At 73.4% G+C, this 57,671-nt stretch carries 48 protein-coding genes, 3 pseudogenes and 1 CRISPR repeat array (1 of these 52 running past the window's edge); of the genes and pseudogenes, 29 read left to right on the top strand and 22 right to left on the bottom strand.

Features of this window, described 5'->3' with window-relative positions:
• The 7 genes and pseudogenes from NX801_RS15690 to NX801_RS15660 form a co-directional block, all read left to right on the top strand.
• A pseudogene (locus NX801_RS15690) lies at positions 1-44 on the top strand (helix-turn-helix transcriptional regulator); its annotated part reaches 190 nt to the left of the window's first position; the annotation flags it as partial.
• A gap of 369 nt (positions 45-413) precedes the next feature.
• Positions 414-980 (top strand): hypothetical protein, encoded by a 567-nt coding sequence (locus NX801_RS15685; RefSeq protein ID WP_258788339.1) that lies wholly within the window; start codon positions 414-416, stop codon positions 978-980.
• A gap of 299 nt (positions 981-1,279) precedes the next feature.
• Complete coding sequence (locus NX801_RS15680; protein WP_258788338.1) at positions 1,280-2,776, top strand: aldehyde dehydrogenase family protein; 1,497 nt, start codon at positions 1,280-1,282, stop codon at positions 2,774-2,776.
• Positions 2,777-2,917: 141 nt separating this feature from the next.
• The gene (locus tag NX801_RS15675; RefSeq protein WP_258788337.1) at positions 2,918-4,546 is read left to right on the top strand and encodes a GMC family oxidoreductase; all 1,629 of its coding nucleotides are present in this window, start codon (positions 2,918-2,920) and stop codon (positions 4,544-4,546) included.
• Between the two features lie 512 nt (positions 4,547-5,058).
• A complete protein-coding gene (locus NX801_RS15670; protein ID WP_258788465.1) occupies positions 5,059-6,078 on the top strand; it encodes a quaternary amine ABC transporter ATP-binding protein in 1,020 nt (339 codons plus the stop codon).
• Positions 6,079-6,125: 47 nt separating this feature from the next.
• Entirely contained in the window at positions 6,126-8,006 is a 1,881-nt protein-coding gene (locus NX801_RS15665) for an ABC transporter permease subunit (protein WP_428986160.1), read from the top strand.
• A 1-nt stretch (position 8,007) separates the two neighbouring features.
• Positions 8,008-8,988: an ABC transporter substrate-binding protein gene (locus tag NX801_RS15660; protein WP_428986153.1), complete on the top strand. Its 981-nt coding sequence runs from the start codon at positions 8,008-8,010 to the stop codon at positions 8,986-8,988.
• Between the two features lie 116 nt (positions 8,989-9,104).
• On the opposite strand, the gene NX801_RS15655 is transcribed toward NX801_RS15660, so the two are convergent.
• From NX801_RS15655 to NX801_RS15645, 3 genes are all read right to left on the bottom strand, one after another.
• Complete coding sequence (locus NX801_RS15655; RefSeq protein WP_309505846.1) at positions 9,105-9,398, bottom strand: DUF397 domain-containing protein; 294 nt, start codon at positions 9,396-9,398, stop codon at positions 9,105-9,107.
• Positions 9,399-9,412: 14 nt separating this feature from the next.
• On the bottom strand, positions 9,413-9,673 hold the full coding sequence (locus NX801_RS15650) for a hypothetical protein (protein ID WP_258788335.1): 261 nt from the start codon (positions 9,671-9,673) through the stop codon (positions 9,413-9,415).
• A 456-nt stretch (positions 9,674-10,129) separates the two neighbouring features.
• Entirely contained in the window at positions 10,130-10,477 is a 348-nt protein-coding gene (locus NX801_RS15645) for a hypothetical protein (protein ID WP_258788333.1), read from the bottom strand.
• Positions 10,478-10,535: 58 nt separating this feature from the next.
• On the opposite strand from NX801_RS15645, the gene NX801_RS15640 reads away from it, so the two are divergent.
• The 3 genes from NX801_RS15640 to NX801_RS30765 are packed head-to-tail and all read left to right on the top strand — an operon-like array spanning position 10,536 to position 12,353.
• Positions 10,536-10,994, top strand: a complete 459-nt coding sequence (locus NX801_RS15640) for a hypothetical protein (RefSeq protein WP_258788332.1) — start codon at positions 10,536-10,538, stop codon at positions 10,992-10,994.
• 26 nt (positions 10,995-11,020) lie between these two features.
• A complete protein-coding gene (locus tag NX801_RS30770) occupies positions 11,021-11,608 on the top strand; it encodes a hypothetical protein (RefSeq protein ID WP_309505845.1) in 588 nt (195 codons plus the stop codon).
• A complete protein-coding gene (locus NX801_RS30765) occupies positions 11,598-12,353 on the top strand; it encodes a hypothetical protein (protein ID WP_309505844.1) in 756 nt (251 codons plus the stop codon). Before NX801_RS30770 ends, NX801_RS30765 begins: the two co-directional genes overlap by 11 nt.
• A 210-nt stretch (positions 12,354-12,563) precedes the next feature.
• Positions 12,564-13,385: a CRISPR direct-repeat array (repeat unit 28 nt; unit sequence GGAACACCCCCGCTGGCGCGGGGCCGAC).
• 228 nt (positions 13,386-13,613) lie between these two features.
• On the opposite strand, the gene NX801_RS15630 is transcribed toward NX801_RS30765, so the two are convergent.
• Together NX801_RS15630 and NX801_RS15625 are read right to left on the bottom strand one after the other, a co-directional pair.
• Positions 13,614-14,378: an isocitrate lyase/PEP mutase family protein gene (locus tag NX801_RS15630; protein ID WP_258788331.1), complete on the bottom strand. Its 765-nt coding sequence runs from the start codon at positions 14,376-14,378 to the stop codon at positions 13,614-13,616.
• Complete coding sequence (locus tag NX801_RS15625) at positions 14,375-14,881, bottom strand: carboxymuconolactone decarboxylase family protein (RefSeq protein WP_258788462.1); 507 nt, start codon at positions 14,879-14,881, stop codon at positions 14,375-14,377. Before NX801_RS15625 ends, NX801_RS15630 begins: the two co-directional genes overlap by 4 nt.
• 125 nt (positions 14,882-15,006) lie before the next feature.
• Here NX801_RS15625 and pdxR point away from each other — a divergent pair, with 125 nt between their 5' ends.
• From pdxR to NX801_RS15610, 3 genes are all read left to right on the top strand, one after another.
• The gene (pdxR, locus tag NX801_RS15620) at positions 15,007-16,458 is read left to right on the top strand and encodes a MocR-like pyridoxine biosynthesis transcription factor PdxR (protein ID WP_258788330.1); all 1,452 of its coding nucleotides are present in this window, start codon (positions 15,007-15,009) and stop codon (positions 16,456-16,458) included.
• Positions 16,459-16,679: 221 nt separating this feature from the next.
• Positions 16,680-16,961: a hypothetical protein gene (locus NX801_RS15615; protein ID WP_258788329.1), complete on the top strand. Its 282-nt coding sequence runs from the start codon at positions 16,680-16,682 to the stop codon at positions 16,959-16,961.
• Between the two features lie 27 nt (positions 16,962-16,988).
• A complete protein-coding gene (locus NX801_RS15610) occupies positions 16,989-18,170 on the top strand; it encodes a glutathionylspermidine synthase family protein (RefSeq protein ID WP_258788328.1) in 1,182 nt (393 codons plus the stop codon).
• 255 nt (positions 18,171-18,425) lie between these two features.
• Here NX801_RS15610 and rocD read toward each other — a convergent pair whose 3' ends face one another.
• Positions 18,426-19,637, bottom strand: coding sequence for an ornithine--oxo-acid transaminase (gene rocD, locus NX801_RS15605; RefSeq protein WP_258788461.1), 1,212 nt, complete (start codon positions 19,635-19,637; stop codon positions 18,426-18,428).
• An 897-nt stretch (positions 19,638-20,534) separates the two neighbouring features.
• Between rocD and trpS the strand changes: the two genes are divergently transcribed.
• Both trpS and NX801_RS15595 read left to right on the top strand, forming a co-directional pair.
• On the top strand, positions 20,535-21,548 hold the full coding sequence (gene trpS, locus NX801_RS15600; protein ID WP_258788327.1) for a tryptophan--tRNA ligase: 1,014 nt from the start codon (positions 20,535-20,537) through the stop codon (positions 21,546-21,548).
• A 204-nt stretch (positions 21,549-21,752) separates the two neighbouring features.
• Positions 21,753-22,346, top strand: coding sequence for a 2'-5' RNA ligase family protein (locus tag NX801_RS15595; protein WP_258788326.1), 594 nt, complete (start codon positions 21,753-21,755; stop codon positions 22,344-22,346).
• Between the two features lie 109 nt (positions 22,347-22,455).
• Here NX801_RS15595 and dprE2 read toward each other — a convergent pair whose 3' ends face one another.
• Positions 22,456-23,211: a decaprenylphospho-beta-D-erythro-pentofuranosid-2-ulose 2-reductase gene (gene dprE2 / locus NX801_RS15590; RefSeq protein WP_258788325.1), complete on the bottom strand. Its 756-nt coding sequence runs from the start codon at positions 23,209-23,211 to the stop codon at positions 22,456-22,458.
• 190 nt (positions 23,212-23,401) lie between these two features.
• Positions 23,402-25,021: a decaprenylphosphoryl-beta-D-ribose oxidase gene (gene dprE1, locus NX801_RS15585; protein WP_258788323.1), complete on the bottom strand. Its 1,620-nt coding sequence runs from the start codon at positions 25,019-25,021 to the stop codon at positions 23,402-23,404.
• Positions 25,022-25,175: 154 nt separating this feature from the next.
• Here dprE1 and NX801_RS31010 point away from each other — a divergent pair, with 154 nt between their 5' ends.
• The 4 genes from NX801_RS31010 to NX801_RS15565 all read left to right on the top strand — a co-directional run bounded on the left by NX801_RS31010 (position 25,176) and on the right by NX801_RS15565 (position 28,780).
• Entirely contained in the window at positions 25,176-26,168 is a 993-nt protein-coding gene (locus NX801_RS31010; protein ID WP_428986152.1) for a phosphatase PAP2 family protein, read from the top strand.
• Positions 26,165-27,106: a decaprenyl-phosphate phosphoribosyltransferase gene (locus NX801_RS15575; protein WP_258788322.1), complete on the top strand. Its 942-nt coding sequence runs from the start codon at positions 26,165-26,167 to the stop codon at positions 27,104-27,106. Before NX801_RS31010 ends, NX801_RS15575 begins: the two co-directional genes overlap by 4 nt.
• 107 nt (positions 27,107-27,213) lie before the next feature.
• On the top strand, positions 27,214-27,777 hold the full coding sequence (locus NX801_RS15570) for a GtrA family protein (RefSeq protein ID WP_428986159.1): 564 nt from the start codon (positions 27,214-27,216) through the stop codon (positions 27,775-27,777).
• Between the two features lie 10 nt (positions 27,778-27,787).
• Positions 27,788-28,780, top strand: a complete 993-nt coding sequence (locus NX801_RS15565; protein ID WP_258788320.1) for a YihY/virulence factor BrkB family protein — start codon at positions 27,788-27,790, stop codon at positions 28,778-28,780.
• 78 nt (positions 28,781-28,858) lie between these two features.
• Here the strand turns inward: NX801_RS15565 and NX801_RS15560 are convergent, their stop codons facing one another.
• The gene (locus NX801_RS15560) at positions 28,859-30,124 is read right to left on the bottom strand and encodes a D-alanyl-D-alanine carboxypeptidase family protein (RefSeq protein WP_258788319.1); all 1,266 of its coding nucleotides are present in this window, start codon (positions 30,122-30,124) and stop codon (positions 28,859-28,861) included.
• Positions 30,125-30,209: 85 nt separating this feature from the next.
• Here NX801_RS15560 and NX801_RS15555 point away from each other — a divergent pair, with 85 nt between their 5' ends.
• From NX801_RS15555 to NX801_RS15540, 4 genes are all read left to right on the top strand, one after another.
• Positions 30,210-30,461: an SCO4848 family membrane protein gene (locus NX801_RS15555; protein ID WP_258788318.1), complete on the top strand. Its 252-nt coding sequence runs from the start codon at positions 30,210-30,212 to the stop codon at positions 30,459-30,461.
• Between the two features lie 139 nt (positions 30,462-30,600).
• A complete protein-coding gene (locus NX801_RS15550; RefSeq protein WP_258788459.1) occupies positions 30,601-32,100 on the top strand; it encodes a metallophosphoesterase in 1,500 nt (499 codons plus the stop codon).
• A 263-nt stretch (positions 32,101-32,363) separates the two neighbouring features.
• On the top strand, positions 32,364-34,580 hold the full coding sequence (locus NX801_RS15545; RefSeq protein WP_258788317.1) for an MMPL family transporter: 2,217 nt from the start codon (positions 32,364-32,366) through the stop codon (positions 34,578-34,580).
• A gap of 84 nt (positions 34,581-34,664) precedes the next feature.
• Positions 34,665-35,273 carry a hypothetical protein gene (locus NX801_RS15540; protein WP_258788315.1) on the top strand — a complete coding sequence of 203 codons (609 nt, stop codon included), beginning with the start codon at positions 34,665-34,667 and terminating at the stop codon, positions 35,271-35,273.
• A 73-nt stretch (positions 35,274-35,346) separates the two neighbouring features.
• Here the strand turns inward: NX801_RS15540 and NX801_RS15535 are convergent, their stop codons facing one another.
• From NX801_RS15535 to NX801_RS31005, 3 genes and pseudogenes are all read right to left on the bottom strand, one after another.
• A complete protein-coding gene (locus NX801_RS15535) occupies positions 35,347-36,804 on the bottom strand; it encodes a flavin-containing monooxygenase (RefSeq protein WP_258788313.1) in 1,458 nt (485 codons plus the stop codon).
• 134 nt (positions 36,805-36,938) lie between these two features.
• A complete protein-coding gene (locus NX801_RS15530; protein WP_258788311.1) occupies positions 36,939-37,925 on the bottom strand; it encodes an SDR family oxidoreductase in 987 nt (328 codons plus the stop codon).
• Between the two features lie 104 nt (positions 37,926-38,029).
• Positions 38,030-38,104 (bottom strand): annotated as a pseudogene (locus NX801_RS31005) (SDR family oxidoreductase); the annotation flags it as partial.
• Positions 38,105-38,438: 334 nt separating this feature from the next.
• Between NX801_RS31005 and NX801_RS15525 the strand changes: the two are divergent.
• Positions 38,439-45,971, top strand: a complete 7,533-nt coding sequence (locus NX801_RS15525) for a type I polyketide synthase (RefSeq protein WP_258788310.1) — start codon at positions 38,439-38,441, stop codon at positions 45,969-45,971.
• 85 nt (positions 45,972-46,056) lie between these two features.
• Here the strand turns inward: NX801_RS15525 and NX801_RS15520 are convergent, their stop codons facing one another.
• The 7 genes and pseudogenes from NX801_RS15520 to NX801_RS15490 form a co-directional block, all read right to left on the bottom strand.
• On the bottom strand, positions 46,057-47,580 hold the full coding sequence (locus tag NX801_RS15520; protein WP_258788309.1) for a glycosyltransferase family 39 protein: 1,524 nt from the start codon (positions 47,578-47,580) through the stop codon (positions 46,057-46,059).
• Between the two features lie 258 nt (positions 47,581-47,838).
• Positions 47,839-48,717: an NAD(P)H-binding protein gene (locus NX801_RS15515; RefSeq protein ID WP_258788308.1), complete on the bottom strand. Its 879-nt coding sequence runs from the start codon at positions 48,715-48,717 to the stop codon at positions 47,839-47,841.
• Positions 48,718-48,930: 213 nt separating this feature from the next.
• A pseudogene (locus NX801_RS15510) lies at positions 48,931-49,196 on the bottom strand (helix-turn-helix domain-containing protein); the annotation flags it as partial.
• A gap of 167 nt (positions 49,197-49,363) precedes the next feature.
• Complete coding sequence (locus NX801_RS15505) at positions 49,364-49,870, bottom strand: hypothetical protein (protein WP_258788307.1); 507 nt, start codon at positions 49,868-49,870, stop codon at positions 49,364-49,366.
• Positions 49,858-50,499 (bottom strand): hypothetical protein, encoded by a 642-nt coding sequence (locus NX801_RS15500; RefSeq protein ID WP_258788306.1) that lies wholly within the window; start codon positions 50,497-50,499, stop codon positions 49,858-49,860. The genes NX801_RS15505 and NX801_RS15500 overlap by 13 nt, the downstream gene beginning before the upstream one ends.
• Positions 50,500-51,162: 663 nt before the next feature.
• The gene (locus tag NX801_RS15495) at positions 51,163-51,378 is read right to left on the bottom strand and encodes a DUF397 domain-containing protein (protein WP_258788305.1); all 216 of its coding nucleotides are present in this window, start codon (positions 51,376-51,378) and stop codon (positions 51,163-51,165) included.
• Entirely contained in the window at positions 51,375-52,196 is an 822-nt protein-coding gene (locus tag NX801_RS15490; RefSeq protein ID WP_258788304.1) for a helix-turn-helix domain-containing protein, read from the bottom strand. Before NX801_RS15490 ends, NX801_RS15495 begins: the two co-directional genes overlap by 4 nt.
• Before the next feature lie 120 nt (positions 52,197-52,316).
• Here NX801_RS15490 and NX801_RS15485 point away from each other — a divergent pair, with 120 nt between their 5' ends.
• Genes NX801_RS15485 through NX801_RS15465 form a run of 5 tightly spaced genes read left to right on the top strand, consistent with a single transcriptional unit; the run spans position 52,317 to position 54,912 of the window.
• Positions 52,317-52,838 carry an ATP-binding protein gene (locus NX801_RS15485; protein ID WP_258788303.1) on the top strand — a complete coding sequence of 174 codons (522 nt, stop codon included), beginning with the start codon at positions 52,317-52,319 and terminating at the stop codon, positions 52,836-52,838.
• A gap of 41 nt (positions 52,839-52,879) precedes the next feature.
• A complete protein-coding gene (locus NX801_RS15480) occupies positions 52,880-53,167 on the top strand; it encodes a hypothetical protein (protein ID WP_258788302.1) in 288 nt (95 codons plus the stop codon).
• A gap of 25 nt (positions 53,168-53,192) precedes the next feature.
• A complete protein-coding gene (locus NX801_RS15475) occupies positions 53,193-53,606 on the top strand; it encodes a hypothetical protein (RefSeq protein WP_258788301.1) in 414 nt (137 codons plus the stop codon).
• A 2-nt stretch (positions 53,607-53,608) separates the two neighbouring features.
• Positions 53,609-53,731, top strand: a complete 123-nt coding sequence (locus NX801_RS15470; protein WP_258788300.1) for a hypothetical protein — start codon at positions 53,609-53,611, stop codon at positions 53,729-53,731.
• Between the two features lie 2 nt (positions 53,732-53,733).
• On the top strand, positions 53,734-54,912 hold the full coding sequence (locus NX801_RS15465; protein WP_258788299.1) for a methyltransferase domain-containing protein: 1,179 nt from the start codon (positions 53,734-53,736) through the stop codon (positions 54,910-54,912).
• 20 nt (positions 54,913-54,932) lie between these two features.
• On the opposite strand, the gene NX801_RS15460 is transcribed toward NX801_RS15465, so the two are convergent.
• The 3 genes from NX801_RS15460 to NX801_RS15450 form a co-directional block, all read right to left on the bottom strand.
• On the bottom strand, positions 54,933-55,652 hold the full coding sequence (locus tag NX801_RS15460; RefSeq protein WP_258788298.1) for a TetR/AcrR family transcriptional regulator: 720 nt from the start codon (positions 55,650-55,652) through the stop codon (positions 54,933-54,935).
• Between the two features lie 258 nt (positions 55,653-55,910).
• Positions 55,911-56,105 (bottom strand): ferredoxin, encoded by a 195-nt coding sequence (locus NX801_RS15455; RefSeq protein WP_258788458.1) that lies wholly within the window; start codon positions 56,103-56,105, stop codon positions 55,911-55,913.
• A gap of 62 nt (positions 56,106-56,167) precedes the next feature.
• On the bottom strand, positions 56,168-57,367 hold the full coding sequence (locus tag NX801_RS15450) for a cytochrome P450 (RefSeq protein WP_258788297.1): 1,200 nt from the start codon (positions 57,365-57,367) through the stop codon (positions 56,168-56,170).
• Between the last annotated feature and the right edge of the window lie 304 nt (positions 57,368-57,671).

Below are 57,671 nucleotides of genomic sequence, written 5' to 3'. Positions count from 1 at the left end.
TCTCGCTGGAGCCGTTCCCGCCGCTCACCGCCACGGTCTACGGCGCCGGACCGGCGGCCACGACCGGATCGGGGCCCTCGGCCGGGTTCGGGTCCATGACCGGGCCGGGGTCCACCACCGGGCCGGCGGCCGGCGCCGCCTCGTCCGGCGCCGGAGCCGTTCCGGCCGGCGAACCGGCCTGACCCGGGACCCGGCGGCCCCTGACCCGGCCCGGCGGCCCGAGGCCTGATCCGGCGGCCCCTGGCCTGACCCGGCTGCCTCCGGCTCGGGCCCGTACCCGGCCCGCCCGGGAACCGCGGGCCCGCACCGCCGCGCGACCGACCGACGCGCGGCCCCGCACCACCCCGCGACACCGCACCACCAGCGGCAGCACCGTGACACCGCACCACCGCACCACTTACGGGAGGGACCCCATGACCACCGACGCCACCGGCACCACCGGCGCGACCCGCTACGACCGGCGCATGTACGCGCTCATGAACCGCACCGAGGCGGTCTCCTGGTGGGCCACCGCCGGGCGCCGCCGGGCCTGGGTGGCGCTGCACATGGTGCTGACCGCCGCCCTGGTCCCGGCCTGGCTCGGCTCCGTCCACGGCGACTCGCTCCCGGCCGTCTGGGCCCTGCCGCTCCTGACGCTGCCCTGGTGCGTGGCGATGGGTGTGATCAACGGCTGCACCCGGGGCCTCTTCGAGCTGCGCGGCCGGATGCTGGACGAGCGCCAGCTCGCCGAGCGTGACCAGGTGCGGGCGGTCGCGCACCGGATCACCACCGCCCTGCTGCTCGCCGCCGCGACCGCCGCCGGGCTGCTCACCCGGCTCACGGACGTACGCCTCGACGGGCTGCTCTTCCCGGTGCTCTTCGCGGCGCTGATCGTGGTGTGGATGACCCCCCGCTGGACGGCCGCGCTCCGGGTCCGCGGCGACCTCCGCGACGAGGCCCGGGAGGACTTCCGCGACGACCTCCACGGCGCCTCGGAGTAGTCCGGCGTAGCCCGGCAGCGGCCCCCGTGGCGGCTCTCGCGGCCGCCCGCGCGGCGGCTTCCATGGACCGGTCGATGGGCCCGGCGACCGCGCCCGGCCTCCCGCCGATCGCGTGACGGCACCGTCGCCGGCTGCGAGGGCGTACCGTACCGCCGTCCTCCCGGACGTGAGCAAGCCCACTTTCAGGCGGAGTTCGCGCATGCTTTCCCGCCCTCGGGGCAGGCACCCCGGTCGCTGACCCGGGTCACCGGCCCGGTCGGCGCGAGACATCCCCGGGAAGACGGAAGGCGATACGCGACGTGTCGGAGCAACACACCATCCATGTGGGCGGAAGGTGGCGGGCCGCCGCCTCCGGAGCCACGCGGGACATCCTCGACCCCGCCGACGCCACGACCCTGGCGGTCGTCGCGGAGGGCGGCGCCGAGGACACCGACGCCGCGATCGCCGCCGCGCGTACCGCCTTCGACACCGGCGCCTGGCCCGGCACTCCGGTCGCGGAGCGCGCCGCGCTGCTGCGCCGGGTGGCGGACCTCCTCCAGCGCGACCGGGAGAAGCTCGGCCTGCTGGAGGCCCGGGACGCCGGAAAGACCGTCGAGGAGGGGCGCGTCGACATCGACTGCGTCACCGACGCCTTCCGCTACTTCGCGGACCTGGTCGTCGGTGAGGGGGCCGGCCGGGTGGTGGACGCCGGTTCGCCGGACATCCACAGCGTGGTCGTCCATGAGCCGGTCGGTGTCTGTGCCCTGATCACCCCCTGGAACTACCCCCTTCTCCAGGCGAGTTGGAAGATCGCTCCGGCGCTGGCGGCGGGCAACACCTTTGTCGTCAAGCCCAGCGAGATCACCCCGCTCACCACCATGGCGCTGATCGACCTGCTCACCGAGGCGGGGCTGCCGGCCGGAGTGGCCAACCTGGTGACCGGCCCCGGCGACCCGGTCGGCGCCCGGATGGCCGAACACCCCGATGTGGACCTGATCTCCTTCACCGGCGGCATCGTCAGCGGCACCAAGGTGATGCGCGCCGCCGCCGACACGGTGAAGAAGGTCGCCCTCGAACTGGGCGGCAAGAACCCCAATGTGGTCTTCGCGGACGCCTGCGCCACCGACGAGGGCTTCGACACCGCCGTCGACCAGGCTCTGAACGCCGCCTTCATCCACAGCGGCCAGGTCTGCTCGGCCGGTTCCCGGCTGATCGTGCAGGAGTCGGTCCGGGAGCGGTTCGTCACCGAACTCGCCCGCCGCGCCGAGAAGATCAGGATCGGCCGGGGCACCGAGAAGGGCGTCGAGTGCGGTCCGCTGGTCTCCGCCCAGCAGCTCGCCAGGACCGAGGAGTACGTGGCCTCCGCCCTCGCCGAGGGCGCCGTGCTGCGGGCCGGCGGCGAGCGGCCCACCGGGGCCGAGTACGGCGAGGGCTACTTCTACCGGCCGACCGTCCTGGACCGCTGCCACCGCCGGATGCGGGTCATCCGCGAGGAGGTCTTCGGACCGGTCCTCACCGTCGAGACCTTCCGCACCGAGGACGAGGCCGTCGCCCTCGCCAACGACACCGAGTACGGCCTCGCCGGCGGTGTCTGGACCTCCGACGCCGGACGCGCCCGCCGGGTCGCCGCCCGGCTGCGCCACGGCACCGTCTGGATCAACGACTTCCACCCCTACCTGCCGCAGGCGGAGTGGGGCGGCTTCGGCAAGAGCGGCATCGGCCGCGAGCTGGGCCCGGCCGGACTGGCCGAGTACCGCGAGACCAAGCACGTCTACCAGAACCTCGCCCCGCGCCCCGTGCGCTGGTTCGCGGGCTGAAGCGCCGAAGCGCCAGAACGCCGACGCGGCGAAGCGCTGAGGCGCGGCGCCCGGGGCGGGCCCCGGTCACACTCCGGGGCCTGCCCCGGGCGCCCGCCGCACCGAAGCGCTGAAAACCGGAAATCGGGACAGGAAAACAACATGAACACCGGCAACACCCCCACCCCCAACCCCGGCTCCACCACCGGGAACAGCTCCGAGCAGGAGCACGACTCCGCGTACGAGCACGAGCAGGACCCCGCTTACGAGCACGAGCACGAGTACGACTACGTCATCGTCGGCGGCGGCACCGCCGGGTCCGTGATCGCGCACCGCCTCAGCGCCGACCCGGGCACCACCGTCGCCGTCATCGAGGGCGGCCCCTCCGACGTGGACCGCCCGGATGTGCTCACCCTGCGCCGCTGGATGGGCCTGCTCGGCGGCGACTTGGACTACGACTACCCCACCACCGAGCAGCCGCGCGGCAATTCGCACATCCGCCACAGCCGCGCCCGGGTGCTCGGCGGCTGCTCCTCGCACAACACCCTGATCTCCTTCAAGCCGCTCCCCTCCGACTGGGACGAGTGGGAGGAGTCGGGTGCCACCGGCTGGAACGCGGCCGCCATGGACCCGTACTACGACCGGCTGCTCAACAACATCGTCTCGGTGGACGAGAAGGACCGGAACGCCATCGCCCGCGACTTCGTGGACGCGGCGCGGAAGGCGCTGGACGTCCCGCGCGTGGAGGGCTTCAACGCCCAGCCGTTCCACGAGGGCACCGGCTTCTTCGACCTCGCCTACCACCCGGAGAACAACAAGCGTTCCTCCGCCTCGGTGGCGTATCTCCACCCGGTCATGGACGAGCGGGCCAACCTGCGGATCTTCCTGGAGACCTGGGCGTACAAGCTGGAGCTGGACGGCGACCGGGCCCGCGGCGTCCACGTCCGCGACAAGGACGGCGCCGAGCGGCTGCTGACCGCCCGCCGCGAGGTGCTGGTCTGCGCGGGCGCGGTGGACACGCCCCGGCTGCTGATGCACTCCGGCATCGGGCCGCGCCAGGACCTGGAGGCGCTGGGCATCCCGGTCGTCCACGACCTGCCGGGTGTCGGTGAGAACCTGCTGGACCACCCGGAGTCGGTCATCGTCTGGGAGACCGAGGGGCCGCTGCCGGAGAACTCCGCGATGGACAGCGACGCCGGGCTCTTCGTGCGCCGCGACCCCGAGTCGCGCGGGCCGGATCTGATGTTCCACTTCTACCAGATCCCCTTCACCGACAACCCCGAGCGGCTGGGCTACCAGCGCCCCGAGCACGGCGTGTCGATGACCCCGAACATCCCCAAGCCGCGCAGCCGGGGCCGGCTCTACCTCACCTCGGCCGACCCCGAGGTGAAGCCCGCCCTGGACTTCCGCTACTTCACCGACGAGGACGACTACGACGGCCGCACCCTGGTCGACGGCATCCGGATCGCCCGTGAGGTCGCGAAGGCCGAGCCGCTGGCCAAGTGGCTGAAGCGCGAGGTCTGCCCGGGACCCGAGGTCACCGGCGACGAGGAACTGAGCGAGTACGCCCGCAAGGTCGCCCACACCGTCTACCACCCGGCCGGCACCTGCAAGATGGGCGCCCCCGACGACGACATGGCCGTCGTCACCCCTGAGTTGAAGATCCGAGGGCTGAAGGGGATCCGGATCGCGGATGCCTCGGTGTTCCCGACGATGCCCGCCGTCAACCCGATGATCGGAGTCCTCATGGTCGGAGAGAAGTGTGCCGAGCTGCTGGGAGGCGATGCGTGATGAGCAGCCCCAGTATCCCGGGCGTCCCCGGTACCGAGCGCGCGTCCCGTACCGCCGGGTCCGCCAACTCCCCGCAGGAGCCGGCTGCCAGAGCCTCGGCGCCGGCCCGGTCCCCCCGGAACCCGGCCCCCGCCCCCGTACCTGAGGCCACCCCCGCGACCGCCGCCACCGGTCCGGCCGCCCCCGCCACCGGCCCGGCCGCCCCCGCGACCGCCGACGCGCCCACCGACCGGACGACCGCCGACGCGACCGCCGTCGACCCGCCCGCCACCACCGGCACCGGCCCCACCGCCGCCGCGCCCGTCAACACGTCCGACGGCCGGACGCCCACCGGCGCGACCGTCGTCGACGCGCCCACCGACCAGGCGGCCGCCGACGCGACCCCCAACGCGTCCACCGGCCGGACGGCCACCGCTGCCACCGGCCCGGCTGTCACGGGCACCGACACGTCCTCCGGCCGCCCGGCCACCGACGACACCCCGGCGGCTCCCCCCGTCTTCGCCGTCCGCAACCTGTGGAAGGTCTTCGGCCCCAAGGCCGACCGGATACCCGGGGACGCGGAACTGACCGGGCTGCCCGCCGCCGAGCTGCGCGAGCGCACCGGCTGCACCGCCGCCGTCCGGGACGTCTCCTTCGACGTGCGCAAGGGCGAGGTCTTCGTCGTCATGGGCCTCTCCGGCTCCGGCAAGTCCACCCTGGTCCGCTGTCTCACCCGGCTCATCGAGCCCACCTCCGGCACCGTCGAGATCGACGGCGAGGACATCGTGACCATGGACCGCACCCGGCTGCGTGAACTCCGCCGCCACCGGGCCGCGATGGTCTTCCAGCACTTCGGCCTGCTCCCGCACCGCAGTGTGCTGGACAATGTCGCCTACGGCCTGGAGATCCAGGGCATGGGCCGTGCCGAACGCCGCGAGAAGGCCGCCGAGATGGTCGCCAAGGTCGGTCTCGGCGGGCTGGAGGAGCGCCGCCCCGGCCAGCTCTCCGGCGGCCAGCAGCAGCGCGTCGGCCTCGCTCGGGCACTCGCCGTGGACCCCGAAGTCCTGCTGTTCGACGAGCCGTTCAGCGCGCTCGACCCGCTGATCCGGCGGGACATGCAGGAGGAGGTCGTCCGGCTCCACCAGGAGGAGGGCCGCACGATGATCTTCATCACCCACGACCTCAACGAGGCGCTCCGGCTCGGCGACCGCATCGCGCTGATGCGCGACGGCCGGGTGGTGCAGCTCGGCACCCCCGAGGAGATCGTCGGCTCGCCCGCCGACGACTACGTACGGGACTTCGTCCGCGATGTGCCGCGCGAACAGGTGGTCACCGTGCGCTCGGCCATGCGCCCGCCGTGCGACGGCCCGGGCGAGGGCCCGGCCGTGGCGCCCGGCGCGACCGTCTCCGAGGCCATCGAGGCTGTCGCCCGCACCGGCGGGCAAGTGCGCGTGGTGGAGGGCGGCCGCTGCGTGGGCGTCGTCGACCAGCAGGACCTGCTGGCGGTGGTCGCCGGCCTCCCGGTGGCGCCGGGCGGAAAGGCGGCGGCGTGACAGCAGCCGTGACCGCACCCTCCTCCCTCCGCGACAGCGGCGCCCGGGTGTTCCGCAGAACCGTGCCGCTCACCCTCGGCGCCCTCGCCCTCCTCGCCGTCCTCGGCGCGCTCCTCATCGGCGGCGGCAGCTGGCCCGCCGCGCTCTCCGTCGACCTCTCCGAGCCGCTCTCCTCGGTGAGCGACTGGATCATCGACAACCGCGACAGCCACCCGCTGTTCCTCTACTTCTTCGGCCACATCAGCAACGCCGTCACCCTCTCCGTGCGCGGTGTCTATCTGCTGCTGCTCGCCGCCGGCTGGGCCGGGGTCACCGCCGCCGCCGGGCTGATCGCCTGGCGCGTCGCGGGAGTGCGCCTCGCCGTCACCGCCGCCGCCGCGTTCGCCGTCTGCGGGCTGCTCGGCATGTGGGTGCCGACCATGCAGACGCTCGCCCTGATGATCGTCGCGGTCGCCGCCTCCGTGCTGCTCGGCGCCCTGCTCGGGCTGGCCGCCGGCCTCTCCGACCGCACCTTCCGCGCGCTGCGCCCGGTGCTCGACACCATGCAGGTGCTGCCCGCCTTCGCCTACCTCCTCCCGGTGGTGCTGGTCTTCGGCATCGGGGTGCCCGCCGCCGTGCTGGCCACCGTCGTCTACGCCGCGCCCCCGATGGCCCGGCTCACCGCGCTCGGGCTGCGCGACGCCGACCCCGGCGTCCTGGAGGCGTCCGCCTCGCTCGGCGCGACCCGTCGCCAGCGCCTGCTGTCCGCCCGGGTGCCGCTGGCCCGCAAGGAACTGCTGCTCGGCGTCAACCAGTCGATCATGATGGCGCTCTCCATGGCCGTGATCGCCTCGGTGATCGGCGCGGGCGGCCTCGGTGACCGGGTCTACCAGGCGCTGGCCTCGGTCGACGTGGGCGCCGCGCTCGCCGCCGGCATCCCGATCGTGCTGCTGGCCGTCGTCTTCGACCGCACCGCCGCCGCGGCCGGCGACGACGACACCGGGCCCGTCGCGCTCCCGTCCCGGCTCGGCTGGGCCCTCGCCCTCGCCGGCACCCTGCTGGTCGCCGTGGCCGGCCGGCTGGCCGGGCGGCAGGAGTGGCCGCAGTCCTGGTACGTCGCCATCGCGGAGCCGGTCAACCGGGCCGTCGACTGGATGACCGCCCACCTCTACTCGGGCGTCCCGGTGATCGGCGGCACCGCCGACTGGGCGGCCGGCTTCACCGCCTGGGTGCTCGACCCGCTGCGCGACGGGCTCCAGGCACTGCCCTGGTGGGCGATGCTGCTGCTGGTCGGCGCGCTCGCCCTGCTGATCGGCACCTGGCGCACCGCGCTCACCGCCGTGCTCGCCATGGCCGCGATCGGTGTGCTGGGCGTCTGGAACGACTCGCTCGACACCCTCGCCCAGGTGCTGGCCGCCGTCGCCGTCACCCTGGTGCTCGGCTTCGCGGTGGCCGTCGCCGCCGCCCGCAGCGCCCGCGTGGAACGCGTGCTCCGGCCCGTACTCGACGTCTTCCAGACCATGCCGCAGTTCGTCTACCTGATCCCGGTGGTCGCGCTCTTCGGTGTGGGCCGCGCCCCGGCGGTGGCCGCCGCCGTGGTGTACGCGCTGCCCGCCGTCGTCCGTATCACCACCCAGGGCCTGCGCGGTGTCGACCCGGTCGCCATGGAGTCCGCCCGGTCGCTCGGCGCCACCGGCTGGCAGCAGCTCCGCCAGGTCCAATTGCCTCTCGCTCGGCCCGCGTTGCTGCTCGCCGTCAACCAGGGCGTGGTCCTGGTCCTCGCCGTCGTCATCATCGGCGGCCTGGTCGGCGGCGGTGCCCTCGGCTACCAGGTGGTCTTCGGCCTGGCCCAGGGCGACCTGGCCACCGGCCTCGTCGCGGGTGCCGCGATCGTCTGCCTGGGCCTGATGCTCGACCGGGTCACCCAGCCCGCCCGGAAGGAGGCCTGACATGCGTACGACCCTCCCGGCCCGTCGAGTCCGCAAGGCGGCCGTCGCCGTCCCCGCCGCCCTCGGCCTGCTGGCCCTCACCGGCTGCGGCGCCGCCGACATGACCAAGCAGGCGTCCCCGTACGCCGCCGCCCAGGGCACCCGGTCGGTCACCCTCTCCACCCAGTCCTGGGTCGGCGCCCAGGCCAATGTGGCCGTCGCCAAGTACCTGCTCGAACACGAGCTGGGCTATCGCGTCGACACCGTCCAGGTGGACGAGGTGCCCGCCTGGGACGCCCTCTCCCAGGGCCGGGTGGACGCCCTCCTGGAGGACTGGGGCCACCCGGAGCAGCAACAGCGGTACGTCGAGGACAAGAAGACCATCGTCTCCGGCGGCGGACTCGGGGTGACCGGCCACATCGGCTGGTTCGTCCCCACCTACTTCGCCAAGCAGCACCCGGACGTCACCGACTGGAAGAACCTCGACAAGTACGCCGCCCAGCTGCGCAGCGGCGAGTCCGGCGGCAAGGGCCAGCTCCTGGACGGCTCCCCGTCCTACGTCACCAACGACACGGCGCTGGTGAAGAACCTCAAGCTGGACTACAAGGTCGTCTTCGCGGGCTCCGAGGCGGCGCAGATCACCCAGATCAAGCAGTTCGCCAAGGAGAAGAAGCCCTTTCTCACCTACTGGTACTCACCCCAGTGGCTCTTCACCAAGGTCCCCATGACCGAGGTGAAACTGCCGCCCCACAAGGAGGGTTGCGACGCCGACCCCGACAAGGTCGCCTGCGCCTACCCGCACACCCCGCTGGAGAAGTTCCTCAACGCCGGCTTCGCCCGCAAGGGCGGCGACGCGGCGGCCTTCCTCAAGAAGTTCCGCTGGACCACCGAGCAGCAGAACGAGGTCGCCCTGATGATCGCCGACCAGAAACTCTCCCCGGACGAGGCCGCCGAGAAGTGGGTCAAGGCCAACAAGCCCACCTGGCAGTCCTGGCTCCCGTAGCCCGCCCGAGTGATACGGCACCCCCGAGGGGCACGGCATCCCGCCGTGCCCCTCCGCCGTCCTCCCGGGCACGCGTCTCGCGGTGCGCGGCCAGGAGGACGAGGCGTCCGGTGCTTTCAGCGTGCCGGACGCACCACCACCGCCTGCACCATGCCGCCACTGAGGAACGCGGCGAATGTCTCCGGCCCGAACGCGAGAGCCGGCCCCTGAGGTGCCTTGCTGTCGCGCAGCGCGTACCCGCCGCCGGGCAGAACGGCCACCTCGACGCAGTTGCCTTGGGCGCCGGAGTACGACGACTTCACCCAGGCCAACCTGGCGCCAGGCGCCTTACTGATCAATCGAGTTACGGCGTCCGGGACGAACCCTCGGGCCGCGCTGAAGCCGGCGCTTGCAGCGGAGACATAGGCCATGGCGAACCGCCGGCTCACGATTCCACCGGTCGTCCGTCGCTGTCCACGAGACCGCTGTAATCACCTGCGGCCAGACGCACGAACAACTCCTCGTCCGCCTGCCGCGCCTCAGCAGGCAGCGCCCAGCGGACCGCGACCCGTGTCAGATCCTCCAAAGCGGTCGCATTCATCTCCGCCTCGAACACCGGCCGCTCTTCGTCCGTCAAGGCTGCCTGGAGTTCCCCCAGCGTCGCCGGGAGCGTCACCCACTCACCGTCAATGACCGTACGCAACATCCCGCACCCTTCTCTCTCCGCCCGGACCCTGCCCGGGCCACTGGGGTCCGTGTCACATCCTTCTACCGTGCCCGCATCCCCGAACGCCGCAACCGGTACTCACTCAGCGGCCAAGAGCGCATTGCCGCTGAACCGCACCCCGAGTCGTGCCGCAGAACGTCTAGGTCCCCTCAAGCCTTTGACGAGTCGGGACCAGCCCAGGAACTCCAGCTGCCGCAGAGCTGGCTCCGGGGCGGAGCTCCCGCTGAAGCCGGGGCCGGACCACGACCCAGAAGCCGCCGGGCCGGAGCGACGGATCACTCCCGCCGGCGTGGGGTCGACTCAGCGGTAGCCGAGCACCACCGCTGGGGGATCCCAACCGGGCGCACCTCGGCGTCGTATCTCCTGCGGGCCTCGGCAGAGGCCGCCCTCTCCGACCGCACTCGGCCGAGAGTGCCGACCGCCTCGCGGACGCGGTTACGGGGTGCGGCACCGGGGGCAGGCGCACGGAGGAAATCCGCCCCTCGGCGGCCGACCGCGGTCCGGCTCGTAACCGAAGCGGGGCACCACCTCCTGCTGGTTGCCGTCGGCGTCGAACCGGTAGACCCTGAGCGTCATTGCCGCGTCCGTCTCCGCCAGCGGTGCGAGGCCGTACTGCCGGCGGCAGCGGGCGCAGGCGTAGAGACTCTTCCCGGGGCCGGTGCCCTGGTCGATGCTGCGGACGGCCAGTGCCGTGTCCGAGGAGTCCTGGTGCCAGTGACACCATCCGTACGGACTGGCGTCCAGGTCGTGCTGGAGTACCGAAGGGCGGGGGGTATCGTCCATGGCCCGACTGTGTCCCGGCGCGGTGGGCGCCGGGAATATGACGTCCTATGACACGGAGATGATCATGCACGCTGTGGCGATCACCGGCACCAGGACCGTCGACAACCTCACGGACTGCGGACCGACGTTCGCCACCTACCTCGGCCCCTTCGCCACCAGCACCAGTCACTTCTTCATCGGTGGGGCCCTCGGCATCGACACCCTGGCCCTGCTCTGGCTCGCTGACCACACAGCAGCCGCTCTCACCGTGGTCACCCCGGGCACCCTCGCTCAGCAGCCGGACGCCGCACGCGCTGCCGTCCACAGTGTCGGAACCCGTGCCGACCTCATCGAGCTCGGCGCCGGCGAGCTACGGGCACCCGCCTACCACGCGCGCAACCGGTACATGGTCGACCGGTCGCAGTTCACCATCGGGTTTCCCGCCATGGACACCGACCCCGAGTCCGGGTCCGGCACCTGGCAGACCCTCGGCTACGCCGCTCAGAAGGGGCAACCTCGGCTCATCGTCCCCATCTGAGCACCCGCCCGGGGCAGCATGGAGTGGTGACCGACAGAACGACCGGTGCCGCCCGGCTGAAGGCTCTGCGCAAGAGCAGGGGACTCTCCCTCGCTGAGACGGCCCGTGCGCTTCTCGCTGTCGCGGAACGCTCCGGGCGCACCCTTCTGCCGTCCGTGGCCGGGCTGCAGCGGTCCGTCGCCCGATGGGAGGCGCCCTCACCGGTCCGTCCGGATGAGCGGCACCAACTGCTCCTCGCCCATCTTTACGCCCGTACCCCTACGGGAGCGCTGAGCCTCGGCGCCGGGTCCGACTTCGCCGAGCTCCTCGACGCCCTGGCCAATCTGGGCGAGAGCGAGGACCAGCTGGCCCGGCTGCGCACGCTCGTGCTGCGCTCGGCCACGGAACGGGGAGGCGGGCTGCTGATGCTGCTCTCTCCGGCCGCGCAGGTCGGTATCGCCGCGGCCCTGGCTGATCCGCGCCGCCTCGACGCGGACGCGCTCCGCGCCCTGGAGACCCTTGTCGCGGACGTCAACGCGGCCATCGGATCCGTCCCGTTCGTCCGGCTCCAGCTCCTCTTGGCCCCGGGCTGTCGACGCCTGCCGTCAGCTGCTCACCGGCCCTGTGCCGGTTGAGCAACTGCCCGCGCTCCGGCAGACCGCCGTCGCCGCAGCCACTCTCGCGGGCCGGCTCGCCTTCGAGACCCGGGACGACGCGGCTTCCCGCGCGCTGTACGAGGAGGCGACCCGGGAGGCGGAACACCTGGCGCTGTGGAGGCGGGCCACGGTGCGCATGTCCCACGCGCTCGTCACCCTGTACTCGACCGCGGGCACTGGGAGCGCTCAGCGGTTGGTCGACGCCGCTGTCCGCGATGCCCAGCACGGAGGCAGCACTGCGATCCGCGCCCGGGCCCACGCTCTTGCAGCGGAGATCGCGGCCCGCGCCGGGCAGGAGCGGCAGTCACAGGATGCCCTCAGGCTGGCCTGGTACGACCTGGACCGCGTGGTGGACGGAGACCCGGCACCGACGAGCTTCTCGGCAGCGCATCTACGCGGCTTCGAAGGCGTCTGCGAGCTGTACGTCGGCAGCCCGAGTGTGGCGCACGACCGGTTCGCCAGGGCGGCGGGCGCCCTGAGCCGCCCCCGAGAGCAAGTCCAGCGTGCCATCGTGATGACGGATCAGGCTCTGGCCCGGGTGCGCATGGGCGAGCCAGAGGCAGCTGCCGATCTGCTGCACGAGTGCGTCGCTGCGGCGACGGGGACCGGGGGCCGGGTGGCGGTGATACGGCTCCGGCGTGCCCGACGGGACCTGCGGCCGTGGCGGCACGAGGCGTGGGCGGCGGAACTGGACGACCACCTGATGGATCACCTCGGCAACTGACCTCCGGGAATTCCACCGGCTCGCTCACTTGTCCTGATGAGCCTTCGGCCCGGTCCCGTCATCGACTCGCTTGGAGACACCTGCGCATGTTCTGAGCTCTCGCTACCAGGAACGAGAACCCCAACAGGCCTTGTCGACGCCAAGGATTGCCAGGAACACACCGCGTCACCCAAGTCGCCGGGCAGCGGCCCAGATCACCGGATCACCAGAGGAAAACCCCCGCCGGCGCAGGGCCGACAGTTCCTGATTGCGGGGGTCCTGCCCGGCCCGCGGAACACCCCCGCTGGCGCGGGGCCGACGAGGACGAGGCGCGGCAGATGGTGACCGCCGGGGGAACACCCCCGCTGGCGCGGGGCCGACCTCGCGCGAGGACGGCGCGGGGGCACCGGCGTCGGAACACCCCCGCTGGCGCGGGGCCGACGCTCACTGGCAGCTTGGCGTAGGTGCCGATCAGGGAACACCCCCGCTGGCGCGGGGCCGACGGCGCGCCGGGCCCGGGAGAACAGGCTCACTCCGGAACACCCCCGCTGGCGCGGGGCCGACTTGTAGGCCGAACACCCCACGGCCACAAGGCGCGGAACACCCCCGCTGGCGCGGGGCCGACCGTCACGGGCCCTCAACTCCTCAGTCGTACAGGTGGAACACCCCCGCTGGCGCGGGGCCGACCGGGTAAAGCGCCTGGGGGAGGCTCTGTTCTGGGGAACACCCCCGCTGGCGCGGGGCCGACGAGTCGGCCGTCCCCGCCCAGCCGGGCGAGTTCGGAACACCCCCGCTGGCGCGGGGCCGACCGTGGGGTCGGGGACCCAGATCTCGCCCGACTCGGAACACCCCCGCTGGCGCGGGGCCGACTCCTCCAGGGAGTAGTGACGCTGGCCTCCCTGCGGAACACCCCCGCTGGCGCGGGGCCGACACCGCCGTGGTGGCCGCCGCGCTCATGGCCCGGGGAACACCCCCGCTGGCGCGGGGCCGACGCTGCGCTGGCCCGCCGGATGCCCGAGCAGCAGGGAACACCCCCGCCTGCGCGGGGACGACACTTCTTGAGCTGGGATTTTATCCGGGGGGAGGGGTGTTTTCATTCGGTTGGGTCGGAGGAGACGGGCCTCGGGCGGGGAGGGCCGGGAGGGGGCGGTTTCGATCGCCTTGCCCTCCTGTTGGTGGCCGTTGCTGGGCTGCGGGTACAGCGTACAAAGTCTCTGGGGGAGTGGGTGGTTGGGATCGACGGGCTGTCGGTGCGTCGTTCCTGAGTGGATTGGGGCGCCGTCACCCACGCAGGTGCGGGGCCAGGTTGCGGAGGGTGGTGAGGGTGGTGTGGAGGAGGGCGGGGCCGAAGGTGAGGCGGGTGGCGCCGGCCTGGGCCAGGGTGGTCACGGAGGTGCCGTCCGGGCGGGCCAGGGCGTTGAGGGGGAGGGTCGGCGGGAGGCCGGCGCGCAGTGGGGGGAGGTCGGCCGGTCGGGCGCCGATCGGGTACACGCAGTCCGCGCCCGCCGCCGCGTACCGCCGCGCCCGGTCCAGCGCGTCGGCCACCAGTTCGGGTGCCGAGCGGTCGGCGGTGCCCCGCAGGGACGGCAGCAGGCTGTCCACCCGGGCGTTCAGGAACAGCCGGTCGCCCGCCTCGGCGCGTACCTCGGCCAGCCAGTCGGCATGGGCCTCCGGGTCCTTGAGGGTGCCGGGGGCCGAACCGTGCGCCGTGTCTTCGAGGTTCATGCCGACGACGCCGGACTCCAGGGCGCGGGCGACCAGTTCGGCGGGCGGGAGCCCGTAGCCGCCCTCCAGGTCGGCCGAGACCGGTACGGAGACGGCGCGGGCGATCCGGGCCACCGCGGCGAACATCTCGGCGGCCGGCACGGCCCCGTCGGCGTACCCGAGCGAGGCGGCCACACCCGCGCTGGGCGTGGCCAGGGCCGGGAAGCCGGCCTCCTCGAAGGCGCGGGCGCTCGCCGCGTCCCAGGGGCCGGGCAGCACCAGCGGGTCGCCGGGTGCCCGGTTGTGGTGGAGGGCGCGGAAATCATGCACGAGGTCGGTCACGTGAACTGGCCGGGGGTGTAGTGGCCGGGCACCGCGCGGGTGGTGACGGCGAACCGGTTCCAGGCGTTGATCACGGCGATCGCGGAGATGAGATGGGCCAGCTCGGTGTCGTCGAACTGCCCGGCGGCCCGCGCGTACACCTCGTCCGGCACAAAGCCGTCGGTGAGCACGGTGATCGCCTCGGTCAGCTCGATCGCGGCCAGCTCGCGCTCGGTGTAGAAGTGGCGCGACTCCTCCCAGGCGCTCAACTGGACGATGCGCTCGACCGATTCGCCCGCCGCCAGGGCGTCCTTGGAGTGCATGTCGAGACAGAAGGCGCAGTGGTTGAGCTGGGAGGCGCGGATCTTGACCAGCTCCAGCAGCGAGGACTCCAGGCCGCGTTCGGCGGCCTTCGAGAACTGGAGCATCGCCTTGTAGACCTCGGGGGCGTGCTTGGCCCAGGTGAGGCGGGGGGTGTGCTCCGGGGCGCGGGAAGAAGCGGCCGGGGCGGTGCCGGTGCCCATATTGGTGTCGGTGTCAGTGTCGGTGTCAGTGTCGGTGTGGGTGCCTGCGTTGGTGTTGGTGTTGGTGTGGGTCGTCATGGTGATGAGCGTAGGAGAGCGCTGGCGCAGTTGTATGGTCCACTTTCATGGGGAAAACGTGGGCCAATTCGGGGCCGGGCGGTGGCGGCGGGTTCGGTGATCTGCACCTCGAACTGCGCGGCACCGGGCTGCGCGCCGGGCTGATGGACGCGCTGCGGGACGCCGTACGGAACGGCCGGCTGGCGCCCGGCACCCGGCTGCCGTCCTCCCGGTCGCTCGCCGCCGACCTGGGCATCGCCCGCAACACGGTGGCCGACGCCTATGCCGAGCTGGTCGCGGAGGGCTGGCTCACCGCCCGGCAGGGCTCGGGCACCCGGGTGGCCGAGCGGGCCGATCCGCGCCGGGCCGACCAGCGCCGTTCCGGCAGCGCACCGGTCCCGCCGGCCCCGGAGCGGTGGCGCTCGCCGTTCCATCCGCCCGGGACGCACACCACCCTCCACCCCGGCATGCCCGACCTCTCGTCCTTCCCGCGCGCCGAGTGGCTGAAGGCGGCCCGCCGCGCCCTCACCACCGCCCCGCACCAGGCGTTCGGCTACGGCGAGCCGCACGGCCGGATCGAGCTGCGCACCGCGCTCACGGAGTACCTGGCCCGGGCCCGGGGTGTGTACGCCGACCCGGACCGGATCGTCGTCTGCTCCGGCTTCGTCCACGGCCTGCGGCTCCTCGCCCAGGTGCTGCGGGACCGCCGGGCCGGGGCGGTCGCCGTGGAGGCGTACGGACTGGACGTGCACTGGAATCTGCTGGCGGCCACCGGGCTGCGCACGCCCGCGCTGCCGCTGGACGAGCACGGCACCGACACCGGGGCACTGGACCGCCAGGGCGCGGTGCTGCTCACCCCGGCCCACCAGTTCCCGCTGGGCGGTGCGCTGTCCCCGCAGCGGCGGGCCGCCGCCGTGGACTGGGCGCGGCGCACCGGCGGGCTGATCCTGGAAGACGACTACGACGGGGAGTTCAGATTCGACAGGCAGCCCGTCGGTGCTGTTCAAGGGCTCGACCCCGAGCGGGTGGTCTACCTCGGCACGGCCAGCAAGTCGCTGACGCCCGGGCTGCGGCTGGCCTGGATGGTGCTGCCGCGCGACCTGGTGACGGAGGTGCTGGCGGCCAAGGGCTGGACCGACTGGGTCTCCAGCGCCCTGGACCAGTTGACGCTGGCGGAGTTCATCGCCTCGGGCGCGTACGACCGGCATGTACGGAACATGCGGCTCCGCTACCGCCGGCGCCGTGACCAGCTGGTGGCCGCGCTGGCCGAGCGGGCGCCCGGGGTGCGGGTCAGCGGGATCGCGGCCGGGCTGCACGCGGTGCTGGAGCTGCCGCCCGGCACCGAGCGGGAGGTGGTCCGGGCCGCCGCCTGGCAGGGGCTCGCGCTCCAGGGGCTGGACCGGTTCCGCCACCCGGACACCGCGCCGGGCCGGGACGCGCTGGTGGTCGGGTACGCCACCCCGACGGACAGCGCCTGGTCCGGTGCCCTGGACGCCCTCTGCCGGGCGATGCCGCGGTGAGCGCGGTCCCGGTGGGGTGGGTGTGGCCGGGGCGACCGGGGTTACGAGTATCCCGGGCGGCCCTCTAGGCTGACTGCCGCACCGGGCGCCCGCACCCGGCATCCGGGCGGCACGCACCCGCACGGCACGGAGGACGAACAGACCGGGCCGGCCGGGAGACGTGCCGGGCGGACGAACAGACGTGAACAACAGAACGCGGGCAACGGGGAGGGGACGGAAGGATGCGCAGGCTCAGGTCGAGCACGGTGGTGCTCGGCGGCATGGGGGTGCTCGCGATGACGCTCACCTCCTGCGGCTCCGAACCGGACAAGCGCTGCGTCGACCGGGTCACCCGCGAGAAGCTGCCCAGCTACAAGTGCGACGACAACCGGGGCGGCACCACCGGCGGCGGCTACTACTACGGCGGCAAGGCGGACGACAAGGGCCGCTTCTCCGGCGGCAGTTTCGACAAGGCGGCGGTCGACCGGGGCGGCTTCGGCTGCTCGGGCTCGGGCGGCGGCTGAGCGCGGAACCCGACGGAGCGGACGACCATGCAGCGTCACACCATCGAGCCGCGCCCCGGCTGGCAGGCGACGGTCGAGGAACAGGGCCTGATCTACCCGCTGACCCGCCACCCGGACGGCGTGCTGCGCCCGTACTGGGACGAGAGCGCCTACTACTCCTTCTCGCTGTCCGAGATCGAGGCGCTGGAGGAGGTGGTCGAGGAACTGCACGCCATGTGCCTCGCCGCCGCCGCGCACATCGTGGAGCGGGACCGCTTCGCCGAGCTGGGCATCACCGACCCGGTGCTCGCCCGGCTGGTCGGCGAGTCCTGGCGGCGACGTGCCGAACTGCCTTCGGTATACGGAAGGTTCGACCTCCGGTACGACGGTACGGGCCCGGCCAGGATGCTGGAGTACAACGCCGACACGCCCACCTCGCTGGTGGAGGCGGCCAGCCCGCAGTGGTTCTGGATGGAGGAACGTTTCCCCGGGGCCGACCAGTGGAACTCCCTGCACGAACGGCTGGTCGCCGCCTGGCGGCGCCAGGCCCCGCTGCTGCCGCCGGGACCGCTGCACTTCGCCCACAGCGACGGCGACGAGCTGGGCGAGGACCTGATGACCGTGGCGTACCTCCGGGAGACCGCCGAGCAGGCCGGCATCCGCACCGAGGCGCTGTCGGTCGAGCGGATCGGCTGGGACCGGCTCTCCGGCCGGTTCGTGGACGAGCGGCTGCGCTTCATCCGCAGCTGCTTCAAGCTCTACCCCTGGGAGTGGCTGACCACCGACCGGTTCGGCCCCCAGGTGCTGGCCACCCTGGACAACGGCGGTTCCTCCGGCTCCACCTGCTGGATCGAGCCCGCCTGGAAGATGCTGCTCTCCAACAAGGCGCTGCTCGCCGTCCTCTGGGAGCTGTACCCCGGCCACCCCAATCTGCTGCCCGCCTATCTCGACGGACCCCGCGAACTGGCGGACGGCCCGGGGTACGTCTCCAAGCCACTGCTCGGCCGGGAGGGCGCCGGGGTGCTGCTGCACGAACCCGGCGCCGCCCCGCTCGTACGCGAGGAGTCCTGCTGCTACCAGGAGTTGGCCCCGCTCCCCGACTTCGACGGCAACCGGGTGGTGCTCGGCGCCTGGGTGGTCGAGGACGAGGCGGCGGGGCTCGGCATCCGGGAGTCGGCGGGCCCGGTGACGGACGAGTACGCGCGCTTCCTGCCGCACGTCATCCGCTGAGCCCACCGTCTGCCGGACCCGGGAGTGCCCGGGCCGGAGACCGCCGCGCACCGGACCCGGGTCCGCGCCGCGCGCGTACCGGACCCGGGGGCCATGCTTCCCGGGGCCCGCGCCGCACGAGCAACCCGGCCCGGGGCCGGACCCGGAGCCGTACCGGCCGGGCCCCGGCATCGGATCCGGCCGCCGCCCCGCGACTCAGGCGGTCCCGCACGGAAGCCCGGCTCTCAGGCCGTCCCGCACGGGCAGGCCCGGAGGTCAGGCCGTCGCCGCCGCGCCCAGGACCGCCCGGAGCTGCTCCAGGCCCCAGTCCAGGTCCTCCTTGGAGATCATCAGCGGCGGGGCGATCCGGATGGTGGAGCCATGGGTGTCCTTGACCAGCACCCCCCGCTTCATCAGCCGCTCCGAGAACTCCCGCCCCGTCCCGAGCGCCGGCACGATGTCCACGCCCGCCCAGAGTCCGCGCCCGCGCACCGCCTCCACGGTGCCGCCGCCGACCAGCAGCCCCAGCTCGTGGTGGAGGTGGTCGCCCAGCTCGGCGGCCCGCTCCTGGTACTCGCCGGTGCGCAGCATCGCCAGCACCTCCAGCGCCACCGCGCAGGCCAGCGGGTTGCCGCCGAAGGTCGAGCCGTGCTCGCCCGGCCTGTGCACGCCCAGCACCGCCGCGCTGGACACCACCGCCGACACCGGCACGATGCCGCCGCCCAGCGCCTTGCCGAGCAGATACATGTCCGGCACCACGCCCTCGTGCTCACAGGCGAAGGAGCGGCCGGTGCGGCCGAGCCCGGACTGGATCTCGTCCGCGATGAACAGCACGTTCCGCTCGCGGGTCAGCTCCCGCACCCCGGCCAGATAGCCGGCCGGCGGCACCAGTACGCCCGCCTCGCCCTGGATCGGCTCCAGCAGCACCGCCACCGTGTTCTCGGTGACCGCCTCGGAGAGCGCGGTCAGATCACCGTACGGAACGATCTCGAAGCCCGGGGTGTAGGGCCCGTGGTCGTCGCGGGCCTCCGGGTCGGTCGAGAAGCTGACGATCGTGGTGGTCCGGCCGTGGAAGTTGTTGGCCGCGACCACGATCTTCGCCATGCCGTCCGGCACGCCCTTGACCCGGTAGCCCCACTTGCGGGCGGTCTTGACGGCGGTCTCCACCGCCTCCGCCCCGGTGTTCATCGGCAGCACCATCTCCATGCCGCAGAACTCCGCCAGCCGCTCGCAGAACTCCGCGAACCGGTCGTGGTGGAAGGCCCGCGAGGTGAGCGTCACCCGCTCCAGCTGCGCCCTGGCCGCCTCGATCAGCCGGCGGTTGCCGTGCCCGAAGTTGAGCGCCGAGTAGCCGGCGAGCAGGTCGAGATAGCGGCGCCCCTCCACATCGGTCATCCAGGCGCCCTCCGCCGTGGCGACGACCACGGGCAGCGGGTGGTAATTGTGCGCGCTGTGCGCCTCGGCGGAGGCGATCGCCTGCCGGGTCACCGAGGAATCCGGTGTGCCCGCCGTTTCCGGCGTGCCCGGTGTGCCCGGTGTTCTGGGCGCTCCCGGCGCCTGGGCGGTCCGCCGGGTGCTCGGCTGCTGCTGCGTACTCGACACGGGGTCTCCGTTCGGCCTGCGGCTGGGACGGCGGGGGCGTCCGGCGGCCGGAGCGGTGGTGGTGCCCCTCGCCGCCCCTTCGTCGCCCCCTCTGCTCTGTATCGTCGCTCACCGCGTGCGCCGGGGAAACCTCTCTTCGCCCCCCGGGTGCGCCCCCGGGACCGCCGGCGCACCCCCGGAGGACGGTCGGCATCCGGTCGGCGGGACGGTCGGCATCCGGTCGGGGGACGGTCGGCATCCGGCGGGGGGACGGCCGGGGTCCGGCCGGGGGACGGCCGGGGTCCCGCCGTCGAGAAACCCGCCGGGCCGGCCGCCCCCCCCGACGAGCCCCCGGGACTCCCGAACCCTGCCGGGACCGCCGCCCGGGCCTCCCGAACCTTCGCCGGGGCCGCCGCCCGGGCCCGGCCCGGGCCCTGCCAGGACGAGCTCCCGAACCCTGCCGGGCCCCGCCGGGACGGCGGCCCGGGACCGACGGGCAACATTCCGGCGCCCCGCCGGACAACGCCATCTGCCCCCGCCGTCCCTCGGCCCCGCCCCGCGCCGCCCCCGCGCGTCCCCCTCCCGCCCCCCGAACCGCCCCCGCGCCCCCGAACCGCCCCCGCGCCGCCCGCGCGTGCCGCCCGTGCGCTCCCCGTACGGCCCGTGGACGCCGGTCGTGAGCCCCCGGCGCGGCGGGGGAGCGAGCCGCGGGGCACTGTGGTCCTCGTCTCATTCGGGCCCCGCGCCCGCACCCCCGGCCCATCGGCTCCCGAACCGAGGGCGGCACCTGAGAGAATGAACGGCATGGCTTCTGATCGTCCCCGTGTGCTCTCCGGAATCCAGCCGACCGCCGGCTCGTTCCACCTCGGCAACTACCTCGGCGCGGTCCGTCAGTGGGTCGCGCTCCAGGAGACCCACGACGCCTTCTACATGGTCGTGGACCTGCACGCGATCACCGTGCCGCAGGAGCCCGGCGTGCTGCGCGCCAACACCCGGCTCGCCGCAGCCCAGCTCCTCGCCGCCGGGCTCGACCCGGACCGCTGCACGCTCTTCGTCCAGAGCCATGTCCCCGAGCACGCCCAGCTCGCCTGGGTCATGAACTGCCTCACCGGCTTCGGCGAGGCGTCCCGGATGACCCAGTTCAAGGACAAGTCCGCCAAGCAGGGCGCCGACCGGACCACCGTCGGCCTCTTCACCTACCCGGTCCTCCAGGTCGCGGACATCCTGCTCTACCAGGCCGAACAGGTCCCGGTGGGCGAGGACCAGCGCCAGCACATCGAGCTCACCCGCGACCTCGCGGAGCGGTTCAACGCCCGCTTCGGTGAGACGTTCACGGTCCCGGCGCCGTACATCCTCAAGGAGACGGCGAAGATCTACGACCTCCAGGACCCGGCGGTCAAGATGAGCAAGTCGGCCTCCACTCCGAAGGGGCTGATCAACCTGCTGGACGAGCCGAAGGCAACCGCCAAGAAGGTGAAGAGCGCGGTCACCGACACCGATACGGTGATCCGCTACGACGCCGCGAACAAGCCCGGCGTCAGCAACCTGCTGACGATCATGTCCACCCTCACCGGCTCCCCGGTCGCCGATCTGGAGCAGGCGTACGAGGGCAAGATGTACGGCGCCCTCAAGACCGATCTGGCCGAGGTCATGGTGGACTTCGTCACACCGTTCCGGGACCGCACCCAGGGATACTTGGACGACCCCGAGACGCTGGACTCCATCCTGGCCAAGGGAGCCGAGAAGGCGCGCGCCGTCGCCGCCGAGTCGCTCGCCCAGGCGTACGAGAAGGTGGGTTTCCTGCCCGCCAAGCACTGAGCACCCCGGCCCCGTCCGGGGTGGGCCACCCCGGACGGCGGACCACCCCAGGCGGACCGTCCGGGCGAGACCACCCCGGCCACCCGGCCACCCCGGTCAGCCGGCCACCCCGGCCACCCGGCCCGGACGACCTGCCGCCCCGCCCGCACCACCCGACGCACCCGATCCGTCCGCCCGCCCGAACCGTGATGTGAGGAGATTGACGTGGGGACCGTAACGCTCGGCGTTTCGATCGCGGTCCCGGAGCCCTACGGCAGCCTGCTCCAGAAGCGGCGCGCGGACTTCGGGGATCCCGCCGCGCACGGCATCCCCTCGCACATCACCCTGCTGCCGCCGACGGAGACCGAGCGGAACCGGCTGCCCGCCATCGAGGCGCACCTCGCCCGGGTCGCCTCGGAGGGCAGGGCGTTCCCCATGCGGCTCAGCGGTACGGGGACGTTCCGGCCGCTCTCCCCGGTGGTCTTCGTCCAGGTGGTGGAGGGCACCTCCGCCTGCTCCTGGCTCCAGCAGCGGATCCGGGACGCCTCCGGGCCACTGGTGCGGGAGCTCCAGTTCCCGTACCACCCCCATGTCACGGTGGCGCACGGCATCTCCGAGGAGGGGATGGACCGCGCGTACGAGGAGCTGGCCGGGTTCGAGGCCGAGTGGACCGTCGGCTGCTTCGCCCTCCACGAGCAGGGCGCCGACGGGGTCTGGCGCAAGCTGCGGGAGTACGAGTTCGGCGGCAACCGCCCGGTCAAGGGCGTCCCCGCCCAGGGCGGCGCCCCCATCGACGCCCCGGCCCCCACCCACCACTGACCCCGGCCCACCACTGACCGGCCCACCACTGACCGGCCCACCACTGACCCCGGCCCACCACTGACCGGCCCACCGCCGCTCCGGCGCCGGCTCCCGCCCCCGGCGGGCTCTACATCGGCAGCCGGCGGAAGAGCGGGCGCGGCGCGTGCCGCAGCGCCGACATCACCAGCCGCAGCGCCCCCGGCACCCAGACCGTCTCCGAGCGCCGCAGCAGCCCCCGCTCGATCGCCTCGGCCACCGCCTCCGGCTCGGTGGCGAGCGGCGCCTCGGTCAGCCCGGCCGTCATCCGGGTGCGGACGAAACCGGGCCGGACGACCATGACATGCACCCCGGTCCCGTACAGCGCGTCCCCCAGGCCCTGGGTGAAGGCGTCGAGCCCGGCCTTGCTGGAGCCGTAGATGAAGTTGGCCCGGCGGGCGCGCTCGCCGGCCACCGAGGAGAGCACCACCAGCGAGCCGTGCCCCTGGGCCTGGAGCTCCCGGGCGCAGATCAGCCCGGCCGAGACCGCCCCGGTGTAGTTGGTCTGGGCGACCCGTACGGCCGCGAGCGGGTCCGTCTCGTCCTGGCTCTGGTCACCCAGCACCCCGAACGCCAGCAGCACCAGATCGACGTCCCCCTCCGCGAACACCTTGCCGAGCGCCGCCTCGTGGCCCTCCGGCTCCAGGGCGTCGAAGGGGACGGTACGGGCGTCCGCGCCCAGCTCCCGCAGCGAGACGGCCGCCGCCTCCAGCGCGGGCGAAGGCCGCCCGGCCAGCCAGACCGTGCGCACCCGGCGGGCGATCAGCCGGCGGGCGGTGGCCAGACCGATCCCGGAGGTGCCGCCGAGCAGCAGCAGGGACTGGGGCGAGCCGAAGGCGTCCTTCATGACGGGTCACTCCTGAGGCGTGAGGGGCACGGCGAGCGGGCGTGGGGTGCGGGACCGGGCGTGGGGCACGGCGAGCGGGCGGGGGTACGGGACCGGGCGTGGGGCGCGGCGAGCGGGCGGGGGTACGGGACCCGGCCGGGACCCCGTACCGCTCCGGCCCGGTCCCGTACCGCCCCGGCGGGCGGCGGGCTCAGATCCCCAGCCGGCGGGCCAGGTCCGAGGCGAAGACGGCGTGCGGGTCCAGCTCGGCGCGCAGCGCCCGGAAGTCGGCCAGCCGGGGGTACATCGCGGCCAGCAGCTCGGGCCGCAGCCGGGCGTCCTTGGCCAGGTAGACCCGGCCGCCCGCCCCGGCCACCTCCTCGTCCAGCTCGTCCAGGAAGGCGCCGAGGCCCGGCAGCCCGGCCGGGACGTCGAGCGCCAGCGTCCAGCCCGGGCGCGGGAACGACAGCCAGCCGGGGTCGCTCTCCCCGAACCGCTTCAGCACCGCCAGGAACGAGGGGCAGCCCCGGCGCGCGATCCGGCGCACCACCCGGCGCAGGGTCTCCTCCCGGCCGTACGGGACGACGAACTGGTACTGCACGAAGCCGCCGCGCCCGTAGACCCGGTTCCAGTGCGGCAGGCCGTCCAGCGGGTGGAAGAAGGAGCCGAGCCGCTGGAGCGCGCCGGTGCGGCGGCGGGGCGCCCGGCGGTACCAGAGCTCGTTGAAGGCGCCCACCGTCGTCCGGTTGAGCAGCCCGTCCGGGAGGAAGCGGGGGGCGGCCGGCAGCGGGGCACCGGGGCGGAAGGCCAGCGGGGCGCGGCGGGCGCGGCGGGGGAGGGCGTCGAGTGGGGCGTGGTCGCCCCGGGTGAGGACGGCCCGGCCGGTGGCGGCGCCGCGCGCCAGCAGGTCGATCCAGGCGACCGAGTAGCGGTAGTGGTGGTCGGTGGCGGTGAGCCGGGCCATCAGATCGTCCAGGTCCCGGGCCCGCTCGGTGTCCACCCGCATCAGCGAGGTCTCGACCGGCAGCAGCCGCAGGGTGGCGGAGAGGACCGCCCCGGTGAGCCCCATGCCCCCGGTGGTGGCGTCGAAGAGGTCGCTGCCGGGCCGTACGGTCCGGATGCCGCCGTCGGCGGTGAGCAGCTCGAAGGCGTCCAGATGGCGGCCGAAGGAGCCGGAGACATGGTGGTTCTTGCCGTGGATGTCGGCGGCGATCGCCCCGCCGACGGTCACCTGGCGGGTGCCGGGGGTCACCGGGACGAACCAGCCGAGCGGCAGCAGCATCCGCGTCAGCCGGTGCAGACTGGTGCCCGCCTCGCAGACGACCCGGCCGGCGCGGGCGTCGAGCGACCTCACCCGGGCGAGCCCGGTCAGATCCAGGACCGTGCCGCCGGCGTTCTGCGCGGCGTCGCCGTACGCCCGGCCGAGCCCCCGGGCGATGAACCCCCGCCCGGCTCCCGGCGCGGCGCGGTCCCGGACGGCCGCCACCAGCTCGTCCCGGTCCCGGGGCCGCAGCACCCGGGCGACGGTGGGCGCCGTCCGCCCCCAGCCGGTGACCGGCAGCCAGTCGCCCTCCTGGGGGTCGGCGGACCGGTGATCGGCGGACAGCGGATCGGCCCCGGCGGGCGACCCGTCAGCGGGCGATCCGTCGGTGGGAGAGCCGTTGACGGTGGGGCCGTCGGGGGAGGAACCAGCGGTCGAGGAACCGTCAGCGCTGGGGCCGCCGGGGGAGGAACCGTCGGGCGAGAGGCCGTCAGCCGGGGGGCCGTCGGTGGGGGCGCCTTCGGCGCGGTGCGGCAGGGGGGCGGGTCCGGTGGTGGTGTCGGCGGACATGGGGGCGACCGTATCGCCGCATACGTCCCTTTACCGGCTTTGATGGCCGACTCGCCGGAATGGGTGATTAAACGAGTGTCATAAAAAGATTGCCGTGCCGTCCGCCGGGCCCCGGGTCAGAGTCGCCCTGGAGCACCGAGGAGAGGGGCGGCGGATGCGCGGTGTCGATCGGACGAGCGGCTGGGCCCGGCGGTTGGCCGGTGCCGACCGGTGGCTGCTCGCCGTGGCGCAGGGCCGGGGGCGGCGCATCCCGGGGGTGGTGGCGTCCGCGCGGGCACTGTCGTACGGGGGCGAGCACGCGGCGCTCTGGCTGGCGGCCGGCTGCGCGGGGGCGCTGGCCGACCGGGACCGGCGCGGCGCCTGGCTGCGCGGTACGGCCCTGGTCGCCGCCACCCAGCTGACCAGCAGCGGCCTGAAGCACCTGGTCCGCCGGGCCCGCCCGGCCGGTCCGGTGCGGCCGCTGGTCTCCACGGCCGGGCGGTACGCGTTCCCGAGCTCGCACGCCGCCTCGGCGACCGCCGCCGCCGTGACCTTCGGCGCGCTGGGCGGCCCGGCGGTGCGGCGGCTCCTGCGGCCGGCCGCCGCCGCGATGTGCCTCTCCCGTCTGGTGGTGGGCGTCCACCACCCGGCCGATGTGGCGGCCGGCGCCCTGCTGGGCGCCCTCACCGCCACCGCCGGCCGCCACCGGCTCCGGGGCGGGACGGCCACCGGGACGGCGGTCGGGACGCCCGGCCGGGTGACCACGACGGCCGGGGGTCCCGGCCGGGCGTCCGGGACGGGCACGGCACCCACGACGACCGGGGCGCCCGGCCGGGCGGCCACCACGGAGGACGGCCCCGCCCCCGGCGCCTCCGGCACGGATCCCGCCCCCGGCGCCTCCGGCACGGATCCCGTCTCCGTCACGGCCCCCGCGTCCGAGGACCCCGCCGAGGGCCCCGCCCCGGACTTCGCCCCCGTGACGGGTCCCGCCCCGGACTCCGCTCCCGCCGAAGGCCCTGCCCCGGGCCCCGCCCGCCCGCTGCTCCCCGTGCTGCCCATCGGGCCCGTCGCCGTCTCCCGTGGCTGCGGCGCCGCCGCGCCCTGCGGGCCCGGTGAGGACGGGGGCTCCACCCCCTGCGGCTGCCGGCGCACCCGGGGCGGGGCATGACCGAGCGCACCGCCGTACTGGAGCCGTCCCGGCCCGCGCGGCGGGCGGCCGGGGCGGGCGGCCTGCTGCCCGGGCTGCTGCGCACCGCGCGGCCCCGCCAGTGGGTGAAGAACCTCCTGGTGGCCGCCGCGCCCGCCGCCGCCGGCCAGTTGGGCTCCCGGCACACGGCCCTCCAACTGGCGCTGGTCTTCGTGCTGTTCACCGCCGCGGCGGCGGCCGTCTACCTGGTCAACGACGCCGTGGACGCCGAGGCCGACCGCGCCCACCCGGTCAAGTGCCGCCGCCCGGTGGCCGCCGGAGAGGTCCCGCTCCCGGTGGCGTACGGCACCGGGGCCACCCTCGCGACCGGTTCGGTGGCCGGGGCCGCCGTCCTCTGCAACACCCTGACCGCCGCGCTCCTCACCGCGTACCTGGTGATGCAACTCGCCTACTGCGTACGGCTGAAGCACATCCTCGTCGTGGATCTGGCCGTAGTGACCACCGGCTTCCTGCTCCGGGCGATGATCGGCGGGATCGCCCTCGCCATCCCGCTCTCCCGCTGGTTCCTCATCACCACCGGCTTCGGCGCGCTCTTCATGGTCTCGGCCAAGCGCTACTCGGAGGCGGTCCAGATGGCCGGCCGGGGCGGCGCCACCCGGGCGCTGCTCACCGAGTACACCACCGGCTATCTGCGGTTCGTCTGGCAGCTCGCCGCCGGGGTGGCCGTGCTCGGCTACTGCCTCTGGGCGCTGGAGAGCGGCGGCACCGCCAATGGCTCGCTGCTGCCCTGGCGCCAGCTCTCCATGATCGCCTTCATCCTCGCCGTCCTGCGGTACGCGGTCTTCGCCGACCGGGGCACGGCCGGCGCCCCCGAGGACGTGGTGCTCCGGGACCGCCCGCTCGCCGTCATCGGACTGGTCTGGCTGGCCATGTACGGGATGGCGGTGGCGGACCTGTGAGGCTCGCCGCCCTCCGTGCCGGCCGGGGCCTCCGTACCGTACGGGCTCTCCGCGCCGGAGGGAGCCTCCGTGCCGTACGGGCTCTCCGCGCCGCACGGGGCCTCCGTATCGCGGGGGCCGCAGGGGCCGGACGGGCTCCGTGGACCGCTCCCCGTGCGGCACGCGCCACCGAGCTGGCCGGCTTCCTGACCGCCGGGCTCGCCGCGTACGCCGCCGATCTGGCCCTCTTCCTCTGGCTGCGCGGCTCACTGGGCCAGGACCCGCTGACCGCGAAGGCCCTCGCCTTCCTGGCCGGCTGCACCGTCGCGTACCTGGGCAACGCGCTCGGCCCGTACCGGCGCGAAACCCGGGGCGACGGCGGGAACGGCGGCGACGGCGGTGACAGCAGTGACAACGGCGGTGACGGCAGCGGCATTGACGACAGCGGCAACGGCGTCCCCGGCCCCGCTCTCGCTCCCACCCGCCATCTCCTCCGCTACGGCGCCTTCTTCGCCGTCAACGCGGCCGGCGCGGCGGTCCAGCTCGGCTGTCTGGCCCTCTCGCACTACGGGCTCGGGCTCACCTCCCCGCGCGCCGACGCGGTCTCGGGGCTCGGCGTCGGCATGGTCCTCGCCACCGGTCTGCGGTTCTGGGGGACGAGAACCTTGGTCTTCGGCGGCTCACGAGGGTAGGGGCACCACCATGGACTGGCTCACCAAGCTTCCCGTCGTCGGCCCCTGGCTGGCGCGCCTGATGCGTACGCACGCCTGGCGTTCGTACGAGACCCTCGACCGGGTCCACTGGACCCGGCTGGCGGCCGCGATCACCTTCCTGAGTTTCCTCGCCCTCTTCCCGCTGATCACGGTCGCCGCCGCGGCGGGCGCCGCGCTGCTCAGCCCGGACCGGGTGAAGAGCCTGGAGGACAAGATCGGTGAACAGGTGCCGGGCATCTCCGAACAGCTCGACATCGGAGCGCTGGTGGACAACGCCGGGACCATCGGGCTGATCGGTGGCGCCGCGCTGCTCTTCACCGGTGTCGGCTGGGTCGGCTCGATGCGCGACTGCCTGCGGGCGGTCTGGGAGCTGGACGACGTGGACGAGGGCAACCCGGTCGTCCGCAAGGCCAAGGACGCCGGGATCCTGCTGGGACTGGGCGCCACCGGGCTCGCCTCGATGGCCGCCTCCGGGCTCGGCGCCACCGCCGTGGGCTGGACCGCCGAGCGGCTCGGCATCCCGGAGGGCGGCGCCGGCGGGGTGCTGCTCCAGGTCGCCGGGGTGGTCGTCGGCGCGCTGGCCAACTTCCTGATCCTGCTCTATCTGCTCACCCTGCTGCCCGGCGTCCATCCGCCGCGCCGCCGGCTGATCGTCGCCGGGGTGGTCGGCGCCATCGGCTTCGAACTGCTGAAGCTGCTGCTCGGCGGCTATATGAAGGGCGTGGCGGCGAAGTCCATGTATGGCGCCTTCGGGGTGCCGGTCGCCCTGCTGCTGTGGATCAATTTCACCGCCAAGCTGCTGCTCTACTGCGCCGCCTGGACCGCCACCCGCTCCAAGGCGGAGACGTCCGCCGGGACGCCTTCCGAATCCCCCGCCGGAACACCCGCTGGAACACCTGCTGGAACGCCCGCAGGACCGGACGCAGGACCGGATGTGCAAGGGCCCTCGCGGAAGGGCGGCGGCACCGGCCGGCCGGGCTGACAGCGGCCACCCGCAGGCCCGGTTCCTTCCGCCTCCCGCCCGGCCCCGCGTGGGCCGGGCGGGGCCGGTGGCACCCCGCTACTTGCGCGGCAGCTTGCGGGCCAGGTGGGGGAGTGGCCAGCGCTTGTTGACCAGGAAGATCCCGCCTGCCAGCACCGCCAGCACCCCGCCGGTCACTCCCAGCGCCGTACCCACACCGGTGGAACCGCCCGGGGCGACCGCGTCGTGGTGCCCGGCCGCGTGGTCGCCCCCGCCGCCGGGGCCGGTCCCCTCGGCCGTACCGGAGCCGTCACCCGATCCCGTACCGGCGGACTTCGGCGCCACCAGTTCCCCGACCGGCTTCACCTTGCCGGAGGCCGCGAAGCCCCAGTCCAGCAGCCGCTGGGCCTCCATGTAGACGGCGTGGCTCTCCTTCGGGGACGGGTTCATCACCGTGACCAGCAGCACCCGGCCGTTCCGCTCGGCCACCCCGGTGAAGGTCGCGCCCGCGTGGGTGGTGTTGCCGTTCTTGACGCCCGCCATGCCCTGGTACGGAGCTATCCCGAAGTCACCGGTGAGCAGCCGGTTGGTGTTGGCGATCTCGAACGTCTCGCGCTTCTTGCCCGGCTTCTTCTCGCCCGGGAACTGCGCGCGGGCGGTGGAGCAGTACTCCCGGAAGTCCTGGTTCTGCATGCCGCTGCGGGCGATCAGGGTGAGGTCGTACGCGGACGAGACCTGGCCCTCGGCGTCGTACCCGTCCGGCGAGACCACATGGGTGTCCAGCGCCTGGAGCTCGTCGGCGCGGGCGTTCATGTCCCGCACCGTCTTGGGGACGCCGCCGTTCATGGCGGAGAGCACATGCACCGCGTCGTTCCCGGAGCGCAGGAAGACGCCCAGCCACAGATCGTGGACGCTGTAGCTCTGCTTCTCCTTCACCCCGACCAGGCTGGAGCCCTCCCCGAGCCCGGTCAGGTCCTGCGGGGTGACCGTGTGCACCTGGGTCTTGGGCAGCCGGGGCAGCACGGTGTCCGCGAAGAGCATCTTCAGGGTGGACGCCGGGGGCAGCCGCCAGTGCGCGTTGTGCGAGGCGAGTACGTCTCCGCTCTCGGCGTCCGCGACGATCCAGGAGCGCCCGGTCACCTGCTTGGGCAGCACCGGGACGCCCGGCGCCAGGTTCACCTGGGTGCCCGCCCGGCCCAGCAGTGATCCGCCGACCGTGGACATGACGGCTGGCGGCTTCGGCTGGCGCTCCTCCTTGGCCGGGTCCTTCCCTGGACCCGGGGCGGCCGACGCGGGGACGGCGACCGCGAGGGGCAGCACGGCGGCAGCGGCGATCACCGCTGCGGTCTTTTTCAGTACGGACACGGTCGGAAACGTACCTTTACCGGTCACCGAGACCGGCACCCCACCCCGCAGGAACCCCGGACGGCGGGACGGCGATACTGGCTCCATGAAGCTCAGCCGCTCCGCCTCCTGGTTCCTGCTCGCATTCGGGGTGTGGAGCTGGTTCATCTGGATCACTTTCGTCAAAAACCTCTGGAACGACGGGAGCGGGCTCGCCTTCGACGACGCCGGTGACCCGACCGCCTACTTCTGGGTGCATCTGCTGCTCGCCATCACGTCCTTTGTTCTGGGGACGGTGATCGGGGTCATCGGGTTGCGTGCCGTCCGCGCGTCGCGCCGGGAAAAAACCGGCGAATAGCCGATTAGCCGGTCAGTAGGCGCACCAAGAACCATCACCTTCGGTCGTCACCGACCACAATCGATCAGCTTTCGATCATTCAGAGCGGGCAGTTCAGAGGGGCAGGGAGGAGCCGGCCGTGCTGGTCGTCCTGGTGGTCATGGTGGTCGTCCTCGCCCTGCTCGGCGCGGTGCACTGGTACGTCTGGCGCAGGCTGGTCCGCGATGTGACCCGCCCGGGTGGCGCCGTGCGCCGGATCGGCGCCGGGGTCCTGGTCCTGCTCCCCCTGCTCTCGGTCGGCGCCCTGGTCGCGGGCCGCGCGGGTGCCCCCTTCTGGCTGGAGCGGATACTCGCCTGGCCCGGCTACCTCTGGCTCGCCCTGCTGCTCTACCTGGTGCTGGCCCTGCTCGTGGGCGAGGCCGTCCGCCCCCTGCTCCTCCGCCTCCTCCCCGCCGCCTCCGGAGCTGGGGCCCCGCCCGCCACCGACGCCCCTGAGCCGGAGGCCGCGCCCGCTGCTGAGGCCGCTGCCCCGGAGGCCCCCGGCCCGGAGGCCCCGCCCATCCCAGTGGCCCCGTCAGGTTCGGCGGCCCCGCCCGCCACCGACGCCCCTGAGCCGGAGGCCGCGCCCGCTGCTGAGGCCGCTGCCCCGGAGGCCGCGGAGGCCGTCGCCCCGGACGCCCGGCCCACCCCGCCCCCCGCCCGGCCCGCGCCCGTCCGGACGGCCTCCGCCGGGACGGCCCCCGACCCGGCGGTCGGCCCGGCAGCCGGTTCGCCCGGTGCGGCCGGCTCGGCCAGCGGGGCCGGCCCGGCCGACGTCCCCCGGCGCAACGGCCCCGTCTCCCGCCGCCTCTTCGTCTCCCGCATCGTCGGCGGCACGGCGGCGGCCGCCGCCGTGGGCACGGTCGCCCACGGCGCCCATGGTGTCCTGCGCGGTCCCCGCCTCAAGCGGATCACCGTACCGCTGGCCAAGCTCCCGCGCGCGGCGCACGGCTACCGGATCGCCGTGGTCAGCGACATCCACCTGGGGCCGATCCTGGGCCGGGCCCACACCCAGCGGATCGTGGACACCATCAACGGCGCCCAGCCCGACCTGGTGGCCGTCGTCGGTGACCTGGTCGACGGCAGCGTGGCCGACCTGGGTCCGGCCGCCGAACCCCTGGCCCGGCTGGAGGCCCGGCACGGCAGCTTCTTCGTCACCGGCAACCACGAGTACTTCTCCGGTGCCGCCCAGTGGGTGGACCACGTCCGTGAGCTGGGCCTGCGCCCCCTGGAGAACCAGCGCGTCGAGCTGCCCGGCTTCGATCTGGCCGGGGTCAACGACGTGGCCGGCGAGTCCGAGGGCCAGGGGCCCGACTTCGCCGCCGCTCTGGGCGACCGGGACCGTGCCCGCACCGCCGTGCTCCTCGCCCACCAGCCGATCGTCATCGACGAGGCCGTACGCCACGGGGTGGACCTCCAGCTCTCCGGCCACACCCACGGCGGCCAGCTCTGGCCCGGCAACTACCTGGCCGAGCTGGCCAATCCCACCGTCGCCGGGCTGGAACGCTACGGCGACACCCAGCTCTACGTCAGCCGGGGCGCCGGCGCCTGGGGTCCGCCCGTCCGCGTCGGCGCCCCCTCCGACATCACCCTGGTCCAGCTCGCCAGCCGCCAGGCGTGACGGCCCGGGCGCGGCGCGCCCCGCGCCGCGCGGGCTGTCGGACGACGTGAGCTGTCGGACGACGTGAGCCGTCGGGCGGCCCGTGCCGCGCGAATCGCCGGACGACGCGAGGCGGTCGGGCGGGCCGGGCGGGAGAGCGCCACCGGCCATGGTAGCTTCATGCACTCGCATCATGACTCTTCGTGTTCATGCGGAGAGGATGGACGGTGTGCCGGTGGTTTCGCCGAGGCCGTCGATTCCCAGGAGCCGAAAGGCAGGAACTGGTGGCCGATGGCCCGGCGGGGGTCTCCGCCGAGAAGTTCAGCGGGTCCCGGTGGGACGGCGCGACGGACCGGCTCACCCGCACAGCGGTGGGCCGGGGCCGGCTGATCATGGCGTTGTGGGCCGCTCTGGTGGTGGCGTCGTGCGCGTTCGCGTTCATGCGGCCGGAGAGTTTCGGTGCCCCCGCCCTGACCGTCCCCGGCTCCGAATCCCAGCGGGCCGCCGCCCTGGTGGCCCGTGGGATGCCGGGGCTGGGGACCGAGCAGATGATGCTGGCCTTCACCTCGTCGTCCCTGCGGGTGGAGGACGAGGCGTACCAGCGGGCGATGGCGGCGACGGTCCGGGAACTGGACGAGGAGCCCGGAGCGGGGGAGGTCGTACCGCTCCCCGGGGAGACACGCCCGGGCTCTCGTCACGCCTACCTGCTCCTGGGCATGCCGGGCGGTCAGGGAGAGCGTCAAGCGGCGTTGCCCCGGGTGGCCGACGCGGCCCGGCACGCGGCCGAGTCGGCCTCACGGGGGCGCGTGACGGTCTCGCTGACCGGAGTGACGCCCGTCTTCACCGAGCTGGCCCGTTCGGACCTGCGTGAACTGCGGACGATCGAATGCTTCACGGTACCGGTGGCGGCCCTGGTGCTCGCGGTCGGCATGGGCTCACTCGGCGCGGCGCTGGTGCCCCTGCTGGTGGCCGGGGCCGGCATCGCGGTGAGCGTGGGAACACTGGCGGTGCTCGGGCCGGTACGGCCCGTCGACACCGTCATGCTCGCGGTGGCCACCACGGTCGGGCTGGGGCTCGGGCTGGACTACGCGCTGCTGATCCTCATGCGGTACCGGCAGTCCCGGGAGCGCGGGGAGCCGCCCGGGGAGGCGATGGCCCGGGCGATGGCCACCGCGGGCCGTTCGGTCCTCTGGTGCGGCGCGGCCGTCCTCGTCACCGCTTCGGCACTGCTGACGGTTCCCGTGCCGGTGGCGCGCGGTATCGGCCTCACCGCCCTGATCACCACCCTGGTGACACTGGCCGGGGCACTCACCTTGTTGCCCGCCGTCCTGCCGCGCCTCGACCCCTGGCTGGACGCCGGTTCGCTGCGCCGCCGGACGAGCCGGGGGGCCGGGTCCCTCTGGGTGCGCTGGGCCCACCACCTGATGCGGCGCCCGTGGCCGTACCTGCTCGGTGTCACGACGGCGCTGCTGCTGGCCACGGCGCCGGTCGCCGGCCTGCGCCTCGGCATGCATGTGGACCGGGGCAGCGTCGCCGCGAGCGACACCGGCCGGGGCCTGGCCCGGATGGAGGCGGACGGCATCGCCGGCGTCACCCTGATCGCCCTGCCGCACCCGCCGGAGGACGGCCCGGTCGACACGGAGGCCCTGCTGGACGCCCTGCGGGCGGACCCCCGGGTCGCCCTGGTCACCGCCATGGACAACGGGAAGGACCTCACCCTCGTGGAAGTGGGGGAGCGCTTCCCCGCCGACAGCGCCACGGCAGCCGCTCTGGCACGGCACATCCGCGCCGCCGCCCCCGGTCTGCTGCCGGACCGGCAGCCGGTGCTGACCGGCGGTCCCGCCGCCACGCTGACAGACCTCAGGAGCAGCGTGGTCGCCGCCGTGTGGCGGGTCGCCGCCATCGTCCTGGCGGGCACCTTCCTCCTGCTGCTGGTCCTCTTCCGGAGTCTGCTGATCCCGCTCAAGGCCATCGCGATGAACCTGCTGACCGTGGGGGCCGCCCTGGGGCTGCTCGGGCTCACCGCCGGGCACCTGGGAGGAAACGGCGAAGTCAACGTCATCGTCCCCCTGTTGGCGGTGACCATTGTCTTCGGCCTGTCCATGGACTACGAGGTCTTCCTGGTCCATCGCATCGCCGAGCACTACCGCTCCGGCGGGGACAACCGTGCCGCGGTCGCCCACGGACTGCGGCACACGGCCCGGCCGGTCACCCTGGCGGCAGCCGTCATGTCCGTCGTCTTCCTGGGCCTGATGGCCAGCGGCCGCAGCGAGTTGCGACAGGAGGGCTTCGCCGTCGCCGTCGCCGTCTTCCTGGACGCCACCGTCGTCCGTATGGTGCTGGTCCCCTCGCTCATGCGTCTGCTGGGCCACCGCAACTGGTGGCTGCCGCCTCCACTGGCGCGGGTCCTGCCCCCGGTCTCCCCTCGGGGCACCGGCGTACCGGCCCCCCGCGAGCGCGCACCCGCGACCGGGGTCCGCGACCGTACCGCTGCTCCCTGATCACCGCTCCGCCGCCCGCCGCCCGCCGGCCACCGCTCCGCCGCCCGCCGAACACCGCTTCGTCCGTCCCTGGAAAGGAACCTCATGGCCGTCTCTCCTCGTACCTCCCGCGCGCCGTTCTCCTCGTGGACCGCCCGGTCCGCCGCGGTGGCCGTGCTCGTCACCGCCACCCTCCTGGCCGCGACGACGACCGCCGGCGGTGCCGCCGCCCCGCGCGCCCAGGCCGGAGGCCGCAGCCTCGCCTGCCGGGCCGCCACGCCCGCCGGACACCCGATCACGCTCAGTCCCGCGCTGGGCCTCACCCCGCGCACCGTCAAGCTCGCGGGCGAGCTGTCCTTCACCGGCTGTTCCTCGCCCGACGGTACGCACCGGCGCGTGCGCAGCGGCATGGCCACCCTCCGTGGTTCGGGGCGCGCCAGTTGCTCCGAGACGAGCGGTATCAGCGGGGAGATGTCCGTCAGGTGGTACGACGGGAACGGGCGCCGGATCGGCACCTCCACCGTCCGGCCGTCCGGTTCCAAGCTGACCAGCCGCAACCCGGGTGACGCCCTGCTGACCGGCGAGGTCGTCCGGGGCACGCTCTCCGGCGCCCGGGTCTCCGGCAGCGCCACCCCCACCAGTGACGTCACCCGGTGCGCCAAGTCCGGGCTGCGGAGCCTCACCGGCCGCGGATCGGTCCGCTTCACGTCCTGAGCCAGGGCGCCGGCCGCTCCCGGGCCGCTCAGGAGCCAGGGCGCCGATGCCCGCTCCGGGGCGCTCCCGGCGCTCAGGTGTCCAGGGGCCGTACGCGGTGCCCGTCCGCGCGGAAGCTCCGTGTCCGGGCCCGGTAACTCGCCACCGAGCCCGGCCACAGGGCCGTGTTGTGGCCGTGTTCGCCGTCCAGGTACCAGCTGTCGCAGCCGCCGGACTCCCAGACGGTGTGCCGCATGCGCCGGCGGACCCGGTCGGCATGGGCGTGCTGGGTACCGGGCAGCACCTCGACCTCGGCGAGGCCGTGACGTTCGAGGTGCGCCAGGCAGCTCGTCACATAGCCGAGCTGGGCCTCCAGCATCAGCGTCAACGAGGAGTGCCCGAGGCCGCTGTTGGGGCCGAGCAGCAGGAACAGGTTGGGGAAGCCGGCCACCATGACGTTGTGGTGTGCCGACATCCCGGGACGCCAGGTCTCCGCCAGGCGCCGGCCGGCACGGCCGGTGATCCGCTCCGCGACGGCCGGCCGGCCGGCCGTGAACCCCGTGCCGAAGACGATCAGATCGGCCGCCCGGGTGCTGCCGTCGCGGGTGACGATCGCTCCCGCGGTGATGTGGTCGACGGGATCGGTGACCAGTTCGACGCCGGACCGCTGGAGCGCGGGGTAGTAGTCGTTGGACAGCACCACGCGCTTGCAGCCGAAGCGGTAGTCCGGTGTCAGACGACGGCGCAGGGCCCGGTCGGCCACCTGACGGCGGCGGTGGAGGTGCGCGAGGGCTTCCAGCCCGGGGCCGAGGATCCGCCGGAGCGGTCCAGTGAAGCCGAGCACCCAGCTCTCGCGATACCAGTAGACGGCCGTCCTGGCCAGCCGGCGCAGCCGGGGGAACCGCCGGTACAGGGCGGCCTCGGCCGGCCGCACCCGGCGCCCCAGGCGGGGCAGCACCCAGGGAGGGGTGCGCTGGTAGACGGTGAGCGACGCGGCCCGCGCCGCGAGCGGGGGAACGCACTGGACGGCCGAGGCTCCGGTCCCGATGACCGCGACATGTTTCCCCGCCGGGTCCCAGCCGCCGACCCAGCGCGAGGTGTGGAAGGCGTCGCCGCCGAAGGTGTCGAGACCGGGGATGCCCGGGACGTGGGGGCGGTCGAGGAATCCGGTGGCGACGATCAGATGCCGGGCGCGACACCGGAAGCCGGACGCCTGGACGTACCAGAGTCCCACCTCGTCACTCCAGCGGGCCTCCAGCACTTCGCAGTTCAGGCGGAGACGCGCACCGAGCCGGAGTCCGTCCGCGCACTCCCGCAGATGATGAAGGATCTCCTCGGCGGCCGGTGGCGTCGAACTCCACCGCGGGGCGGGGCCGAAGGAGTAGGCGTACAGGAGTCCGGGCACGTCACAGGCGGCGCCCGGATAGCGGTTGTCACGCCAGGTGCCGCCGATGTCGTCGGATCGTTCCAGGACGACGAAGTCCCGGATTCCGGCCTGTTGGAGACGGATGGCGGCACCGAGTCCGGCCAGGCCCGCGCCGACGATCAGCACCTGGTGATCCCCGCCGGGCGGCCGACCGGCCCCGGGCCCGGACGGGGCCGCCGGGACGGACCGTGGTGGCTTGGGGCCGTCCGGCGGGCCCGTGGCGCCGGAGCCGGGGGCGCCCGGAGCGCCGGTTCCGGTGCTCATCCGGCCGGCTGTGCCGCGAGCGAGGGAAGCCGCTCTCTCACGGCCTCATAGGCGAACGTGCGCGTCAGGTAGTCCTGGTCGATCGGTTCCGGCCCCGGGAGATCACCGACGAGCGACAGCAGGTTGGCGCGGTCGTAGGTGCGGCGGTGCGTGGCGAACCGCAGCAGCGGCGCGATGTGCTGCTGGATCGCGGCCTCGTAGCGGTTGGGGTCGGGGACGGACGGCTCCAGGGTGAGCCGGAGCCCGGGGTAACGGGATGCCAGGGCCGCGAACGCGACCTTGAGGCCGGTGTCCACCGGGTGGGTCACGTGCAGGGTGCGCAGACCGGACGAACCGGCCCGCGCGTGGACCGCCCTCACCATGGCACGTGCGGCGTAGTCCACTTGCAGCATGTTGATGGTGGCGTCGGGGTCCCCGGTGAGGCGCAGACGCAGCACGTGACCGCTGCGGTGGGTACGGGCCAGCAGGCGGTCGGCCACCCTGGCGGTGCCCGCCTTGGCACGCAGCATGTCGTCGATGGTCCTGGAGAGGACGTCGAGCGGTTGGCCGGGAAGACCGGCGGGCGTGCTCCGGTCCGCCACCAGCAGGCTCGGCCGCAGCACGGTCGCGGTACGGCCGGTCGCCCCCGCCCACGCCCGTACCAGCCGCTCGGCGGTGTACTTGGATTCCTCGTAGTACGTCATGAAGCCGTCGGCCTCGCGGAGGTCCTCCTCGGCGATCCGGCCGTGGTCGCGCCGGCCCGCGACGAACGCGGTGCTGATGTGCGCCAGTTGGGCGCCGGGTGCCTCGTCGAGCAGTCCCAGGACCCGGCGGACCCCCAGCACGTTGGTGACATGGAGGGGGGCCGGGTCGCCCTCCAGGGCCAGGCGCGCGGCGCCGTGCCAGACCGTGGTGAGCCCGTCGAGGGCCGTGGCGCGGTCCCGGGGGGAGAGGCCCAGGGCGGGTTCGTCCAGGTCGCCGCTGACGCAGCGCACCCGGTCCATGGCCGCCGGGGGAGCGCGGGCCCGGCCGTCCGGCCGACGACGCCCTCGACGCGCGCCCGGAGGTCCGCCGCCGTGCCCCGCCCCAGCACGGTGATCGCCTCCCCCGAGCCGTCGGCCAGGAGTTCGCGCAGAAGGCGGCAGCCGAGAAAGCCGGTCGCGCCGGTCACCAGGACGGACATGGGGCACAGCTCCTTGAAGTGGTGTGTCATGGGGCGGACGAGCGCGGAGACCGCGATGGTAGGTCTCCCGGTCCGGTCCGGAGGCGAGCGGGAACGGCGGCACGGCGACCTGCACTCCAAAGGATGGGGAAACACGGAGCGCCGCCGCGATCACCCGTGAGCGTGAAATGCCTGATTCCCGCGCCGACTTCGGCGCCGCCTGCCGTGTCCCGGTGGGGAATCGTGCAATAACGAGTCGGCCTCCCGGGCAGTCCGGGCCGCTCGGCGCGGTCCGATTCGAGAAAGGCCACGAGCCATGTCCGAGCACCGGCCACGCGCGTCCCGGCCCCCCGTCATGCCGATCGCGATCGTGGGGGTCTCCTGCCGCCTGCCGGGCGGCATCGAAGGACTGGACGATCTGCGGACGGCCGTCTGGCAAGGGCGCGACCTGGTGGGTTCGGTGCCGAGGGACCGCTTCGACGCCGAACTGTTCGTGGACACCGCCATGCCGCGGCCGGGCAAGAGCTACACCGCGGCCGGTGGATTTCTCGACAACATCAAGGATTTCGACGCCGCTTACTTCGGTATCTCCCCGAAGGAAGCCGCTCATATGGACCCCCAGCACCGCCTGCTGCTGGAGCTCGCCGCGGAGGCGTTCGACGACGCGTCCATCTCCCCGGAATCCCTGGCCGGCCGGGACACCGCGGTGTACGTGGGCATCTCCGACTCCTCCTACGGCGCGCTCCAGATGGTCGCGCCACGGACCATCGGCCCGTACACGATCGCGGGCGCGGCCTCCTCGATCGCCGCCAACCGCCTCTCCCACGCCTTCGACCTGCGCGGCCCGAGCATGGCGGTGGACACGGCGTGCTCCTCGTCGCTCATCGCCCTGGACCGCGCCTGCCGCACACTGTGGGACGGCACCAGCAGGACCGCGCTCTGCGGTGGGGTGAACGTCCTGCTCAGCCCGTTTCTCTACGTGGGTTTCTCACAGGCGGCCATGCTCTCGCGCCGTGGCGTCTGCGCCTCGTTCTCCGCCGACGCCGACGGGTTCGTACGCGCCGAGGGCGGTGGCATGGTGCTGCTCAAGCTCCTGGCGGACGCCCAGGCCGACGGAGACCGGGTGCACGGCGTGATCCTCGGAAGCGCCAGCAACTGCGACGGCCGGACGCTGGGCATCGCCCTGCCCGACGCCCGGGCCCAGGAGGATCTGCTGCGCGAGGTCTACGCGGACTTCGGGGTCCACCCCGACGAACTCGTCTACTTCGAGGCGCACGGCACCGGCACCCCGGTGGGGGACCCCGTGGAGGCCCGGGCGATCGGTCGCGCCCTGGGGATGCGCCGCATCACGGGAGAGCTGCCGATCGGTTCGGTCAAGACCAACGTGGGCCACCTGGAACCCGCCTCCGGCATCGCCGGACTGTGCAAGGCGCTGCTCGTCCTCAAGGAGGGTTCGGCTCCGGCCTCCCGGTACGCCGACAGGCCCCACCCCGACATCGACTTCACCGGACTCGGCCTTCGTCTGCCGACCGAGAACCACGCCCTGCCCGCCACGGGCCGGCCGGTCGTCGGTGTCAACTCCTTCGGCTTCGGCGGCGCCAACGCCCATGTCATCGTCGCCGCGGCCGACCCCGCCGCTCCGGGCCCGGCGCACACGATGCCGGAGGAGGGGCTGCCCGTCGTGGTCTCGGCACGCACCCCGGCGGCCCTGACCGAGGCGGCGGTACGGATGTCCGGCCGCCTGGCCGAAGCCGACCCCGGCCAGTTCTACGACATCGCCTACACCTCCTGTCTGCGCCGCGGCCTCCACGAGTACCGGACCGCGGTTTTCGCGCGCACGCCCGAGGACGCGGCGCGCAGGTTCACCGATTCCGCCGGCGAGGGCGCCTCCGCTCCGGTCGCCGCCGTGTCCGACGGGCGGGTGGCGTTCGTGTTCGCCGGGAACGGCTCGCAGTGGGCCGGCATGGCCGCCGACCTGATGGCCACCGGGACGGTCTTCCGCGAGACGGTCGCGGCCGTGGACGCGGAACTCGCCCCGCTGCTGGGCTGGTCCGTCACCGAGCGCCTCACCTCGCCCGTGGACACCTGGCGTCTGGAGGCGACCGAGGTGGCGCAGCCGCTGCTGTTCGCCGTGCAGCTCGGCATCATGGCCGTGCTGCGCGCCCAGGGCGTACGGCCGGACATGGTCGTGGGGCACAGCGTCGGTGAGATCGCCGCGGCCTGCGCCTGCGGAGCGCTCACCCTCCCCGAGGCCGCCCGGCTGGTGACCGTACGGAGCCGGGCGCAGGCGCGGGCGGCCGGCGGCGGCCGGATGGCGGCGGTGGGGCTGAGCGCTTCCGAGGCGGCCGGCGAACTGCGGTCCTTCGAGGGGCGTCTGGAGATCGCCGGCGTCAACAGCCCCCGGGACGTGACCGTCGCCGGCGAGGCCGCCGCGCTGACCGAGCTGGGCGAAGGGCTGCGGGAACGCGGCGTCTTCTTCCGCGACCTCGGCATCGACTACGCCTTCCACAGCCGGGCCATGGAGCCCCTGCGGCCGTCGCTGCTCACCGGGCTCGCGGACCTGGCGCCCGGCGAGGCGTCGACGTCCTTCTACTCGACGGTGACCGGCGCCCAGGCCGACGGCCCCGACCTGGACGCGGAGTACTGGTGGCACAACGTGCGCCGACCGGTGCTGTTCATGGCGGCCGTCGAGCAGATGCTCGAGGACGGCGCCGATGTGTTCGTGGAGATCGGCCCCCACCCGGTGCTGCGCACCTATCTGCGCCGTGCCGCCGAGCTTCGCCCCCGGATGAAGGTGGCGATCCTGCCGACGCTGCGCCGGGCGGCCGACGGGCCCCGCTGCCTCACCGACGCCCGCGCGGCCCTCGTCGCCGCGGGGGCGCGTACCGACTGGAAGCGCTACTTCCCGCACCCCGGCCGGGCGGTCGGTCTGCCGTCCTACCCCTGGCAGCGGGAGCCGCACTGGGGCGGCGGCAAGGAGCGGTGGACCGGAGCGGGCGAGCGCGAGCACCCGCTGCTGGGAGCCCGGACCGAGGCTCCGCTGCCGACCTGGACCACCGCCGTGGAACCGGCCCTCGTCCCCTGGCTGAGCGGACACCGGGTGGGCGGCTCCGTCGTGATGCCGGCCACCGCCTTCATCGACATGGCCCTGAGTGCCGGGAGCTCCGTGTCGCGGGCACCGGCCGAGGTCGAATACCTGGACATCACCAAGGCGCTGGTCGTCCCCTGGGAGGACGCGTCCGGTGTCCGCGTCCAGACGGCCCTCGACCCGGAGGACGGAGTACTGCGCATCTCCAGCGGTGACACGTTCGCGAACGGCACGCACGCCCGTGCCCGGGTGCGCGCCCTCGTGCGCGAGCCCCGCGCGGCCGTGGACCTCGACGCCTGGCGGCAGCGGTGCCCCCACGAGATCGAACCGGCGCGGTTCTACGCGTCCTGTGCCGAGGCGGGTCTCGGCTACGGCTCCGATTTCCAGGTGCTCCGGGCGCTGCGGGTGGGGGAGGACGAAGCCCTCGGGCACTACTCCCACGACGCTCCGGGTGACCCGTACACCGTCCACCCGGCCCTTCTGGACGGGGCGTTGCAGACCGGCGCCGCCCTCCTGCTGGACCGTCTCGACGACGGCGTCAGCCATCTGCCGGCGACCGTCCGGGCCGTCCGCGCCTGGCGGACGCCCGCGCCGTCCGGCTGGTTCACCGTCCGGGAAGTGTCCCGGACGCCCGAGGAGGTGTGCTGGGACATCGCCGTCGTCGACCCCGACGGCACGGTCGCCGTCGAGCTCGAAGGCTGCCGGCTGCGCCGGTCCGCCATGGTGCTGCGGCAGGCGCCCGGGACGACGCACACGGTGCTGAGGGCCGCGCCGCACCCGGACACGCCGTCCCTCCCGTCACCGCTGCCCGGCCCGGAGGACGTCGTCGCCGCCTGTGCCCAGGACATCGCGGACCTGCGGGCCCACTGGCGGGATCTCGGGTCCGAAGCGGTCCTCCCGCTACTGAAGGAGCGGTTCCTGCGCGCTTTCGCCGGTGTCGTCGCCCGCGCCCTGCCCGATGCCACGGCCGCGTTCACGCCGGAGACCCTGAGCCGGGCGGGCTTCGACCCGGAGCGGTACGCGCGCCTGGAGCGACGGCTCGTACCCGCCCTGGAGGAACACGGGCTCGCCGTGCGCGAACCGGGGGGCGGGCTGCGGCTGACCGGAGAACACGGGACCACCGGGCCCGACGCCTGGCGGGCGATCGACACCGCCCCGGAGTTCGTGACCTCCCTGGCGCTCGTCACCCACCAGGAACAGCGTCTTGAGAACGTTCTGCGGGGCGAGGAGGACCCGCTGGGAATCGTCCTCGACGAGACCACCGGCAAGATGCTGGAACAGCTCTACGACACCTCCCCGTACTGCCGTTTCCACAACCGGCTCGCGCAGGCCCTGGTGCGCGACATCGTGCGCCGCTGGCCGGCGGACCGGCCCCTGCGCGTCCTGGAGGTGGGTTCGGGCACGGGCGGTCTCACGGCTGCCCTGCTGCCTCTGCTGCCGCCGGACCGAACCCGCTACCACTTCACCGACACCTCCACGTACTTCCTGCCCCGTGCCGAAGCCCGTTTCGGGGGCTACGACTTCGTCGAGTACCACACCTTCGACCTGGACACTGACCCCGCCGAACAGGGGTTCACGGCCCACTCCTTCGACCTGGTCGTCGCCGGCAACGCCCTGCACACCGCCCGGCACCTGGCGGATGCCCTGCGGGCGGTGGCCGGTCTTCTCACGCCGGGCGGACACCTGCTCGCCGTCGAGCCGCACACCGAGGATCTGCTGCTTCCCATCTTCGGCACGCTGGACAGCCTCTACACCCAGTACGACACCGAACTCCGGCCGGACGGCGCGCTGTTGCCCCGGCACCGCTGGCCCGAGGTCCTCAGGAGCTGCGGTTTCGCCCGAGTCGCCCAGACCGGCGACGACCGGCCCCCCAACCGTGAGGCGACGTCCGTCATGCTCGCCGCGACCCCGGCCGTGCCGGCCCGTACCGATGGCGCGGACGCGCTCGTACCGGCTCCCGGAGCCGCCACCCACCACCTGGTCGTGACCGGGGCCGAGGACGCGGACGCACTCGGCACGGCCACGGTGGAGGCGCTGAACGGCGCCGGCCGCACGGCCGCCGGCCCGCTGCGGGCGTGCGCCACCGTACCGGAGTGGACCGAGTCGCTCCGCCGGGCCGCGCCCTCCTCCGGGACCCTGGCCATCACCCTCCTGACCGGCGGGAGCGACCGGGAGGACCCGGCCGGGACCGTCGGGTACATGACCCGGCGACTGGAGGCGCTGCGCACGCTCACGGCGGCGTGCCAGGAGCTGCCCGAGTCGGTGCGCCCCGAACTCTGGATGGTCATGGGGCCCGAAGCGGCTCCCGTGGCCACCGGTGAGCCGGAGGAGACACCGCCGGTGAACGCGGCTCTCTGGGGAGCGGTCCGCAGCCTGGCCAACGAGCACCCGGAACTGAGCAGCCGCAGCATCTCCCTCACACCCACCGCCGACACCGCCGGCGACGCCCGCCGGATCGTCCGTGAGCTGCTCGGGCCCAGCGCGGAGAACGAGATCGTCCTGACGGCGCGGGGGCGGTTCGTGCCGCGCGAACAGAACCGGCCGACCGCGGTGCCGGCCGCGCCGGGGCAGGCGTTCCGTCTGAAGGCCGACCGGCCCGGCCTGTCCTACCGGCTCTCCTGGCAGGAGATGGCGCTACCGGTGCCCGGACCCGGGCAGGTCCTCGTCGAGGTCAGGGCCGCCGCCCTCAACTACCGTGACCTGATGCAGGTGGTGGGACTGCTGCCGCAGGAGGTGCTCGGAGACACCCCGTCCGCGGCCGGCTGGGGACTTGAGGCGTCCGGCGTCGTGGTCGCCTGCGGCGAGGGTGTCCACGACCTCCGGCCCGGGGACCGGGTGGCGGGTTTCGCACCTGACGCCCTCGCCTCGCACACGGTCGCGGACGCCCGCGGTGTCTGGCCCGTCGCCGACGAACTCGCGATGACCCACACGGAGGCCGCGACCCTGCCGGTGGCCTGCGCGACCGTCCAGTACGGCCTGGGAACACTGGCCCGGCTGCGGCCCGGTGAGACGGTGCTGGTGCACGGCGGGGCGGGCGGCGTGGGACTGGCCGCGCTCCGGTACGCCGGGGCCCGGGGCGGCCGTGTCATCGCCACGGCGGGCAGCGCCGTCAAGCGCGATCTGCTGCGCGCCCTCGGAGTGGAACACGTACTGGACTCACGCCGTCTCGACTTCGCCGACCAGATCCGGCGGATCACCGGCGGCCGGGGCGTCGACGTCGTCCTCAACAGCCTCGCCGGTGAGGGCATGGTCCGCAGCCTGGAACTGCTCGCCCCCGGCGGGCGCTTCGTGGAGATGGGCAAGCGCGACCTCTTCGAGAACAAGCCGCTGTTGTTGCGTCCCTTTCTCAACAACATCGCCTTCTTCGGCATGGACCTGACCAAGGTACTGGCGGACCCGGGAGCCACCCGGGCGCTGCTCACCGAAACCCTCGATCTGGTCGCCGGGGGAACCGTCCGGCCACTGCCGCACAGTGTCTTTCCCGCCGCACGCGTCACCGATGCCTTCCAACTGATCCAGCACTCCCGGCACATCGGGAAGGTCGTCGTCGCGTTCGACCCCCTGGACGAACCTCCCCTGGTGGAGCCCGCGCATCGCGCGCCGGACCTGGACGCCGAGGGCACCTATCTGATCACCGGCGGCACGAGCGGCCTCGGAGCGGCCACCGCCGGCTGGCTGGCCGACCGCGGCGCCCGGCACGTGGCCCTGGTCAGCCGTCGTGGCCCCGGGGCACCGGAGGCCGCCGCGGTCCTCGCAGGCCTCCGCCGCCGGGGAGTCACGGCCACCGCTCACGCCGCCGATGTCACCGATGCCGCGGCGATGAGGGACCTGGTCGACCGCATCGACGCCGGCGGGCGCCCGCTGCGCGGCGTCGTCCATTCCGCCATGCACCTGGACGACGACGACTTCCTGTCGCTCAGCGCCGAGCGCATGGCCGCGGTACTGGCCCCGAAGATCGCCGGGGCCACCGTGCTCGACGCGCTGACCCGTGACCGCGCGTGCGATCTGTTCCTCATGTACTCGTCGTTCGCGGCTGCGGCGGGCAACGTCAAGCAGGTCCCCTACGTGGCGGCCAACTACTACCTCGAAGCCCTGTGCCGGCAGCGCCGCCAACGGGGCCTGCCCGGGCTGGCCGTGGGCTGGGGCGCCATCGGCGGCACGGGGTTCGTGCAGCGGAACAACCTGGCCGCGTCCCTGGCGAGCGTCGGCATGGACACGATGACGCCCGCGCAGGCGTTCCGGATGGCGGAAACCCTCCTCGCCACGGGCGCGGACGCCGCGCGCGCCGGCAGAATCGCCTGGGACCGCGTGCGTGCCTTCTTCCCCACGGCGGCCAGTCCCCGGTGGTCCGGCCTGGTCCCGGACGCGGGTGACATCGCGCTGAGCCGCGGCGAACTGGTGCGCGCCCTGGACCGGATGTCCCGCGCCGACGGTCTCGTCCACCTCACGGAGCACCTGACCGTGCTCCTGGCCGGGGTTCTCCAGATGGCGCCCGAGGACATCCATCCCCACCGGAGGATCGAGGAGTACGGGATCGACTCCCTCATGGGCGCCGAATTGCTGGTGAAGATCCACAGTCGCTGTGGCATCGAGATCCCGCCCATGGAACTGCTGAACAACATCAACAGCACGACGACCGATCTCGCGCGGCTGGTGTACGTGCGCCTCGGCGTGCACGCGGACCAGTACCAGGAGGGACCCGGCGCGCCTCCGGCGCCGCCCCGGGCCGCGCAGGACGACTCCTCCCTCCGGCTGCCGCACCAGCCGCAGAGCCGGCCGCGGGAGACCGCGCGCCACTGACCCGGAGTGTGCGGGCCGCCCGAGCGGGGCGGCCTGCACGCGTGCGACCCGCCGGCCGCCGGCCGTCAGGCGGGACGGCGGCGGTTCACGGCCGCCCGGCGACGGGCGCCCGCCGCTCGTAGACGGTCACCCGCCGGCCGCGTACCTGCTCGTCGGCGGCCACCGTGAAGTGCTCCTCCAGCACGGCGTACTTCACCCGGTCCCGCGCGGCCGTCACCGGCCTCGCCACCCGGGCCGCGTCCGTCACCAGCAGGATCCGCCGCTGTGCCAGCATCGCGGCACGGACGCGGGCCGGGTCCGCCTCGATCCCCTTCAGGGTCCCGGAGTTCTCCGGGCTCTCCGCCAGCGCGATGTCCCGCAGACCGGTGAAGGCGTCCGGCGAGACGGAGGCGGTGTCCCGGCGGGCCGCCGGGACGAAGAGCACCGCGTCCCCGTCCTCCTTCATCCGCCGTACGTCCGCCGCCACCGCCAGCACGTCGTCCACCCGGCTTTCCGGGGAGCGCTTCTCCAGGGACTGCGGCAGCAGCGCCACCACCGCCACGGCGAGCACGACGGGCAGAACCCACACCGACGCCCGGGGGCACCGGGGCCGTACCGCCCGCACCGCCGCGCCGACGGCCGCCCCGATCAGCAGAGCCAGTCCCAGCATGCTGAAGAGGACGTACCGGTCCAGGAAGAGCGGCTGGACCAGGGAGAGTCCGGCGAGGCCGAGCTGCGGCACCGCCAGCAGCGGCAGCCCGACGGCCGCCACCGACAGCCGGCCCGGACGGGGGCGGTCCAGCAGGGCGCCGAGGCCGCCGATCGCCAGCAGCACCGCAGGCCCGATCAGCATGTGCCAGGTCAGTGGCGGGATCCAGGACACCTGCCCGGACTGGCTCCGGCTGAAGAGGACCAGGGGCAGCACCCCGGCCGTGGCGGCCACCGAGGCCACCGCCCAGCGCATCCAGGTCCCCTGGCGGGGCCGGGACCGGAGCAGGGTCGCCGCGTGCGCCGGGAGGATCAGGAGCGAGAGCCAGTTCAGCAGCCCCATGACCAGGACGGTGAGGCCGTAGGCGGCCCAGCGCGGCCACCGGGCACGCCGCTCCAGGGCGGTCACCAGGAGCAGGGTGGAGACGCCCGCCCCGGCCGCGACCAGTGCGTAGGGCCGGCCCTCCTGGAGGTAGAACTGCACGGCGGGGACCAGCCCGAACGCCATCCCGCCCGCCAGCCCCGCCCAGGTGCCCGCCAGCCGGTGGCCCACGACCGCCACACAGGCCGCCGCCACCCCCATGGCCAGCACCGACGGCAGCCGCAGCGTCGTGGTGCCGGGCCCGAACCACTCGAACAGCGCGTGCATCAGCAGGTAGTAGCACCCGTGCACCACATCGACGTTCCCCAGCATCTGCCAGATCTCCGCCGTGGAGCGCCGGGCCACCTGCCAGGTCGCCGCCTCGTCCCGCCACACGCTGTTCTGCCGGGACAGCCCCCACAGCCCGAGGGCGCAGGTCCACAGCGCGGGTATCAGCCAGACCAGGACACCGCGCCGCGATAAGCCGGACGGGCGTTCCCCGGGTGCCGCCCCGCCTTCCGGAAGGCGGGGCGGCCGGCGTATCTCATGATCGACGGACATACGGGTGGAACTCCTGTGGGGCCGGTGACGCGGAAGACCAGGAGCGGGTGTTCTCTGGCCAAAGATGTGCACACCGTAACCACTTGGCGCGGGTCGCCCCGGCTCGGCTCCTTGTCCGTCAACCGTCCCCCGAGGTCGGACCGCCGGCGCGCGTCCTGTCGGGCCGCACGACGTCCCGGGCCGCTGAAGCCCTGTCCGCCTGCGTGATCGGCACGTCCCGGAGGGAGGGCCCGGAGGCGCGGGTCGCGGCCGACGACGTCACGAACCCTCCCTGAACGCGGGGGTGTGGTCGACGGCCCACTGGCGAAACGTCCGAGGCGCGGTCCCGAGAATGTCGGCCACCGTCGTGGTGATGTACGCGGGCTGTCCGACCGCCGCGCTCCACGCGGCGAGCAGCATGTCGACGACCGGGCCGGGCGCCGTACCTTCCCACAGGCTCCGGAACTCGTCCGGTGTCATCTCCTCGAACGCGATCCGGCGCCCCAGGACGTCACCGATGATCTCCACCTGCGCGGCGTGGGTCAGCGATTCGGGGCCCGTCAGGACATAGTCGCCTCCGTCGTGACCGCCCTGCCAGAGCGTCCGCGCCGCGACGGCCGCGACATCGCGGTCGTCGACCGGTGCCGACTCGGCAGCGCCGTAGGGCCACCGGACGACCTCGCCGGCCCGGATCGCGGGTGCCCACCAGGCCGGCGCGTTCGACGCGAGCATTCCCGGGCGGATGACCGTCGAGTCGAGTCCGGTGGCCGCGATGAGTTGCTCGATGCCGGCGTGCAGCACCGCCATGGGATTGGGCTGCTCGAAGAAGGGGTGCGGCGTCCGGTGCGGGGAGGAGAGGAAGACGATCCGCCGCACGTGGGCCGCCAGCCGCTCGACGACTGCCTCGGCGGACCCCGGCGGGGCGGTCCAGACGAGGAAGACCGCACCGGCGCCCCGCAGTGCCGGGTCGAGCGACTCGGGCACGGTGAGGTCGCCGGTGAAGACCTCGACCTCCGCCGGCAGCGTCGCCGCCGCCTCGGGACGACGGAGGAGGGCGCGAACCGGCACGCCCGCGGCGAGGAGTTCGTCGATGACGACCCGGCCGACCCGGCCGGTCGCCCCGGTCACCAGTACAGGAGGGATGGCTACCTGGTTCATACCACCCATGAAAACCTTACTCAGTCAAAAAGGCAACTCAGTAATAGAAACGTCCACCCGGGGCCGTGGTCGACGCCGATCTGGCTTCGGCGGACTGCGCCGACAGGCACCGCCCCCGGTCAAGCAAGGCCCCGCGTCCCGGACAGCGCGGCCGCCCACCCGGCCTCCGCGTGATCGCGACAGGCCGGAACCCCGCCGCCCGAATCCACCGGGCGGCGAGGTTCCGTCGATGATCCGGCCCACTGCCGACTTCGAGATCCCGAACAGCGGGGCGAGCTGCCGCATCGTGAGACTCGTTCGCCAGCACGCTGCGACCAGCAGGCTCTGTCCTCCGGTGGAAGGCTCCACGGCCGGCCCTTGCGGGCTGCGGCCGCACCTGCGCGACGCAGCACCGTGACCGGCTTCCCGAAAGCTCGCGGGCTCAGCCCGGAGAACGGGGCTGTCCAGGAAGGTTCCGACGCCGTGCGCGCACCAGTCAGTGCGCGATAGCCGGGCGTGGCCTGGCCGCCCTGGTCGCCGGCGGCAGTGTCCTCGCCCAGTTCGGCATCGTCCTCGCCATGGCCGCCGCCCGGGCCCGCCGGGCCGGCCCCCGTACACACCGGGCTGTGCGTGGGTGCGTACGGGGGCCGGTTCGCCCGGGGCCAGGTCACTGTTCGACGGTCAGTGCCCAGCGGACTGTCGTTGGAGCCGAGATCTGAATGGCGCCTTCACTGCGGGCTCGCTTCAGGTGGATTTCGTTGTAGGTGCTGCTCACCTCGTAGTCCACGCATGCGAGGGGGAAGCTGAGGCCAATCGGGGTGACAGCTACTGTGAGGGTGCCCTTGCCCTGGCAGTTGACCTGAATTCCGAGCCGTCCGCTGCCGATGTTCCGCAGGGGCAGGGCGGCGCTGCCCGTGCGTGATGCCTCCTTGAGCACAGCCTTGCCGTCGAGAGGCTTGGGGGCCCGGGTGACGGTCTCACCTTCGATGTGTTCGGGCCGGCCGCTGCTCGTGCTGCTGGGCGTCGGCTTCGCGGACGAGGCGTGGCTGCGTGTGGACGGAGGCGTGGAGTCACCGTCGGTGCAGCCGCTGAGTCCCAGTGTCAGAGTGAGACCGAGGATGCTGGGCGTGAGCCAGCGCGGACGGCACGGGAAGGCGCGGTTCAGCTCTCCCACAGGTACCAGCCGACCTTCAGTGGCGTGTAGCTGATGACCGTCTTCTTCGCGCTGGTCGAGCAGTTGCTGTAGATGATGTAGCTCGTCCCGGTGTTCCGGAGCCGGTAGACGCCGTACTTGGCGTTGGTGGTCTTCTTCGGCGGGGTGGGTATGGAGATCGCGTTCCCTTGTCTTGCCATCAGCTTGGCCGACAGGTTCACGTCGTACTTGGCCTCGATCTTGGCGATCATGACATCCACGCTGGTGGAGAGGCCGACCGTGACGCTGACGCCGATCTCTGCGGTGAGGTCGGAGGTGAAGGTGGAGGTCGCGGTCCGTGAGGTCCCGTTGTAGTTCGCGTGCGTGGCGCCGACCACCGCGTGATACTGAGCGCCCTTGGTTGTGGGGGTGTAGATCCGCTGGGTAGGTCCGCAGTACTCACCATCCGGCGAGTCGACGGGGGGCTTGCCCGACTCTCCGGGGAGCGGCTCTACGTCGGGGGCGGGGCCCAGACCAGCCTCCTCCGGCTCGGCGGGGGGAGCGGTATTGACCACTTCCGGTTCGTCGGACGCTGAGACGCCGGCTCGCTGCTCGACGGCCAGCGCGTGTCCGGGCACCGCGATAACGGCTAACGCGGCGAAAGCGATCACAGGAGTCAGCGGTCGGCGTCTGGCCATAACTCGCACGGGTTCGTCCCTCCCCTTCGGCGACCCACGCGGGTCGCTCCTGCGCAAACGTAGGCAGGCTCCGGTCGTCGATCACAGGGGAACCGGATATTCCTGAGCAAGTTCTGAGCTTGACGAGGCGCAAGGGGAGCAGTAGCGAGCCACTGGCACTCCCCGATGGGCGGTGGCCCCGAGCGGCAGGCCGCCGTGTGGAGGCGGTGATGGCGCCGGGCTGGGCGCACCGGGACGCCTCGGTCACTCCGGCCGGGCTGATCGGTACGCGTACGGTCGCCAGAGCGTCGCGCTCGGGTCATCGCAGGCGCCGGCCTGACACCGCCCGCACACCGGTGGATCCTGCAACGACGTGAGCACGTCACCAGTTCCTGATCTCCGACGAACTCGGCACCCAGAGAACCCGACACCTGTACCCCGTCGCGCTGTTCGATGCTGCGGACGAGGGTGATGACAGCGACACGAGTGACTCAAGTGCGGCGCGGCGGGCCAGACGGAGGACGCCGTGTGGCCCGCCGGCGTCTGCGCTGGGATGCGCACCGGTCGGCGCTTCCGCTCCCGTCTGGCGACATCGCACCCGAAGCCCCGCCACCCGGACTCGCCGGGTGGCGGGGCTCCGTCGCGTCAGCCGGTCGCTCAGATCTCGCTGTGGCGGGCGAACTCCACGAGTCCGGTCCAGCTTTCCGGGGTGAGCATCAGGGCCGGTCCCCCGGGGTTCTTGCTGTCGCGTACGGGGACAAGGCTGTGGGCATCGGCGTACCCGGGGGCCCACTGGACGCACTGGCCGCCCTCGGGGCCGCTGTAAGACGACGAAACCCAACCGGTGACCGGCGTACCGGTGTAGTCAGTCATGCTGCGTACTCCTTGTACATATCCTTGATGCGGGTCAGGGAGAGATCAGGGGACAAGGCGTCAGCCCGCAGCCGATGGTAGACCCCGGTGGCATTCTTGGTGGTCTTCGGATCCTCGTAAAGGCGTCCTCCCTGAGGGCTCTCCGCATGTACCACCGTTGGCCCGTTGTCGAAGACGAGCAGAGTGAACGCTGTCCCGGTCACAGGCGTGCCTGCCCCGAACGGCAACACCTGGAGCGTCACATGGGGATTTTCCGCTTCCTTGATCAGCCGCTCCATCTGCCGGGCCATGACTTGCCGGTCACCCACCACCGTGCGGAGACAGGTCTCGTGGAGCACCACCCACAGCAGTGGAGGGTAGGGGCGGTCCATCACCTCGCGTCGCCTTATGCGGGCGGCGACTCGTTCTTCCAGGACGGCCCGGGCTTCCCGGGGGTGGTAGGCACGCAGTGTCGCCCGGGCGTACTCCACGGTCTGGAGCATCCCCATGATGAACATGGTGCTGTAATCCAGGATCTCGGTCGCGCGCAGCTCCAGTTGAATGTACGGCGCGAACCAGCTCGGGTGGTCGCTGAGGAGCGCCCGGCGGAGCTGCCGTAGGAAGAGGGTGCCCGTGCCGAAGGCCCGGTCGCAGCCCACCGCGAACTGCTCGCTGGGCACCATCTTCCCGGCCTCGACCTTGGAGACGTAGCTCTCGGAGTAGCCCGCCACCTTCCCCAGTTGTTTCATGGTGAGCTTCCTGGCCAGGCGGACCTGCTGTACGTCCAGACCGAAGCTCTGCAGGGGAGTCAAGTCCGGCTGGGACTCGTCGTCCGGCATGTTCCTGACCTCCGCACTCGCCATCTACGCCCAAGCTCGCCCTGGGAAGGCCGTCTTGAGGGTCACCGCTCAAGCAGTCTCAAACTAGGGGCTGCTGCGTTCATCTGGTCACCGAAAGCGATGATTCACACGAAAGGCGCGGTGGTGGCCATGGTGTTCGAGTCGGACGAAACCGTACGGCCGAGAGCGGCGATCGGCGGTGCGGGAGCGCCAGGGACGACCGGTTGGTGCCAGCGGTTCAGCTCGACCCGGCGGGGCGCACGCCTCGCCCGGCGGATGACCCTTGTCGTGCTGGCCGAATGGGGCCATGCGCACGACGATCCCGCAGCGGACCGAGTGGCGCTGGTCGTCGCCGAACTCGCCTCCAACGCCGTGAAGCACGGCCAGGTGCGGGGCCGGGACTTCGAACTCCGCCTGGTGGACCTGCCGGACCGCATCCGGCTCGAAGTCTCGGACGCCCGTGGGGACAAGAGGCCCGTTGCCCAGCCTCCGCACGTGGGGGAGGACGGCTATGGGCTGTGTCTGATCACGGCCATGGCCGAACAGTGGGGGGTCGCTGACCGAGTCGTCGGCAAGACGGTCTGGGCGGAGATCGCGAAGCGGCGGTCGACGAGCATGCCGGATTGCCGGGGTGCCGAGTGAGGTGGCACCGGGTATTCGGCCGGCGGAGGCGGGTTCGGGGGGTGCTGGCGGCGAATGTGGCGGCGTACTGCCGGAGCAACGGCATCGACCTGCTGGAGCTGATCTTCGCGGACGCCGAGCCCGGGCCGCCGCCGGGCAGGTGGGAGCGGGTACGGCTCTGGGCCCGGGACACGCGTGACACGGTCCGCTTCCGCTGGGCCACGGTGCGGGTCGGCGTCCGGTGGTGGTGCACCCCGCCCCGCAAGCGGCGGGAGGCCGAGCGGGTGGCCGAGGCGGTGATGGCCCGGCTGTCGGCCGCCGCACGGGGCGGGCGGGCCGATGCGGAGTGACGGCCTCCCGGGCTACGGGTGCGAAGTGGTCGCGGAGGGACTGGTGTACGGGACGGGCCGGACCACCCGGTACGTCCTGGGCACCTGGTGGACCCTCTCGCCGGTGCTGGCCCTGCGCTGGCTCGGCGGGCAGGCGCTCCGCATCGCGGACCGGCTCGACCCCGAGCCGGGGGTCCCGGGCGGGTGGGTGACGGAGGGGATGCGCCGGCCGGTCGTCCCGGTCCCGGACTGCCCCACGGAACTGCGGGTGTGGGCCGGGGACGTGGACGAACAGCGGTTCGCACGGAAGTGTTTGAGAGCCGGTCGGCCGCTGGTCGTGGCGGTCCCGGACGCGGACTGCCGGTACACCTTGTCCATCCGGCCGGACACCGGGGAGCCCGGACACCGCGATGTCAGAAAGAGCGATGTCAGAAAGTGTGAAGGGAGCTGGAGAAGATGATTGTGAACCTCAAGGCAATGGACGGTGGCGACGGGCTGCCGGGGGAGCCGTACCCGGGGCCGCATCCGCCGCCGACGCCCGACGGCGGTCCCGGTGTGCCCAACCCGCCGAAGAAGGCCGCCTGATCGTGAAGCGTGATGCGGAGGAGACCCGCCCCGGCCACAAGGAGCTGGGGCGGGTCCTCGTGGCCGGGGGTGTGCTCGCGGGGGAGTGGATCCCGGCGTTCGAGGCGGTGCCACGGGCCGCGTTTCTGCCGGAGCTCATCTGGCCGTTCGACATGGAGACGGGTCGGAGCGTCCCGGTGTCCTGGTCGGCCGAGCCGGGCGTGTGGTCCGGGTACGCGGAGGCCGACGTGCCGATCGTCACCCAGTGGGACGACGGCGCGCACACGGGGACAGAGCCGGGGGAGGTCGCCACCTCGTCGGCGTCCATGCCGTCGGTGGTGTTCCGGATGCTGCGGGACCTCGATGTCCGCCCGGGGCAGCGGGTGTTGGAGATCGGCACCGGGACGGGGTGGAACGCGGCGCTGCTGGCCCAGCGGGCGGGCAGCGGACAGGTCGTCTCGGTGGAGGTGGACCCGGGGGTGGCGGAGCGGGCGCGGGCGGCGCTGGACCGGTTCGGCTGCGTGGTGGAGGTCGTACAGGGGGACGGCCTGCTGGGCCACCCGGCGGGGGGACCGTACGAGCGGACCATCGCGACCTGCGGCTTGCGGGAGCTGCCCTTCGCCTGGGTGGAGCAGAGCCGGCCGGGAGCGGTGATCGTGGCACCGTGGGGCACCCACCACGGCAACGGGGACGCGGCGGTCCGGCTGGTGGTCGCGGACGACGGGGCGAGCGCCACGGGGAGGTTCACCGGGCCGGTGGAGTTCATGAAGGCGCGGGCCCAGCGCCTGTCGCCAGTGGAGCACTCGGCGTATGTCGGGGAGGGAGAGCGGGAGACGTCCGGCACCACGGTCACCGAGCGGGACTTCCTGGGGGAGGGGCGGTTCGCGCCGCAGCGGTTCGCGGTGGGGCTCCGGGTGCGGGAGTGCGTCCAGGTGGTGGCGGAGAAGCGGGACGGGCGGCGGGCGGTGTGGCTCTACGGGCTCACCGACCGGTCCTGGGCCTGTGTCCAGTTCCGGGACGCGGGGAGTGCGCAGGTCTGGCAGGCCGGTCCGCGCCGGCTCTGGGACGAGGCCGAGGCGGCGTACCGGTGGTGGGAGGAGAACGGCCGGCCGGGCCACGGACGCTTCGGGCTCACGGTCCGGCCGGGCGGTCAGTGGGCGTGGCTGGACGATCCGGAGGGCGCGGATGCCTGGCCGGTGTGAGCCCTTGGCCGACCGCCAGGTCAATCCTTCGCCGGGGGCGTGCGGGGGGAGGGGAGGAACTCGTCCAGCAACTCGTGGACCTGGCGGACCAGGGGGCGCAGCGCCCGGAAGCGGGAGAGGGCGATGGCGCGGGCGACGACCGGGGCGGTGCGTTCGACCAGGCGGCGGCTGCGCGCGGCGTGTTCGGAGCGGTCGTACACCCAGAACAGGACCAGGCCCATCTGGCCCAGCCACATCAACTGGGGCAGTCGGTCCGCCAGTTCGGGGGCGGTCTTGGTGTCGGAGCCGGTGAGTACCTGCTCCTGGATGGCGACGGCGGCCGCGCGGGCCGGGGCGGACTCCTCGGAGAAGGGGCTCAGCGGACTCTCCGGGTCGGCCGCGTTGCGGAAGAACTGGGTGGCGAAGGGGCGGTACGGCTCCGCCACGTCCAGCCAGATCAGCAGCGCCCCCCGGATGCGGGCCGCCAGATCGCGCTCGGCCGCCAGGACGGGGCGTACCGCCGCCGCGTGCTCGGCGGCCAGCCGGTCGTAGAAGCCCTGGACCAGGTGTTCCTTGGACGCGAAGTAGTAGTAGGCATTGCCCACCGAGACCCCGGCCTCCTGGGCGATGGCCCGCATGGTCGTCCGGTCGTAGCCGCGTTCCTGGAAGAGCCGGAGCGCGGTCTCCAGGATGAGGGTCCGGGTCTGCTCGCTCTTGGCGGCCCGGCCGGGAGTGGCCGCCGGGGGTGTCACGTCCTTCACACCGACCGAGCCTAACCGGGCCGGCCCCCGGCCCCGCGCGGGCGGGTCCGGGGGCGTACGGCCGCGCGGGCCGGGGCCGTACGCCCCCGGCCGGGACCGGCAGGCGTACGGCCGTCCCGGACCGGCGCGTACGGCCGTCCCGGACCCGGCGCGTACGGCCGTCCGGGGTCCGGGAGCGTGCGGCCATTCGTGGTCCGGGGACGTACGGCCCGCCCCGGGACGGAGGGCGCCCGGCCGTACGGCCGGACGGCGGTGGGCTCAGCCGTCGGTGACGGTGATCGCGCCGACCGGGCAGGCGCGGCCGGCCTCGCGGACGAGCGGGCTCTCGGCGCCGTCCGCCCGGCCGGGGAGCAGTTCGCTGAAGCCGTCGTCGTCCTGGGTGAAGACGTCGGGCGCGGTCAGGGCGCACTGGCCCGCGCCGATGCAGACGTCCCGGTCGATGGAGATGTGCATGCTGGCCCTCGGGGGAGTCGTGGGGGAGGGGACGGGCGCGAGCCCGGACCCACTGGTGGTGGTCACCAGGTCACGGGGAGTTCCAGCATCCCCTGAATCGTGTCACCGGGCTTGAAGGGCATGTCCTCGGCGCGTCCGGCGAGTCGCAGGCCGGGCAGCCGGTCGAAGAGCCGGCCGAGGGCGATCTCCATCTCGGCGCGGGCCAGGTTCTGCCCCAGGCACTGGTGGATGCCGAAGCCGAACGCCACGTGGTGGCGGACGGAGCGCTTCCAGTCCAGCGAGTCGGGGTCCTGGTACACCTCCGCGTCGCGGTTGGTGACGGAGGTGGAGATGATGACACCATCGCCGTCCCGGAGGGTGACCCCGGCGATCTCGATGTCCTCCTTGACCACCCGCAGCATGCCGTCCGCGATGGAGAGGAAGCGCAGCAACTCTTCCACGGCGGCCGGCATCAGGGCGGGATCGGCCCGCAGCTCGTCCAGTTGCTCGGGGTGCTGGAGCAGGGTGAAGGTGCCGAGCGAGATCATGTTGGCGGTCGTCTCGTGGCCGGCGATCAGCAGGATCATGGCCAGATCGACCAGTTCCTTGCGGTCGATGCGGCCCTCTTCGAGCTGGCGGGCGATCAGCTCGTCCAGCAGCCCGGGTGCCTCCTCGGCGGGCTCCTTGCGGCGCCGGTCGATCAGGTCGCCCAGGTAGGTCTCCAGGTCGTCCAGGGCGGCCCGGGAATCGTCGGCGGTGGGGCCGCGCAGCAGCCGGCGGGACCGCTCCTCGAAGTACTCGTGGTCGGTGTAGGGCACGCCGAGCAGTTCGCAGATCACCATGGACGGCACCGGCAGCGCGAAGGCGCTGACCAGTTCGGCGGGCGGTCCCTGGGCCACCATCGCGTCCAGTCGCTCGTCCACGATCTCCGTGATGCGCGGTCGCAGGTCGGCGGTCCGCTTGAGGGTGAAGCTCGGGATCAGCATGCGCCGCTGGCGGTTGTGGACCGGGTCGTCCACGCCGAGCAGGGCGGCTCTGCGGCGGTCGCGGATGGAGGCGAACCGCTCGGTGGTCATGGGAAATCCCTCGCGGAGGGTGTCCGTCGACAGACGCTGGTCCGCCAGGAGCGACCGGGCGGCGGCGTGGCCCGTGACGATCCAGACGGAGCGGCCGTCGTAGAGGGTGACACGAGAGAGCGGCCGCGCCTCGCGGAGGGGCGCGTAACCGGTGGGCGGGTGGTAGGGGCAGGCGCGGCTCTGGGGGAACGACACAGTTTCCGTCATGGGGACCTCACTGAGCGGTCGTACCGGATTCGGTCATGCCGCCCTCCACTACATGTCTCTGCCACCCAATTGGTCTACGCGTATACCGGCCAAAGCGTCCGAGGGGGTTGACGGCGGGGGCATTGACGGCGGGGCATCGACAGCGGGGCGGGGGGGGGGGGGGGGCCCCCCCCCCCCCCCGCCCCCCCCCGCCCCCCCCCCCCCCCCGCCCCCCCGCCCCCCCCCCCGCGGGGGGGGGGTGGTGTGGTGGGCCCCCCCCCCCGCCGAAGGGGTTTGGGCCGGCGGCCGGGGGCTGGTTGGGGGG

This window comes from Streptomyces pyxinae, assembly GCF_024756275.1.
Lineage (GTDB): Bacteria > Actinomycetota > Actinomycetes > Streptomycetales > Streptomycetaceae > Streptomyces > Streptomyces pyxinae.
The sequence above is the reverse complement of the archived record's forward strand: the minus strand, read 5'-3'. Positions and strand labels throughout refer to the sequence as shown.

Bases quoted from the DNA above. Each gene is read 5' to 3' on its own strand.
- NX801_RS15685 (WP_258788339.1), top strand. From the start codon at position 414: ATGACCACCGACGCCACCGGCACCACCGGCGCGACCCGCTACGACCGG.
- NX801_RS15675 (WP_258788337.1), top strand. From the start codon at position 2,918: ATGAACACCGGCAACACCCCCACCCCCAACCCCGGCTCCACCACCGGG.
- NX801_RS15660 (WP_428986153.1), top strand. From the start codon at position 8,008: ATGCGTACGACCCTCCCGGCCCGTCGAGTCCGCAAGGCGGCCGTCGCC.
- NX801_RS15655 (WP_309505846.1), bottom strand. From the start codon at position 9,398: ATGGCCTATGTCTCCGCTGCAAGCGCCGGCTTCAGCGCGGCCCGAGGG.
- NX801_RS15650 (WP_258788335.1), bottom strand. From the start codon at position 9,673: ATGTTGCGTACGGTCATTGACGGTGAGTGGGTGACGCTCCCGGCGACG.
- NX801_RS15645 (WP_258788333.1), bottom strand. From the start codon at position 10,477: ATGGACGATACCCCCCGCCCTTCGGTACTCCAGCACGACCTGGACGCC.
- NX801_RS15640 (WP_258788332.1), top strand. From the start codon at position 10,536: ATGATCATGCACGCTGTGGCGATCACCGGCACCAGGACCGTCGACAAC.
- NX801_RS15625 (WP_258788462.1), bottom strand. From the start codon at position 14,881: ATGGGCACCGGCACCGCCCCGGCCGCTTCTTCCCGCGCCCCGGAGCAC.
- pdxR (WP_258788330.1), top strand. From the start codon at position 15,007: ATGGGGAAAACGTGGGCCAATTCGGGGCCGGGCGGTGGCGGCGGGTTC.
- NX801_RS15615 (WP_258788329.1), top strand. From the start codon at position 16,680: ATGCGCAGGCTCAGGTCGAGCACGGTGGTGCTCGGCGGCATGGGGGTG.
- NX801_RS15610 (WP_258788328.1), top strand. From the start codon at position 16,989: ATGCAGCGTCACACCATCGAGCCGCGCCCCGGCTGGCAGGCGACGGTC.
- trpS (WP_258788327.1), top strand. From the start codon at position 20,535: ATGGCTTCTGATCGTCCCCGTGTGCTCTCCGGAATCCAGCCGACCGCC.
- dprE2 (WP_258788325.1), bottom strand. From the start codon at position 23,211: ATGAAGGACGCCTTCGGCTCGCCCCAGTCCCTGCTGCTGCTCGGCGGC.
- dprE1 (WP_258788323.1), bottom strand. From the start codon at position 25,021: ATGTCCGCCGACACCACCACCGGACCCGCCCCCCTGCCGCACCGCGCC.
- NX801_RS31010 (WP_428986152.1), top strand. From the start codon at position 25,176: ATGCGCGGTGTCGATCGGACGAGCGGCTGGGCCCGGCGGTTGGCCGGT.
- NX801_RS15575 (WP_258788322.1), top strand. From the start codon at position 26,165: ATGACCGAGCGCACCGCCGTACTGGAGCCGTCCCGGCCCGCGCGGCGG.
- NX801_RS15565 (WP_258788320.1), top strand. From the start codon at position 27,788: ATGGACTGGCTCACCAAGCTTCCCGTCGTCGGCCCCTGGCTGGCGCGC.
- NX801_RS15555 (WP_258788318.1), top strand. From the start codon at position 30,210: ATGAAGCTCAGCCGCTCCGCCTCCTGGTTCCTGCTCGCATTCGGGGTG.
- NX801_RS15550 (WP_258788459.1), top strand. From the start codon at position 30,601: ATGGTGGTCGTCCTCGCCCTGCTCGGCGCGGTGCACTGGTACGTCTGG.
- NX801_RS15540 (WP_258788315.1), top strand. From the start codon at position 34,665: ATGGCCGTCTCTCCTCGTACCTCCCGCGCGCCGTTCTCCTCGTGGACC.
- NX801_RS15530 (WP_258788311.1), bottom strand. From the start codon at position 37,925: ATGGACCGGGTGCGCTGCGTCAGCGGCGACCTGGACGAACCCGCCCTG.
- NX801_RS15525 (WP_258788310.1), top strand. From the start codon at position 38,439: ATGCCGATCGCGATCGTGGGGGTCTCCTGCCGCCTGCCGGGCGGCATC.
- NX801_RS15520 (WP_258788309.1), bottom strand. From the start codon at position 47,580: ATGTCCGTCGATCATGAGATACGCCGGCCGCCCCGCCTTCCGGAAGGC.
- NX801_RS15515 (WP_258788308.1), bottom strand. From the start codon at position 48,717: ATGAACCAGGTAGCCATCCCTCCTGTACTGGTGACCGGGGCGACCGGC.
- NX801_RS15495 (WP_258788305.1), bottom strand. From the start codon at position 51,378: ATGACTGACTACACCGGTACGCCGGTCACCGGTTGGGTTTCGTCGTCT.
- NX801_RS15490 (WP_258788304.1), bottom strand. From the start codon at position 52,196: ATGCCGGACGACGAGTCCCAGCCGGACTTGACTCCCCTGCAGAGCTTC.
- NX801_RS15485 (WP_258788303.1), top strand. From the start codon at position 52,317: ATGATTCACACGAAAGGCGCGGTGGTGGCCATGGTGTTCGAGTCGGAC.
- NX801_RS15455 (WP_258788458.1), bottom strand. From the start codon at position 56,105: ATGCACATCTCCATCGACCGGGACGTCTGCATCGGCGCGGGCCAGTGC.
- NX801_RS15450 (WP_258788297.1), bottom strand. From the start codon at position 57,367: ATGACGGAAACTGTGTCGTTCCCCCAGAGCCGCGCCTGCCCCTACCAC.